This is a genomic window from Dietzia sp. IN118 (assembly GCF_032905965.1).
Taxonomy (GTDB): Bacteria; Actinomycetota; Actinomycetes; order Mycobacteriales; family Mycobacteriaceae; genus Dietzia; species Dietzia kunjamensis.
This window is the reverse complement of the sequence record NZ_JAUMSR010000001.1, coordinates 1,639,572-1,694,774: the sequence shown is the minus strand read 5'-3', so window position 1 is coordinate 1,694,774 and position 55,203 is coordinate 1,639,572. Positions and strand designations below refer to the sequence as shown.

Annotated in this window: 52 protein-coding genes; 8 read left to right on the top strand and 44 right to left on the bottom strand. The window is 71.4% G+C overall.

Going from position 1 to position 55,203, the window contains the following annotated elements:
* Positions 1 to 30: 30 nt before the first annotated feature.
* Entirely contained in the window at positions 31 to 1,641 is a 1,611-nt protein-coding gene (locus Q2K20_RS08240; protein ID WP_313798184.1) for a hypothetical protein, read from the bottom strand.
* 112 nt (positions 1,642 to 1,753) lie between these two features.
* Here Q2K20_RS08240 and Q2K20_RS08235 point away from each other — a divergent pair, with 112 nt between their 5' ends.
* Entirely contained in the window at positions 1,754 to 2,722 is a 969-nt protein-coding gene (locus tag Q2K20_RS08235) for a quinone oxidoreductase family protein (RefSeq protein WP_269504028.1), read from the top strand.
* A gap of 42 nt (positions 2,723 to 2,764) precedes the next feature.
* On the opposite strand, the gene Q2K20_RS08230 is transcribed toward Q2K20_RS08235, so the two are convergent.
* Positions 2,765 to 3,673 carry a heme o synthase gene (locus tag Q2K20_RS08230; RefSeq protein WP_372502569.1) on the bottom strand — a complete coding sequence of 303 codons (909 nt, stop codon included), beginning with the start codon at positions 3,671 to 3,673 and terminating at the stop codon, positions 2,765 to 2,767.
* Between the two features lie 284 nt (positions 3,674 to 3,957).
* Between Q2K20_RS08230 and tkt the strand changes: the two genes are divergently transcribed.
* The 5 genes from tkt to pgl are packed head-to-tail and all read left to right on the top strand — an operon-like array spanning position 3,958 to position 10,446.
* Complete coding sequence (gene tkt, locus Q2K20_RS08225) at positions 3,958 to 6,069, top strand: transketolase (RefSeq protein ID WP_096905445.1); 2,112 nt, start codon at positions 3,958 to 3,960, stop codon at positions 6,067 to 6,069.
* Positions 6,066 to 7,172: a transaldolase gene (tal, locus tag Q2K20_RS08220; protein ID WP_096905444.1), complete on the top strand. Its 1,107-nt coding sequence runs from the start codon at positions 6,066 to 6,068 to the stop codon at positions 7,170 to 7,172. Before tkt ends, tal begins: the two co-directional genes overlap by 4 nt.
* Complete coding sequence (gene zwf, locus Q2K20_RS08215) at positions 7,172 to 8,749, top strand: glucose-6-phosphate dehydrogenase (protein WP_372509911.1); 1,578 nt, start codon at positions 7,172 to 7,174, stop codon at positions 8,747 to 8,749. The genes tal and zwf overlap by 1 nt, the downstream gene beginning before the upstream one ends.
* The gene (locus Q2K20_RS08210; protein ID WP_096905442.1) at positions 8,734 to 9,666 is read left to right on the top strand and encodes a glucose-6-phosphate dehydrogenase assembly protein OpcA; all 933 of its coding nucleotides are present in this window, start codon (positions 8,734 to 8,736) and stop codon (positions 9,664 to 9,666) included. The genes zwf and Q2K20_RS08210 overlap by 16 nt, the downstream gene beginning before the upstream one ends.
* A 57-nt stretch (positions 9,667 to 9,723) precedes the next feature.
* On the top strand, positions 9,724 to 10,446 hold the full coding sequence (gene pgl / locus Q2K20_RS08205; RefSeq protein WP_253003624.1) for a 6-phosphogluconolactonase: 723 nt from the start codon (positions 9,724 to 9,726) through the stop codon (positions 10,444 to 10,446).
* 91 nt (positions 10,447 to 10,537) lie between these two features.
* Here pgl and secG read toward each other — a convergent pair whose 3' ends face one another.
* From secG to Q2K20_RS08130, 15 genes are all read right to left on the bottom strand, one after another.
* Positions 10,538 to 10,771, bottom strand: a complete 234-nt coding sequence (gene secG / locus Q2K20_RS08200; protein WP_067716343.1) for a preprotein translocase subunit SecG — start codon at positions 10,769 to 10,771, stop codon at positions 10,538 to 10,540.
* Between the two features lie 127 nt (positions 10,772 to 10,898).
* Complete coding sequence (gene tpiA, locus Q2K20_RS08195; RefSeq protein ID WP_067716347.1) at positions 10,899 to 11,684, bottom strand: triose-phosphate isomerase; 786 nt, start codon at positions 11,682 to 11,684, stop codon at positions 10,899 to 10,901.
* Between the two features lie 26 nt (positions 11,685 to 11,710).
* Complete coding sequence (locus Q2K20_RS08190) at positions 11,711 to 12,928, bottom strand: phosphoglycerate kinase (protein ID WP_269504039.1); 1,218 nt, start codon at positions 12,926 to 12,928, stop codon at positions 11,711 to 11,713.
* 141 nt (positions 12,929 to 13,069) lie between these two features.
* Positions 13,070 to 14,086: a type I glyceraldehyde-3-phosphate dehydrogenase gene (gap, locus tag Q2K20_RS08185; RefSeq protein WP_067716354.1), complete on the bottom strand. Its 1,017-nt coding sequence runs from the start codon at positions 14,084 to 14,086 to the stop codon at positions 13,070 to 13,072.
* A gap of 120 nt (positions 14,087 to 14,206) precedes the next feature.
* Positions 14,207 to 15,190 (bottom strand): DNA-binding protein WhiA, encoded by a 984-nt coding sequence (gene whiA / locus Q2K20_RS08180; RefSeq protein WP_269504041.1) that lies wholly within the window; start codon positions 15,188 to 15,190, stop codon positions 14,207 to 14,209.
* A 37-nt stretch (positions 15,191 to 15,227) separates the two neighbouring features.
* Positions 15,228 to 16,196, bottom strand: a complete 969-nt coding sequence (locus Q2K20_RS08175; RefSeq protein ID WP_269504044.1) for a uridine diphosphate-N-acetylglucosamine-binding protein YvcK — start codon at positions 16,194 to 16,196, stop codon at positions 15,228 to 15,230.
* Positions 16,197 to 16,204: 8 nt separating this feature from the next.
* Entirely contained in the window at positions 16,205 to 17,095 is an 891-nt protein-coding gene (gene rapZ / locus Q2K20_RS08170) for an RNase adapter RapZ (RefSeq protein ID WP_067716361.1), read from the bottom strand.
* Positions 17,096 to 17,099: 4 nt separating this feature from the next.
* A complete protein-coding gene (gene uvrC, locus Q2K20_RS08165; RefSeq protein ID WP_119191710.1) occupies positions 17,100 to 19,181 on the bottom strand; it encodes an excinuclease ABC subunit UvrC in 2,082 nt (693 codons plus the stop codon).
* A 6-nt stretch (positions 19,182 to 19,187) separates the two neighbouring features.
* The gene (locus Q2K20_RS08160) at positions 19,188 to 19,661 is read right to left on the bottom strand and encodes a PH domain-containing protein (RefSeq protein ID WP_067716366.1); all 474 of its coding nucleotides are present in this window, start codon (positions 19,659 to 19,661) and stop codon (positions 19,188 to 19,190) included.
* On the bottom strand, positions 19,658 to 20,134 hold the full coding sequence (gene ribH, locus Q2K20_RS08155; protein WP_067716367.1) for a 6,7-dimethyl-8-ribityllumazine synthase: 477 nt from the start codon (positions 20,132 to 20,134) through the stop codon (positions 19,658 to 19,660). The genes Q2K20_RS08160 and ribH overlap by 4 nt, the downstream gene beginning before the upstream one ends.
* Positions 20,131 to 21,411: a bifunctional 3,4-dihydroxy-2-butanone-4-phosphate synthase/GTP cyclohydrolase II gene (locus Q2K20_RS08150; RefSeq protein ID WP_268099634.1), complete on the bottom strand. Its 1,281-nt coding sequence runs from the start codon at positions 21,409 to 21,411 to the stop codon at positions 20,131 to 20,133. Before Q2K20_RS08150 ends, ribH begins: the two co-directional genes overlap by 4 nt.
* 73 nt (positions 21,412 to 21,484) lie before the next feature.
* Complete coding sequence (locus Q2K20_RS08145) at positions 21,485 to 22,108, bottom strand: riboflavin synthase (RefSeq protein WP_269504053.1); 624 nt, start codon at positions 22,106 to 22,108, stop codon at positions 21,485 to 21,487.
* Complete coding sequence (ribD, locus tag Q2K20_RS08140; protein ID WP_269504069.1) at positions 22,108 to 23,154, bottom strand: bifunctional diaminohydroxyphosphoribosylaminopyrimidine deaminase/5-amino-6-(5-phosphoribosylamino)uracil reductase RibD; 1,047 nt, start codon at positions 23,152 to 23,154, stop codon at positions 22,108 to 22,110. Before ribD ends, Q2K20_RS08145 begins: the two co-directional genes overlap by 1 nt.
* Before the next feature lie 119 nt (positions 23,155 to 23,273).
* Positions 23,274 to 23,942, bottom strand: a complete 669-nt coding sequence (gene rpe, locus Q2K20_RS08135) for a ribulose-phosphate 3-epimerase (RefSeq protein WP_067716379.1) — start codon at positions 23,940 to 23,942, stop codon at positions 23,274 to 23,276.
* Positions 23,943 to 24,008: 66 nt separating this feature from the next.
* On the bottom strand, positions 24,009 to 24,503 hold the full coding sequence (locus Q2K20_RS08130; protein ID WP_241504299.1) for an alpha/beta fold hydrolase: 495 nt from the start codon (positions 24,501 to 24,503) through the stop codon (positions 24,009 to 24,011).
* A gap of 380 nt (positions 24,504 to 24,883) precedes the next feature.
* Between Q2K20_RS08130 and Q2K20_RS08125 the strand changes: the two genes are divergently transcribed.
* On the top strand, positions 24,884 to 25,975 hold the full coding sequence (locus Q2K20_RS08125; protein ID WP_187699930.1) for an IS110 family transposase: 1,092 nt from the start codon (positions 24,884 to 24,886) through the stop codon (positions 25,973 to 25,975).
* Here Q2K20_RS08125 and Q2K20_RS18195 read toward each other — a convergent pair.
* The 24 genes from Q2K20_RS18195 to Q2K20_RS08005 form a co-directional block, all read right to left on the bottom strand.
* Entirely contained in the window at positions 25,913 to 26,158 is a 246-nt protein-coding gene (locus Q2K20_RS18195) for a hypothetical protein (RefSeq protein ID WP_410494186.1), read from the bottom strand. The genes Q2K20_RS08125 and Q2K20_RS18195 overlap by 63 nt on opposite strands.
* A gap of 130 nt (positions 26,159 to 26,288) precedes the next feature.
* Positions 26,289 to 27,806, bottom strand: coding sequence for an RsmB/NOP family class I SAM-dependent RNA methyltransferase (locus Q2K20_RS08115; RefSeq protein WP_269501534.1), 1,518 nt, complete (start codon positions 27,804 to 27,806; stop codon positions 26,289 to 26,291).
* Positions 27,803 to 28,735 carry a methionyl-tRNA formyltransferase gene (gene fmt, locus Q2K20_RS08110; RefSeq protein ID WP_120283311.1) on the bottom strand — a complete coding sequence of 311 codons (933 nt, stop codon included), beginning with the start codon at positions 28,733 to 28,735 and terminating at the stop codon, positions 27,803 to 27,805. The genes Q2K20_RS08115 and fmt overlap by 4 nt, the downstream gene beginning before the upstream one ends.
* A 3-nt stretch (positions 28,736 to 28,738) precedes the next feature.
* A complete protein-coding gene (gene def / locus Q2K20_RS08105) occupies positions 28,739 to 29,293 on the bottom strand; it encodes a peptide deformylase (RefSeq protein ID WP_119192946.1) in 555 nt (184 codons plus the stop codon).
* A 101-nt stretch (positions 29,294 to 29,394) separates the two neighbouring features.
* Positions 29,395 to 31,440, bottom strand: a complete 2,046-nt coding sequence (locus tag Q2K20_RS08100) for a primosomal protein N' (protein ID WP_120283315.1) — start codon at positions 31,438 to 31,440, stop codon at positions 29,395 to 29,397.
* 44 nt (positions 31,441 to 31,484) lie between these two features.
* Positions 31,485 to 32,714 carry a methionine adenosyltransferase gene (gene metK / locus Q2K20_RS08095; RefSeq protein WP_096905429.1) on the bottom strand — a complete coding sequence of 410 codons (1,230 nt, stop codon included), beginning with the start codon at positions 32,712 to 32,714 and terminating at the stop codon, positions 31,485 to 31,487.
* A 42-nt stretch (positions 32,715 to 32,756) separates the two neighbouring features.
* Positions 32,757 to 34,037 carry a bifunctional phosphopantothenoylcysteine decarboxylase/phosphopantothenate--cysteine ligase CoaBC gene (gene coaBC / locus Q2K20_RS08090; RefSeq protein ID WP_269501527.1) on the bottom strand — a complete coding sequence of 427 codons (1,281 nt, stop codon included), beginning with the start codon at positions 34,035 to 34,037 and terminating at the stop codon, positions 32,757 to 32,759.
* The gene (gene rpoZ / locus Q2K20_RS08085) at positions 34,034 to 34,318 is read right to left on the bottom strand and encodes a DNA-directed RNA polymerase subunit omega (RefSeq protein ID WP_061228655.1); all 285 of its coding nucleotides are present in this window, start codon (positions 34,316 to 34,318) and stop codon (positions 34,034 to 34,036) included. The genes coaBC and rpoZ overlap by 4 nt, the downstream gene beginning before the upstream one ends.
* 72 nt (positions 34,319 to 34,390) lie before the next feature.
* Positions 34,391 to 34,993, bottom strand: coding sequence for a guanylate kinase (gene gmk / locus Q2K20_RS08080; RefSeq protein ID WP_269501525.1), 603 nt, complete (start codon positions 34,991 to 34,993; stop codon positions 34,391 to 34,393).
* 7 nt (positions 34,994 to 35,000) lie between these two features.
* Positions 35,001 to 35,324, bottom strand: coding sequence for an integration host factor, actinobacterial type (gene mihF, locus Q2K20_RS08075; protein WP_007631925.1), 324 nt, complete (start codon positions 35,322 to 35,324; stop codon positions 35,001 to 35,003).
* 412 nt (positions 35,325 to 35,736) lie between these two features.
* Entirely contained in the window at positions 35,737 to 36,582 is an 846-nt protein-coding gene (gene pyrF / locus Q2K20_RS08070) for an orotidine-5'-phosphate decarboxylase (protein WP_069389338.1), read from the bottom strand.
* The gene (carB, locus tag Q2K20_RS08065; RefSeq protein WP_067717954.1) at positions 36,579 to 39,941 is read right to left on the bottom strand and encodes a carbamoyl-phosphate synthase large subunit; all 3,363 of its coding nucleotides are present in this window, start codon (positions 39,939 to 39,941) and stop codon (positions 36,579 to 36,581) included. Before carB ends, pyrF begins: the two co-directional genes overlap by 4 nt.
* Complete coding sequence (gene carA, locus Q2K20_RS08060) at positions 39,941 to 41,149, bottom strand: glutamine-hydrolyzing carbamoyl-phosphate synthase small subunit (protein ID WP_269501508.1); 1,209 nt, start codon at positions 41,147 to 41,149, stop codon at positions 39,941 to 39,943. Before carA ends, carB begins: the two co-directional genes overlap by 1 nt.
* Positions 41,146 to 41,694, bottom strand: a complete 549-nt coding sequence (locus Q2K20_RS08055) for a hypothetical protein (RefSeq protein ID WP_119192952.1) — start codon at positions 41,692 to 41,694, stop codon at positions 41,146 to 41,148. Before Q2K20_RS08055 ends, carA begins: the two co-directional genes overlap by 4 nt.
* On the bottom strand, positions 41,691 to 43,016 hold the full coding sequence (locus tag Q2K20_RS08050; RefSeq protein WP_268092134.1) for a dihydroorotase: 1,326 nt from the start codon (positions 43,014 to 43,016) through the stop codon (positions 41,691 to 41,693). The genes Q2K20_RS08055 and Q2K20_RS08050 overlap by 4 nt, the downstream gene beginning before the upstream one ends.
* A complete protein-coding gene (locus tag Q2K20_RS08045) occupies positions 43,013 to 43,954 on the bottom strand; it encodes an aspartate carbamoyltransferase catalytic subunit (protein ID WP_067717943.1) in 942 nt (313 codons plus the stop codon). Before Q2K20_RS08045 ends, Q2K20_RS08050 begins: the two co-directional genes overlap by 4 nt.
* Positions 43,951 to 44,535 (bottom strand): bifunctional pyr operon transcriptional regulator/uracil phosphoribosyltransferase PyrR, encoded by a 585-nt coding sequence (pyrR, locus tag Q2K20_RS08040; protein WP_067717941.1) that lies wholly within the window; start codon positions 44,533 to 44,535, stop codon positions 43,951 to 43,953. Before pyrR ends, Q2K20_RS08045 begins: the two co-directional genes overlap by 4 nt.
* A 69-nt stretch (positions 44,536 to 44,604) precedes the next feature.
* Positions 44,605 to 45,183: a transcription antitermination factor NusB gene (gene nusB, locus Q2K20_RS08035; RefSeq protein WP_132061343.1), complete on the bottom strand. Its 579-nt coding sequence runs from the start codon at positions 45,181 to 45,183 to the stop codon at positions 44,605 to 44,607.
* Between the two features lie 2 nt (positions 45,184 to 45,185).
* Positions 45,186 to 45,749, bottom strand: coding sequence for an elongation factor P (efp, locus tag Q2K20_RS08030; protein WP_067717936.1), 564 nt, complete (start codon positions 45,747 to 45,749; stop codon positions 45,186 to 45,188).
* A 75-nt stretch (positions 45,750 to 45,824) separates the two neighbouring features.
* Positions 45,825 to 46,925 carry an aminopeptidase P family protein gene (locus Q2K20_RS08025; RefSeq protein ID WP_269501495.1) on the bottom strand — a complete coding sequence of 367 codons (1,101 nt, stop codon included), beginning with the start codon at positions 46,923 to 46,925 and terminating at the stop codon, positions 45,825 to 45,827.
* Entirely contained in the window at positions 46,922 to 48,049 is a 1,128-nt protein-coding gene (gene aroB, locus Q2K20_RS08020) for a 3-dehydroquinate synthase (protein ID WP_269501493.1), read from the bottom strand. Before aroB ends, Q2K20_RS08025 begins: the two co-directional genes overlap by 4 nt.
* Before the next feature lie 58 nt (positions 48,050 to 48,107).
* Positions 48,108 to 48,656, bottom strand: coding sequence for a shikimate kinase (locus Q2K20_RS08015; RefSeq protein ID WP_096905423.1), 549 nt, complete (start codon positions 48,654 to 48,656; stop codon positions 48,108 to 48,110).
* Positions 48,653 to 49,867: a chorismate synthase gene (gene aroC / locus Q2K20_RS08010; RefSeq protein WP_120283332.1), complete on the bottom strand. Its 1,215-nt coding sequence runs from the start codon at positions 49,865 to 49,867 to the stop codon at positions 48,653 to 48,655. Before aroC ends, Q2K20_RS08015 begins: the two co-directional genes overlap by 4 nt.
* A 26-nt stretch (positions 49,868 to 49,893) precedes the next feature.
* Positions 49,894 to 50,967: an AraC family transcriptional regulator gene (locus tag Q2K20_RS08005; RefSeq protein ID WP_096905421.1), complete on the bottom strand. Its 1,074-nt coding sequence runs from the start codon at positions 50,965 to 50,967 to the stop codon at positions 49,894 to 49,896.
* 70 nt (positions 50,968 to 51,037) lie between these two features.
* Here Q2K20_RS08005 and Q2K20_RS08000 point away from each other — a divergent pair, with 70 nt between their 5' ends.
* A complete protein-coding gene (locus Q2K20_RS08000) occupies positions 51,038 to 52,552 on the top strand; it encodes a flavin-containing monooxygenase (RefSeq protein ID WP_269501487.1) in 1,515 nt (504 codons plus the stop codon).
* 70 nt (positions 52,553 to 52,622) lie between these two features.
* Here Q2K20_RS08000 and Q2K20_RS07995 read toward each other — a convergent pair whose 3' ends face one another.
* From Q2K20_RS07995 to ruvX, 3 genes are all read right to left on the bottom strand, one after another.
* Positions 52,623 to 53,462, bottom strand: coding sequence for a shikimate dehydrogenase (locus Q2K20_RS07995; protein WP_269501485.1), 840 nt, complete (start codon positions 53,460 to 53,462; stop codon positions 52,623 to 52,625).
* Complete coding sequence (locus tag Q2K20_RS07990; protein ID WP_182636054.1) at positions 53,452 to 54,624, bottom strand: endolytic transglycosylase MltG; 1,173 nt, start codon at positions 54,622 to 54,624, stop codon at positions 53,452 to 53,454. Before Q2K20_RS07990 ends, Q2K20_RS07995 begins: the two co-directional genes overlap by 11 nt.
* Before the next feature lie 93 nt (positions 54,625 to 54,717).
* A partial coding sequence (gene ruvX / locus Q2K20_RS07985; protein WP_410494185.1) for a Holliday junction resolvase RuvX occupies positions 54,718 to 55,203 on the bottom strand: 486 nt, incomplete at its 5' end.

Here is a 55,203-nt window from a genome sequence, read left to right as displayed (position 1 = left end):
TCGGCGGGGCCGCCGTTGTCGCGCGGGAGGTCAGACCAGGGAGCCCGATCCGGCCATGCGCTTCCAGTGTCCGGCGGGGACATCGGTACGCGAGACCAGCTCGCGCGTCCAGTCCGATCCGGTGAGGCCGGAGATTCCGTCGCGGACCGCCTCGGCCTGCGACAGGCTGTCGACCATCGTGTCCCCCAGCACGCCGTCGGCGCCGACCAGGGTGACGCGGACCCCGCAGCGGCCCACAGGCTGGAGGACGACGTCCGCCGCGCCGCCGTGCCGGGACAGGAACTTCTCGACGAACTTCACCGTCTTGGCCGGTGGGGTGGGACCCGCCGGCACCGGCGCCGCTTCGATCTTCTCGGCGGGTGCCTTCTCGGTCGGCTGGACCTCCGCGGCGGCCGGCTTCTCCGACTCCTGCGCCGCGGGCTCGTCGGCCGGGGGCACCGCCGCCGGCTGCGACGCGGCCGGCGCATCCGCCGGGCGATCGGTCGCGGACGGCGCCGGAGCGGCCTTACCCGTCGTCGGCTCGTCGCTCTTCGACTCGGCCGCGGAGTCCGTGGTGGCGGAGTCCGTGGTGGCGGCGGCGCCGCCCAGCGTCAGGCCACCGCTCTTGCCCCCGCCCGGCGCCTTGGCCTTGCTCCCGCCGCCGAGGGTCAGGCCACCCGACTTACCGCCACCGGGCGCCTTGGCCTTGCTCCCGCCGCCGAGCGTCAGGCCACCGGACTTCTTCTCCGTCGACACGGCGGACGCATCGGCGGCGGAGGTGGAGTCGGCGTCGGACGTGGAGTCGGCCCCGGGCTCGGACCCCGCCTCGGTCGGGGTGACGGGGTCCGCCTGAGCTACGGGTGCTGCGTCGGGCGTGGCGGTGGACGGGGCATCGTCCTTCTCGTCCTTCTGGTCACCAGCGGAGGCGGCAGCCGCACCTGCGGCTGCCGCGGCACCGGCTGCGCCACCCAGGACGAGCTTGCCCGCCGACCCCCCGCCGGGAGCCTTGGCCTTGGACCCACCGCCGAGCTTCAGTCCCCCGCCGGACGTGGTCGCCGGGGCGGACGCCGTCGGGGCGGACCCTGCCGGAGCGGCCACCGGCTCGTCCGACGACTTCGCGGCCGTGCTCGGCTTGGTGGCATCGGCCTGGGCGGAGGGCGCCGGCTCCGCAGCGGGCTCGGACGGGGCCTCGGGCGAAGCGGGAACCTCCGCGGCCGGCGCCGTCGATGCGTGCGCCGCGGGAGCGCCACCGTCGACCTCCGTGATCCGGGAACCGTGCAACGTGGAGGCCCCTCCGCCCGGGGCGCGCGGGGCGCGCCGACCCAGGGTGATCCCCCCGCCCGCGCCGCCGGCGGCCGCCGGGGCCGGGGTCTGCCGCACCTCGGCAGGCGCCTCCTGCGTCGCGGCAGACGCCTCCTGCGTCGCGGCAGACGCCTCCTGCGTCGCGGCGGGCGCCTCCTGCACGGGTTCGGTCGCCTCGGGAGCCCCCGCCGGCGCCTGCGCCTGCGTGTCAGGCGCGGACGGCGCCGGCGCCTCGTCGGTGACCGCATCGGCTCGGGCGGGTGCGGCCGCCGCCCCGGACCCACTGGTGATGATCTCGGGCCAGCCGGTCGCCCGGACTCGCGGCCCCCCGGCGTACTGGGAAAGGATCTGCAGGCTCATGGGGGTAGCCTATCGCCTCCCCCGCCCCGCTTCCGCCGGGACTCCCGCGAACCGGCGAACCGGAGTCCGGCACCGGCTGCGGCGGACGACACACTTCCGGATACTGGGCGCCATGAGAGCCATAGAGATCTCCAGGCACGGCGGACCCGAGGTGCTCACACCGGTCGAGGTGGGTGTCCCCTCACCAGGACCGGGCGACGTGCTCGTCCGCACCACCGCGATCGGGGTCAACTACATCGACACCTATTTCCGCGAAGGCACCTACGCCCGGGATCTGCCGTTCGTCCCCGGCAGCGAGGGGACGGGAGTGGTCGAGGAACTCGGCGAGGGAACGCCCGACCTGATGGTCGGCGACCGGGTGGCGTGGTGTCAGGTGCCTGGGTCGTACGCCCAGTACGTCGTCGCGCCCGCCGAGTCGCTGGTGACGGTGCCGGAGGGCATCGACGACGAGGTGGCGGCCTCGATGCTGCTGCAGGGGCTCACAGCGCATTACCTCATCACCGACACCCACCGGGCCCTACCCGGCGACACCGTGCTGATCACCGCGGGTGCGGGCGGGGTCGGGCAGCTGCTCATCCAACTGGCCGTCGCCCACGGCCACCGGGTGATCACCACGACCTCGACCGAGGAGAAGGCGGACCTGTGTCGCGAACTGGGGGCGCACCACGTGCTGCTCTATCCCGACGCGACCCCGGAGAGGATCCGCGAGCTATCCCACGGCGGTGTCTCCGTGGTGTTCGACGGCGTGGGCCGCGACACCTTCGACGACAGCCTGGCCTCGCTGGCCCGCCGTGGGACCCTGGTGCTGTTCGGTGCGGCGAGCGGTCCGGTCCCGCCGGTGGACCCGCAACGACTCAACGCGGCCGGCTCGGTCTTCCTCACCCGGCCGAGCCTGGGTGACTTCATCGCCGGCACCGGGGAATTTCGTGAGCGGGCCGGCGAGGTCCTCGAGGGGATCGTCGACGGCTCGCTCCGGTTGACGGTTGGCGCGACGTTCGGATTGTCGGAGGCGGCGGATGCGCACCGGGCGTTGCAGTCCCGGCAGACCACGGGTTCGGTCGTCCTCGACCCCGCCCGCTGAGCGCCCTCGACCCCGCCCGCAAAGGAGGGCGGGGGTGGGTGATCAGACGATCGGGAGGATCTCCGCGATCGTCTGGAGTCCGAGGACCGCGTCGACGGACAGTGCGACGAACACCCCCGCCAGGTAGTTGTTCGACAGGATGAACAACTTGAGGGGCTTGACCTCCACCCCGCGCCGCACACCGGCCTCGAGGCGGTGTGCCATGACGATGAACCACACGCCGAAGCCGAGGGCGCCGGCCGCGTACACCCAGCCGGCGGCGGGGATCAGGGCGAAGGTGCACAGGACGGTCACCCAGGTGTAGATGGTGATGCGCCGGGTGACCCCCTCGGCGGACATGATGACCGGGAGCATCGGCACTCCGGCGGCCTCGTAGTCCTCCTTGTAGCGCATCGCGAGCGCCCAGGTGTGCGGTGGCGTCCAGAAGAAGATGATGAGGAACAGGACGATCGCCTGCCACCAGTTGTGCGCCTGCCCCTCGGGGAGGTGATCGGTGATCACGGCCCACGACACCAGGACCGGCATGCATCCCGCGGCCCCGCCCCATACGACATTCTGGGCCGTGCGGCGCTTGAGGATCATCGTGTAGACGAACACGTAGAAACAGATGGTCAGCAGGATGAAGAACGCGGCCAGCCAGCTCCCGGCCAGCAGGCCCAGCCACAGCATGCTCGAGACGCCGAGCAACAGACCGAAGACCAGTGCGGCCCGGGTACTGATCGCGTGACGCGCCAACGGCCGACGCTCGGTCCGCTTCATGACCTTGTCGATGTCGGCGTCGACGACCATGTTGAGCGAGTTGGCGCTGGCCGCTCCCAGCCAACCGCCCACCAGGGTGAGCAGAACCAGTGAGAGGTGAACGTTGCCGCGGTCGGCCTGGAGGAGGGCGGGGATGGCGGCGACGAGCAGCAACTCGATGACGCGCGGCTTGGTGAGGGCGATGTAGGCCATCACCACGTCGACCGCGCGGGCTCGCCCGCTCGCCGGAGCCGGCCGCCCCGTGGACTCTGGAGGGGAGACTGATGGCCCCCCACTCCGGGTCGGGGTGGAATCGTGCACCGGAACTCCTCGCAGCAGACGTCAACGTACTACTGAGCCGATACTACGTCCCCCCTGCACGGTCCGCGAAAGAGCGGGGGCGGGGACCGCACGCCCCGCCGTGCCCGCGACCACTAAGGTGGTTCACGACATACGCGCGGATCCGCGCCGCACCCTCAGACCCGGGAGAACCACAAGTGACCAGCGCGTCGGAGATCACCGAGCTCACCACTGCACGCCACCCGTCCGACTGGACCGAACTCGACACCCGCGCCGTCGACACCGCGAGGGTCCTCGCCGCCGAGGCCGTGCAGCGTTGCGGTAGCGGCCACCCGGGCACCGCGATGAGCCTCGCGCCGCTCGCCTACACGCTTTACCAGCGCATCATGCGGCACGATCCCTCCGATCCCACGTGGGTCGGCCGGGACCGCTTCGTGCTGTCCTGTGGACACACCTCTCTCACCCAGTACATCCAGCTGTACCTCGCCGGCTTCGGGCTGGAGCTGGACGACCTCAAGGCGCTCCGGACCTGGGGATCCAAGACCCCCGGACATCCGGAGTGGCGGCACACCGACGGCGTGGAGATCACCACCGGCCCGCTGGGTCAGGGGCTGGCCTCCGCGGTGGGCATGGCGATGGCGGCACGCTACGAGCGCGGACTGTTCGATCCGGAGACGCCGTCGGGCAAGAGTCCGTTCGACCACTTCATCTACGTGATCGCCTCCGACGGCGACGTGCAGGAGGGGGTCACCGCCGAGGCCTCCTCGCTCGCGGGCACCCAGCAGCTCGGCAATCTCATCGCGATCTACGACGACAACGAGATCTCGATCGAGGACAACACCCGGATCGCCCTCAACGAGGACGTCGCAGCGCGCTACGAGGCGTACGGCTGGCACGTCCAGACGGTGAACGGCGGTGAGGACGTGGCCGCCATCGAGGAGGCCATCGCCGACGCGCGTGCGGTCACCGACAAGCCGTCGCTGATCGTCCTGCGCACGATCATCGCCTTCCCGGCGCCGACCATGATGAACACCGGGGCCTCGCACGGTGCGGCACTCGGCCAGGACGAGGTCGACGCCGTGAAGGAGGCGCTCGGCATGGGCGGCACCGAGCCGTTCACGGTGGAGGACGAGGTGATCTCCCACACCCGGGCCGCCCGTGACAGGGGTGCCCGCGTCCACGCGCAGTGGAGCGACATGTTCCACGCCTGGGCGGAGGCGAACCCGGAGCGCAAGGCCCTGTTCGATCGCCTGTACTCGGGCGAGCTCCCCGACGGATGGGATGCCGGGCTCCCCACGTGGGACGCCGATTCCAAGGGAGTCGCCACGCGTAAGGCGTCCGCCGAGGCCATCCAAGCCCTGGGCGCCACCCTCCCCGAGTTGTGGGGCGGCTCCGCGGACCTGGCCGGCTCCAACAACACGCCCATCAAGGGCGCGGACTCCTTCGGCCCGTCCTCCATCTCGACCGACACGTGGACCGCGTCCCCGTACGGACGCAACCTGCACTTCGGCGTCCGTGAGCACGCCATGGGCGCGATCCTCAACGGCATCGCCCTCCACGGTCCCACCCGGCCCTACGGCGGGACGTTCCTGATCTTCAGCGAGTACATGCGTCCGGCCGTCCGGCTCGCCGCGCTCCAGGGGAGCAACGCGTACTACGTGTGGACCCACGACTCGATCGGGCTCGGCGAGGACGGCCCCACCCATCAGCCGGTCGAACAGTTGGCGGCGCTGCGCGCCATCCCGGGTCTGGCGATCCTGCGTCCGGCCGACGCCAACGAGACCGCGGCGTCGTGGCGCGCCATGCTCGAGGCTCTCGACGGGCCCAAGGGTCTGTGCCTGACCCGTCAGGACGTCCCGGTGCTCGAGGGCACCAAGGAGCTCGCCCGCGAGGGGGTCGAGCGCGGAGGTTACGTCCTCGCCGAGGCCTCGACCGGGACCCCCGAGGTGATCCTCATGGGCACCGGGTCCGAGGTGCAGCTGGCCGTGCAGGCCCGCGAGGTCCTCGAGGCCGAGGGCGTGGCGACCCGTGTGGTCTCGATGCCGTGTGTCGAGTTCTTCGATCAGCAGGACGCCGGGTACCGCGAGTCGGTGCTCCCCCGCTCCGTCCGCGCGCGGGTCAGCGTCGAGGCCGGCATCGCGATGCCGTGGCACCGGTTCCTCGGCGACGCCGGCCGCGCCGTCTCACTCGAGCATTTCGGCGCCTCGGCGCCCTACCAGACCCTGTTCACCGAGTTCGGGATCACCGCCGACGCGGTGGTCTCCGCGGCCCGCGAATCCCTCGCGGCCGCTGCCGGGGAGGCATCATGACCAACGCCAATCTCGCTGCCCTGAGCGCCGCCGGCGTCTCCGTGTGGCTCGACGATCTGTCCCGACAGCTCCTGTCCTCCGGCGAGCTCGAGAAGCGGATGTCCGCCTATTCGATCGTCGGTGTGACGACCAACCCGGCCATCTTCCAGTCGGCGCTGGCCGACTCGTCGGCGTACGAGAGCGCGCTCACCGAGGCGGTCCGCGCCGACCGCGACGTGGATTCCGTCGTGCGGGCCCTGACCACGTCCGACGTCCGCGACGCGTGTGACGTGCTGGCCGACGTCCACCGCGCGACCGACGGGGTGGACGGCCGCGTCTCCCTCGAGGTGGATCCCGGCCTGGCCCACGACACCGCGGCGACCGTGACGCAGGCGGTGGAGCTCTCCGAGGTGGTGGACCGCCCGAACGTCATGATCAAGATCCCCGCGACGTCGGCGGGGCTGCCGGCCATCACCGATGTCATCGGCAAGGGCATCGACGTCAACGTCACGCTGATCTTCTCGGCGGACCAGTACCGCGCGGTGGCGGAGGCGTACCTGACCGGACTCGAGCAGGCCGCTGCCGCCGGTCACGACCTGTCCACCATCCACTCCGTGGCGTCCGTGTTCGTCTCCCGGCTCGACACCGAGATCGACTCGCGACTCCCGGAGTCGTCGGAGCTGCGGGGCAAGGCCGGGCTGGCCAACGCGCGCCTCTGCCAGGAGGTCTACGAGGAACTGTTCGACCCCGAGGGACGCTTCGGGGCACTCGCCGATCGCGGAGCCCGTCCCCAGCGTCTCCTGTGGGCCTCGACGGGGGTCAAGGACCCGGCGTACCCCGACACGCTGTACGTGACCGGTCTGGTGACCCACGGGACGGTCAACACCATGCCGTTCGGCACCATCGAGGCGTTCGCGGACCACGGTGTCGTCGAGGGCGACACGGTCCGGGGCACCGCCGAGGAGTCCCGGGCCACCCTCGACGCACTGCGCGCCGAGGGGATCGACCTGGACGAGGTCTTCACCCTCCTCGAGCAGCAGGGCGTGCAGAAGTTCGTGACCGCCTGGGACGACCTGGTGGACACGGTGAGGGCGCGGATCGACGAGATCCCGACGGGGTCGTGATCGGCCCGGACGACGGGGCGACTTCGGTCAGCGAGGTCGCGGGCGGCGCCCCCGAGGGGTGGGCCAACCCGCTCCGTGATCCCCGGGATCGTCGGCTCCCCCGGATCGCGGGACCGTCCGGTCTCGTGATCTTCGGTGTGACGGGCGACCTGTCCAAGAAAAAACTCATCCCCGCGATCTACGACCTGGCCAACCGTGGCCTGCTCCCGCCGGGGTTCTCCCTGATCGGCTTCGGCCGCCGACGGTGGACCCACGACGAGTTCGCCGCGTTCGCCCGTGAGCAGGCCCGCGAAAGGTGCCGGACCCCGTTCCGCGAGGACGTGTGGGAGCAGCTCGCCGCCGGACTGCGGTTCGTCACCGGGACATTCGACGACGACGAGGGCTTCGACGATCTGGCGGACCAGCTGGGGGCACTCGAGGCCGAACGTGGGACCGCCGGCAACTACGCGTTCTACCTGTCCATCCCCCCGGATGACTTCCCGACCGTCTGCCGGCACCTCGATCGCACGGGGTGCACCCGCGGCCCGAAGGGGTCCTGGCGCCGGGTGGTCATCGAGAAGCCCTTCGGGCACGACCTGGCGAGCGCCCGCGAACTCAACGCGGTGGTGGGTGCGGTCTTCCCCGAGGACTCGGTCTTCCGGATCGATCATTACCTGGGCAAGGAGACCGTCCAGAACATCCTCGCATTGCGTTTCGCCAACCAGCTCTTCGAACCGGTGTGGAACGCCAACCACGTGGATCACGTGCAGATCACCATGGCCGAGGACATCGGACTGGGTGGTCGGGCCGGCTACTACGACGGCATCGGCGCGGCCCGCGACGTCATCCAGAACCACCTCATCCAGTTGATGGCGTTGGTCGCGATGGAGGAACCGACCGATTTCTCCGCTGCCGCGTTGCGGGCGGAGAAGACCAAGGTCCTCGAGTCGACCTCGTTGGCACTGCCGATTGCCGAGACGGCCGCGCGTGGTCAGTACGCGGGTGGCTGGCAGGGGTCCGAGCAGGTCGTGGGGCTGAAGGACGAGGAGGGGTACGACCCCTCCTCGGCCACCGAGACTTACGCTGCGATCACCCTCGAGGTCCACAACCGCCGATGGGCGGGGGTCCCCTTCTATCTCCGCACCGGCAAGCGGTTGGGACGACGGGTCACCGAGATCGCCGTGGTCTTCCGGCGCGCTCCGCACCTGCCGTTCGACGCGACCATGACCCAGGAGCTGGGGCAGAACGCGCTGGTCATCCGGGTCCAGCCCGACGAGGGTGTCACGTTGCGCTTCGGCTCCAAGGTCCCCGGCACCGCCATGGAGGTCCGGGACGTCAACATGGACTTCGCCTACGGTGAAGCGTTCACGGAATCCTCCCCCGAGGCCTACGAACGTCTCATCCTCGACGTCCTGTTGGGTGAGCCCTCGCTCTTCCCGGTGTCCCGCGAGGTCGAGCTGAGCTGGCAGCTCCTCGACCCGGTCCTGCAGGAATGGGAGTCGGCCGGGACGCCGGAGCAGTACCAGGCCGGGACGTGGGGGCCGAAGGGCGCCGACGAGATTCTGGCCCGGAGTGGCCGCGCATGGAGGCGACCGTGATCATCGACCTACCCGACACCTCCACCCGCGGGATCGCCAAGAAGCTCGTGCAGATCCGCGAGGAGGCCGGGCTGAGCACGATCGGACGGGTGCTCACGCTGATCGTGATCACCGATCACGTCCGGGGCAGCGAGTCCGCGATCGAGGCGGCCAACGAGGCCAGCCGGGAACATCCCTGCCGGGTCATCGTGGTGATCCGCGGACCTCGCGCGGACGCCGACAGGCTCGACGGTCAGATCCGCGTCGGCGGTGACGCCGGGGCGGCGGAGGTCGTCGTGCTGCGCACCTCCGGTGCGATGGCCTCCCAGTCGGCCTCCCTCGTCACGCCGTTGCTGCTGCCGGACACCCCGCTCGCCGTGTGGTGGCCCCGCCACTCCCCCACGTTGTTGTCCGAGGACAGGGTGGGCAGGCTCGCGAAGCGCCGGATCGTCGACTCCGACGCGGAGGGCCATCCCACCGATGCGCTGGCGAAACGGGCGGCCGGCTACTCCCCGGGCGACACCGATCTGGCGTGGGCGCGCATCACCCACTGGCGTTCCCTGCTCGCGGCGACCCTGGACCGTCCGCCCTTCGAGCGCATCACCGGGGCGACGGTGTGCGGCCCGGAGCGGGCGGCGTCGGTGGACCTGGCCGGTGGATGGCTGGCGTCCCGGCTCGGGATCGACGTTCTGCGGGCCGTCGGCCCGAGGATGGTCGTCCTGGAGCGGGCCTCGGGCTCCATCGTCCTCGAGCAGATCAGCGCGACCTCCGCCGAGCTCCGCATCACGGGTCAGGCGCCCACACGGGTGGCGCTCGTCGGCCGCAGCGTCGCCGACTGTCTCTCGGAGGAGCTACGGCGGATGGACACCGACGGCGTGTACGCCGATGCGTTGGCCAATCATGACCGTGTCATCTACACCTCTGCCTCGGTTCGCTGAGCCGGAGGCCCGAGGTCGACGTCACTTCCCCACCGGACCACCACCACAGGAGCGCCGATGTCAGTCACACGCCATCTCGTACACCCGGATGCGGACACCCTCGCCGAAGCGGCAGCCCTCGCCGTCGTCGGGCACCTCAACGAACGGATCGCCACCGCCGGGACCGCGACGCTGTCCCTGACGGGCGGCTCGGTGGGGGTGAAGACCGCCGCCGCGCTCGCCGGGGCCGATGTCGACTGGTCACGCGTGACCATCTACCTGGGGGACGAACGCTTCGTCCCGGCAGACGACCCCGAGCGCAACGACGGGCAGCTCGACGACGTCCTGCTCCGCACCGTGGGCGACCGCGCCACCGTCCACCGCTGGCCGGCCCGCGGACCGGAGTTCGAGGACGTCGACGCCGCGGCCGAGGCGTTCCTCGCCGCAGTGGACCTGCCCCAGGGCGACGAGCCGCTGTTCGACGTCACCCTCTTGGGCATGGGACCCGAGGGGCACATGAACTCGATCTTCCCGCACACTCCGGCGGTCGCCGAGACCGAGCGGCTCGCGGTGGGCGTGCGTGACTGCCCCAAGCCGCCACCGGAGCGACTGACCTTCACCCTCCCGGCGGTGCGCAGGTCGAGGCACGTGCTCGTCGTGGCCGCCGGGGACGGCAAGGCGGAGGCGGTGGCCAGGGGCCTGGGCGGGGCGGACCCCGCGGACTGGCCCGTCGCCGGTGCCGTGGGCACCGAGTCGACCACGTATCACCTGGACGGACCGGCCGCCTCGATGGTGCTCTGAGAACAGGAACGGGGCGCGTCCCTTCCACTCGGTGGAAGAGACGCGCCCCGTCGTCCGCCCGGGCGGTGGGGCCGCGCCGGGGACCGGTCGGTCAGCCGAACCGGACCATGAGGCCGACCGCCACGATGGCGATGACCCAGAGGATCGCGACGACCACGGTGACCCGGTCGAGGTTCCGCTCGACCACGCTGGACCCGGAGAGACTGGACTGGACACCGCCACCGAAGAGCGACGACAGGCCGCCTCCCTTGCCGCGGTGCAGCAGGATGAACAGCATCAGCAGCAGGCTGGTGGTGATGAGGAAGATGTCCAGGGCGAGCTTCATGTAGGGATCGTGCCTCACGTCGGGTCGGGCGGTCGGGTGCGACCGCTACAGACTACCCGGTCGGGTGTCCGCGGCGAATCCCGGCACGCCCGACCCCGCGGGGCCGGGCGCGCCGGTGTGGGCGGTGTCAGGGCAACGGGCCACCGGCGGCGATCGCCGACAGCTGGGCGAACTCGTCCGGCTTGAGCGACGCGCCTCCGACCAGACCACCGTCGACATCGGGCTGGTCGAGCAGCTCGCCGATCGTCGAGGCGTTGACGCTGCCGCCGTACAGGACCCGCATCTGCTCGGCCGTCGCGTCATCGGCCAGATCGGCCAACGTGGAACGGATGGCGGCGCAGACCTCCTGGGCATCGGCGGCGGACGCGGTCTTGCCGGTCCCGATCGCCCACACGGGCTCGTAGGCGATCACGGTGGAGGCCAGCTGGTCCGTGGACAGTCCCGCGAGCGATTCGGAGAGCTGGTTCACGACGAAGTCGACGTGGTCCCCTGCCTCCCGCACCTCGAGCTTCTCGCCGACACACACGATCGGCGTCAACCCGTGCCGGTGGCAGGCGGCGGCCTTGGCCGCGACGAGTTCGTCGGACTCCGCGTGGTAGTCACGGCGCTCGGAATGGCCCACGACGACATAGGTGCAGCCGAGCTTGGCGAGCATCCCCGCCGAGATCTCGCCGGTGTAGGCACCGGACTCGTGGACCGAGACGTCCTGCGCGCCGTAGGCGAAGCCCAGCTTGTCGCCCTCGATGACGATCTGGACGCCACGGATGTCCGTGAACGGGGGGATGAACGCCACGTCCACCTTCTCCAGGTACTTGTCCGGGAGTGCGAAGGCGACCTTCTGGACGAGTGCGATGGCCTCGAGGTGGTTGAGGTTCATCTTCCAGTTGCCGGCGATGAGCGGGGTGCGTGCCATGTTCTCTCCTGTGGTCTCGTCGGTCTTCAGTTGCTGCGCTCGAGGGCGGTGACGCCGGGCAGCTCCTTGCCCTCCAGGTACTCCAGCGAGGCGCCACCCCCGGTGGAGATGTGGGAGAAGTTCTCCTCCCCGAGACCCAGGGTGCGGACGGCCGCGGCGGAGTCGCCGCCGCCGACCACCGAGAACGCGCCGTTCTTCGTCGCGGTGATGATGGCCTCGGCGACACCGCGCGTCCCGGCGGTGAACGCCTCGAACTCGAACACGCCCATGGGGCCGTTCCAGAAGACGGTCTTGGCGGCGGAGAGCTTCTCGCTGAACGCCTTCACCGACTCGGGGCCGATGTCCAGGCCCATCTTCCCCTCCGGGATGGCCTCGGCGGAGACCGTGGAGTGCGCGGCGTCGGCGGCGAAGCCGTCGGCGGCGACCACGTCCACGGGCAGGCTGATCACGTCGCCGAACTTGGCGAGCAGGTCCTTGCAGGTGTCGATCATCTCCTCCTGCAGCAGTGAGGAGCCGACCTCATGGCCCTGAGCGGCGAGGAAGGTGAAGCACATGCCGCCGCCGATGACCAGGGTGTCGACCTTGGGCGCCAGGGCCTCGATCACGGCGAGCTTGTCGGACACCTTGGAGCCGCCCAAGACGACCGCGTAGGGGTGCTCCGGGTCGCCGCTGAGGTTCGCGAGGACCTCGACCTCGCTCTGGACGAGGTCGCCGGCGTAGGCCGGGAGGACCTTGGCGACGTCGTACACCGACGCCTGCGCGCGGTGGACCACCCCGAAACCGTTGGAGACGAACGCCCCGTCCTCGCCCACCAGGCTCGCCAGCTCGGCCGCGAACTCGGCCCGCTGCGCCTCGTCCTTGCTCGTCTCGCGCGGGTCGAACCGCACGTTCTCCACCAGGAGCACGTCCCCGTCGGTCAGGCCGTTGGCTCGCTCGCGGGCGTCCGACCCCACCACGTCACCGGCGAGCTGGACGTAGCGCCCGAGCTCGTCACCCAGCTTCTCCGCCACGGGGGCGAGGGAGAACTCGGGGTCGGGCTCACCCTTCGGGCGGCCGAGATGCGCGGTGATCACCAGCGCTGCACCGGCGTCGAGCAGAGCGTTGAGCGTGGGCAGCGAGGCGGTGATCCGGCCCGCATCGGTGATGGTCGAGCCGTCGAGCGGGACGTTGAGGTCGCAGCGGACGAGGATCTTGCGACCCTCTACGCCGGCATCGAGCAGGTCGTTGAGCGTGCTCACGGCCATGTGGTGGGACTCCTGTCGGAAGAACGGTGGTGATGGTGGGTGGTGCTGCCGGTCCATGTGCTCCGGGCCCGGCCGGGACGCTGTGGGCGTTCCCGGACCGGGCCCGGATCGTCGTACTGGGGACGTCAGTCCCGAGGGGTCTTAGAGCGACTTGCCGACCAAGCCGATGATGTCGGCGAGGCGGTTAGAGTAGCCCCACTCGTTGTCGTACCAGGAGGCGATCTTGATCTGGCCGTCGATCGCCTTGGTCAGCGGCGCGTCGAAGATGGACGAGTGCGGGTCACCGACGATGTCGGAGGAGACGATGGGATCCTCGGTGTACTTGAGGATGCCCTTCATCGCGCCCTCGGCGGCGGCCTTGACCGCGGCGTTGACCTCGTCGACCGAGGCCTTCTTCTCGAGCTCGACCGTGAGGTCGGTGAGCGAGCCGGTGGGCAGCGGGACGCGCACGGCGTAGCCGTCGAACTTACCCTTGAGCTCGGGCAGGACCAGCGCGACGGCCTTGGCCGCACCGGTGGAGGTGGGCACCATGTTGATGCCGGCGGCGCGGGCGCGGCGCATGTCGCTGTGGGGCGCGTCCTGGAGGTTCTGGTCCTGCGTGTAGGCGTGGATCGTGGTCATGAGGCCCTTGACGATCCCGAACTCGTCGGAGAGGACCTTGGCGACCGGCGCGAGGCAGTTGGTGGTGCAGGAGGCGTTGGAGATGATCGTCTGCGAGCCGTCGTACTCGTGGTCGTTGACCCCCATGACGATGGTGATGTCCTCGTTCTTGGCCGGCGCCGAGATGATGACCTTCTTGGCACCACCCTCGAGGTGGCCCTTGGCCTTCTCGGCGTCGGTGAAGATGCCGGTGGACTCGACGACGACGTCGACACCGTAGTCTCCCCACGGCACGGACGCGGGGCCCTCCTTGACCGCGAGGGCGCCGATCTTGGTCCCACCGACCGTGATCGACGAGTCGTCGAACGTGACCTCCTTGCCCAGGCGACCCAGGATGGAGTCGTACTTGAGCAGGTGAGCGAGCATGTCGTTCGTGGTCAGGTCGTTGACGGCCACGATCTCGATGTCCGTCTTGCCCTCGGCCTTGAGAGCCTCCACCGCGCGGTAGAAGTTGCGGCCGATACGTCCGAATCCGTTGATGCCTACGCGCACGGTCACGTGTTGTCTCCTTATTGGTGGTGCGAGAACGCTTGATGTCACCGGGGCCGGGTGGAGCCCGGGACGTGACCCAGACTACCCGGCGTGGACCGCTCCCGCGCAGGGTGCTGCCGGGGTGGATCAGCCTTCGTCGAGCATGTCCTCGGTCACCACGGACTCGGTGTCGGGGATCCCGAGCTCGGCGGCTTTGCGGTCCGCCATGGACAGCAGTCTCCGGATGCGCCCCGCGACCGCGTCCTTGGTCATGGGCGGGTCGGCGAGCTGCCCGAGCTCCTCCAGCGACGACTGGCGGTGCTGGACGCGCAGTTCACCGGCGGCGAGCAGATGGTCCGGCACGTCCTCGGCGAGGATCTCGAGGGCGCGCTGGACACGGGCGGCCGCGGCCACGGCGGCCCGGGCCGAGCGCCGCAGGTTGGCGTCGTCGAAGTTGGCCAGCCGGTTGGCGGTGGCGCGGACCTCGCCGCGGGAGCGGCGCTCCTCCCAGATGTCCCTGGTGGAGGACGCGCCCAGTCGAGCGAGGAGGACCCCGATCGCCTCGGCGTCGCGGATCACCACGCGGTCCCCTCCCCGGACCTCGCGGGCCTTGGCCGTCACTCCCAACCTGCGGGCCGCACCCACGAGCGCCATCGCCGCCTCCGCCCCCGGGGCGGTGACCTCCAACGCCGAGGAGCGGCCGGGCTTGGTGAGCGAACCGTGGGCGAGGAACGCGCCCCGCCACGCCGCCTCGGAGGCGGCGACCGAGCCGCCGACGACCGCGGCCGGCAGTCCTCGGACCGTCCGGCCGGCGTTGTCGACCAGCCCGAGCTGACGGGCCAGGTTCGCACCCCGGTCGATGACCCGCAGGACGAACTTGCGGGCGGGACGTCCGCCCGAACCCCCGATCGGGTGGATCTCACAGGGGACGGAGAACAGGGCGTCGAGTTCGCCGGCGAGACGGTCCGCGATCTCGCCGGAGTCCACCTCCGCTTCGATCACGAGTCGGTTGGACAGGACCTGGAGGGTGCCGGCGAACCTCAGCAGGGCGGACACCTCGGCCCTCCTGGTCTCGGAGTTCCCCACGGGGACCCTCACCAGTTCGGACTTGACCTGTGCGGTCAGCGACACGCCCTGCTCCTTCGTTCTCGGCTCATCGCCCCGGCCCTCATCGCACCGAGTCGGCGAGCGCCGAGGCCAGCAGTGCGGGGTCGTGGACAGGCCTCATCGTCCCATCTTCGGCGGTCTTCGCTATCTCCGCGGTCATCACGCGTGCCCCCAGTCCCGCCGCGGCCCGTTCGAGATGCTCGCGTTCGGTGGCGCTCAGCGGCATCCTCGGGTCCACGAGCAGGACGTCGATGTCGACCTCGGGAGCGTGTTGACGCAACACGTGGAGGTGTTGCTCGGCGGAGAACCCGGCGGTCTCCCCCGGCTGGGGTGCGAGGTTGAGCACGAGGGCCTTGGTCGCGGCCGTCCTCTTGAGCGCGGTCGCGATCTCGGGCACGAGCACGTTGGGGATCACGCTGGTGAACCACGATCCGGGTCCGAGGACCACGAGGTCGGCTTCGGTGATCGCCTCCACCACGCCCTCCGCGGCGGGCGGAGCGGCCGGGATGAGGGTGACCCGGCGAACGCTGCCCGGTGTGGTCGCGACGGCGACCTGTCCGATGATGGTCCGCACGACGCGGGGGTCCGCTTCCAGACCGACGACCTCTGCGGCGATGTCGAGGGCGACCGGGGACATCGGCAGGACACGGCCGGTGACACCGAGGATCGACCCGACCGCGTCGAGTGCGTCGACCGGGTCTCCGAGCAGCTCCCACAGGCCGGCGAAGACGAGGTTGCCCACCGCGTGTCCGGCCAGCGCCCCGGTGCCGCCGTAGCGGTGCTGGAAGAGTCGGGTGAGCAGCGCCTTCTCGTCGTCTTCGGCGGCGAGGGCGCACAGGGCCATCCGTAGGTCGCCCGGTGGGAGGATGCCCAGCTCGCGCCGCAGTCGCCCCGAGGAGCCGCCGTCGTCGGCGACCGTCACCACCGCGGTGACGTGGTCGGCGACGAGGCGTGCGGCCCGGAGGGTCGCCGACAGGCCGTGGCCGCCGCCGAGGGCGACGAGGGACGGGATACCGCTGTCGTGTGTCATGGCCGGCCTCATTCCCGCCCGAGGTCGCGGTGGCGTACGTGGACCTCGACCGAGTCGAGGCCGGACAGTCTGCCGGCGAGCGACTCGGAGATGGCCACGCTCCGGTGCTTGCCCCCGGTGCAGCCGACCGCGATCGTCATGTAGCGCTTGCCCTCGCGCCGGTAGCCGGTCATGGCCAGGCGGATCATGGACACCGCCGCGCGCAGGTACTCCTCGATGGATTCGTCGGCGAGGACGTAGTCCTGGACGGGCTTGTCGCGCCCCGTGTGCGGCTGGAGCTCGGGGATCCAGTGCGGGTTGGGCAGGAACCGCATGTCCATCAGCATGTCGACGTCCACGGGGACGCCGTACTTGAACCCGAACGACTCGACGGTGAGGTGGAAGTCGAACCCGAGGTCACCGAAGGGGGTCTCCAGCCGGTGGCGGAGGTCGTGGACACTGAGCGCCGAGGTGTCCACGACGACGTCGGCACGCCCCCGCAGCCCCTCGAGGATCCTGCGCTCCCGGGTGATGCCGTCGATCAGGCCGCCACCCGACTGCAGCGGATGGGAGCGACGGACGTTGTTGAACCTGCTGACCAGCGCCTCGTCCGAGGCCTCGAGGAACAGGATCCGAGCCTGCGGGCGCCGATCGAACAGGTCGAGGAGGTCGCCGAGGTGTTCGTCGAACCCGAGGCTGCGGGTGTCGGCGACGATCGCCAGGCGGAGGGGCTCGTCGTCGGACTCCTCGAACCGGGCGAGCAGGTCGCCAACGAAGGTCAACGGGAGGTTGTCGACGACATACCAGCCGAATTCCTCGAGGACCTTGGACGCGGTCCCCTTGCCCGCCCCGGACATGCCGCTGATCAGGAGGAGCTCGCGCCCCCGCGCGGCGTGGCCGTCGTCGTCACCTGCGTCCATCGTCTCACCTCGTGTCATCGGTCAGTCCCGGGTCGGTCTGTCCCCGGTCGGGCTGCCCGCCCGAGTCTCCCACGTCGGCGGCGGCCGCGTCCGCGGGCTCGGCACCACCGAGAGTCGCCCGGATCGCGGCGGCGACCCCCGGACCGATCCCCGGCACGGCGCACAGCTCGTCCGCGCTCGCGGCGCGCAGTGCGGACACGGTCGGGAACGTCTCCACCAACGCCGCCCGACGGGTGGGCCCGAGGCCGGGGACGTCGTCGAGCACGGAGGCCGTCATCCGCCTGGACCGCGCGCTCCGGTGGGCACGGATGGCGAACCGGTGGGCCTCGTCGCGGAGCCGCTGGAGCAGGAACAGCCCCTCCCCGTGGCGCGGGAAGATCACGGGGTACTCCTCTCCCGGGAGCCAGATCTCCTCGAGTCGCTTGGCGATTCCGACCACCGGTACGTCGGTGACCCCCAGCTCGGAGAGGACCTCGGCGGCCGCCTCGACCTGGGGCCGACCACCGTCGACGACGAAGAGCTGTGGCGGGTAGGCGAACCGGCGGGACGCGGGGGCGGCGTCCCCCGTTCCCGCGTCGTCGTCGACCGGCCCGTCGACCTCGTCCGGGGTGACGGAGGGGTCCTCGTGGTGACGCCGGAAGCGACGACGCGTGACCTCGGCGATGCTGCCGACGTCGTCGGAGTGGCCGTCACCCGCGGCGTCGCGGATGCGGTAGAGCCGGTAGTCGCTCTTGCGCGGGATGCCGTCCTCGAAGACGACGAGGGAGGCCATGACGTCGGTGCCCTGGGTGTGGGAGATGTCCACGCACTCGATGCGCAGGGGCGCTGAGTCCAGCTCGAGGGTCTCCTGGATCTCCTGGAGCGCCGCGGAGCGGGCGGTGAGGTCGCCGCTGCGCCGGAGTTTGTGCTGCGTCAGGGCCTCGACGGCGTTGCGGTGGACCGTCTCCGCCAGGGCCCGCTTGTCACCCCGCTGGGGTACCCGGAGCGACACACGGGAGCCGCGCAGTGCCGAGAGCCAGTCCGCGAGCTCGTCCGAGTCCTCGGGCAGGGCGGGCACCAGCACCTCGCGGGGTACGGCAGCCGAGATGTCGCCGGATTCGGCCGCCTCGGCGAGGTCGGCCTCTCCCCCGTAGAACTGCGCGAGATAGTCGGAGACGACCCCGGGCACGGCACGGGCCGCGTCGAACTCGCCGTCGGCGTCGACGCCGTGGGCGTGTTCGACCACCCAGCCGCGCTGACCGCGGATGCGGCCCCCGCGCACGTGGAACACCTGGATGGAGACCTGCAGTTCGTCGACCTCGACGCCCACCACGTCGGCGTCGGTGCCGTCACCCAGCACGACGGCCTGCTTCTCCATCGCACGCCGCATGGCGCCGAGGTCGTCACGCAGCCGCGCGGCCCGTTCGAAGTCGAGGTCCGCGGAGGCCTCGAGCATCCGCTTCTCGATGCGGCGCATGATCGCATCGGTACGTCCGGCCAGGAAGTCGATGAGCTCGTTGACAATCGCGCGGTGCTCGTCCGGGGTCACCCGTCCGATGCAGGGGGCGGCGCACTTGTCGATGTATCCGAGGAGACAGGGCCTGCCGAGCTGCGCCTGCCGCTTGAACACCCCGGCGGAGCACGAGCGGACGGGGAAGACCCGCTGCAGAGTGTCGAGGGTGTCGCGGATGGCCCACGCGTGTGAGTAGGGCCCGAAGTAGCGGGTCCCCGGGCGCCGGGGTCCCCGGTAGACGAAGGCACGGGGGAACTCCTCCCCCACGGTGACCGCCAGCATCGGATACGTCTTGTCGTCGCGGTACCGGACGTTGAACCGGGGGTCGTACTTCTTGATCCACGTGTACTCGAGCTGGAGCGCCTCGACCTCGGTGGACACGACCGTCCACTGCACGCCGGCCGCGGCGAGAACCATCCGCCGGGTACGGGGGTGAAGGAGGGACAGGTCCGCGAAGTACGAGCTCAGCCGGCTCCGCAGGTTCTTCGCCTTGCCGACGTAGATGACGCGCCCGTGCTCGTCACGGAAGCGGTAGACCCCCGGCTCCGTCGGGATCGAGCCGGGGGCCGGGCGGTAGGTTCGCGGATCGGCCACGGCGGGTCAGCGGTCGGCGACGGTCTCGGGATCGGCGGCCGAGGGCTTGTGGGTGCGGACGGCCTCGCGCAGGCGCGCCATGCCGTCGATCCCGTGCTGGCCGTCGATGGACTGGATAGCCCAGATCCCCGCGTGCTCGTAGGCCGGGAGTTCGAGCCGGGGCCAGTAGCTGGAGCGCGGGAACGTCAGCCCGACGACGTCGTCCCAGCCCCAGGTCCGGACGCGCAGCGGCCCGCGGAGCTCGACGCCCTGCTGCCCGACCCGGACGCGGATCCGCAGGAGGGTCAGCAGCACCCCGGCGAAGATGAACCCGATCACTACGAAGGCGAACTGATCGGCGATCCCGATCGTCACCCCGGTGTCACCGCGGACGAGGATCACCGCCCACACCACGTGGACGATGACGATGAGCACCGCCACGGCGATCGCGGTGGTGCGCATCCGACGGGGCCGGTGCTCGAACTCCCAGTTCTCGTTCATCGACCGGTCCTCAGGTCGCGCAGGGCGATGGCGGCGCCGAGCACGGCGGCGACGGCCTCTCCCCCCTTGTCCTCGGAGGCACCCTCGTGGCCGTCGCGGTCTCGGGCCTGGCCCTCGTTCTCGGTGGTGAGCACCCCGTGGGCGACAGGGGTGGCCTCGTCGAGGGCGATCCGGGTGAGCCCGTCGGTCACCGAGCGACAGACGTAGTCGAAGTGCGGGGTCGCACCCCGGATCACCACGCCGAGCGCCACGACGGCGTCATGGGTCCGTGCGAGCTCCTGGGCCACCACCGGTAGCTCCACGGCTCCGGTCACGCGGGCCAGGGTCACCACCGCGCCGGAGGCGTCGGCGACGGCCAGGGCCCGGTCCAGCAGTTGGGCGCAGATCTCCTGGTGCCAGGTGGAGGCCACCACCCCGAGCCGCAGCCCGCGGGCGTCGGGGATCACCAGTTCCGGTCTACCGCTGCCGCTCATGGCTGATCCTCTCCGTCCACGTCCACGTCCACGTCGGCGCCGGCCGGGCCGGCGGGTCCCTCGTCGAGCCCCTCGAGCAGGTGGCCCATCCGGTCGCGCTTGGTGCGCAGGTACCGCAGGTTCTCGGGCGTGACCGCCGTCGGCATGGGCACCCGGGCCACCACCTCCACGCCACCGGCGCGCAGGGCGTCGGCCTTGGCGGGGTTGTTGGTCATCAGTCGTACCCGGGTCACTCCGAGGTCGCGCAGCATCTGTGCGGCCAGGCTGAAGTCGCGGGCGTCGGCGGGCAGGCCCAGGTCGAGATTGGCGTCGACGGTGTCGCGTCCGGAGTCCTGCAGTTGGTAGGCGCGCAGTTTCTGCACCAGGCCGATCCCCCGGCCCTCGTGCCCACGCATGTACAGCACGACCCCGCGCCCCTCCTCGCACACCGCGGCGACGGCAGCGTCGAGTTGCGGGCCGCAGTCACAGCGCAGCGAGTGGAACACGTCGCCGGTCAGGCACTCGGAGTGGATGCGGACGGAGACCGGATCGTCCCCCGCTATGTCGCCGGCCACCATGGCGACGTGTTCGACTCCCTGGAGGATGTCGCGGTACCCGTGGGCGGTCATGGTCCCGGCCGGCGTGGGGATCCGGGCGGCGACCTCGTGCACCACCTGGACCTCGTTCGCGCGGCGCCACGCCTGGAGCGCCTCGATGGTGATCATCGCCAGCCCGTGCTCGTCGGCGAACCGCCGGAGCTCGGGGGTGCGCGCCATGGTCGTGGGGTCGTCCTCGGAGACGATCTCGCAGATGACGCCCGCCGGGCGCAGACCGGCCAACCGGGCGAGGTCGACGGCGGACTCGGTGTGGCCGGGCCGGGTGAGCACGCCGCCGGGCCGGGCGCGCAGGGGCACCACGTGGCCGGGCCGGGTGAAGTCGCCGGGCACGGTGTCGTCGGCGGCGAGCAGCCTCGCGGTGCGGGCGCGGTCGGCGGCCGAGATGCCGGTGGAGACCCCCGTGCGCGCGTCGACCGTCACGGTGTACGCGGTGTCGTGGCGGTCCTCGTTGATGGCGCGCATGGGCGGCAGGTCCAGCCGAAGGCAGTCCTCCGCCTCGAGCGCGACGCACACGTAACCGGAGGAGTACCGCACGAGGAAGCCCATCAGCTCGGGCGTCGCGAGTTCGGCGGCGAAGATCAGGTCGCCCTCGTTCTCGCGGTCCTCACTGTCCACCACCACGACGGCCCGTCCCGCCGCGATGTCGGCGATGGCTCGCTCGATGCCGTCAAAGGTGGTCACTGCTGCGGGTTCTCCTAGGTCTGGCGGGCCCGGGCGGAGGCCGCGGGCGCGGGTTCAAGTATGGCGCATCGGGTCAGTGGGACCCCCCACCGCGTCCGTCCAGCAGCCGCTCGACGTACTTGGCCAGCACGTCGACCTCCAGGTTGACGGGGTCGCCCGCGCCCAGTCCCCCGAGGATCGTGTCGGCGAGCGTCGTGGGGATGAGGGACACCTCGAACCACGGCTCCGGCTCGTCCGCGGCACTGACCGCCGAGACCGTCAGCGAGGTCCCGGAGACGGTGATCGACCCCTTCTCGACCACGTACCGGGCGAGGTCACCCGGCAGCGAGATGCGCACGACGTGCCAGTGCTCGTGCTCGTCGCGGCTGATCACGTGGCCTGTGCCGTCGACGTGGCCCTGGACGATGTGACCGCCGAACCGGGCGTCCGCGCGCATCGCGCGTTCCAGGTTGACGGGGTCGCCCGGTGACAGTGCACCGAGTGCGGTCCGGTCGAGCGACTCGGCCATCACGTCCACCTCGAAGTACTCCCCCGGTTCCCAGCCGGTGACGGTCAGGCACACCCCGTTGACGGCGATCGAGTCACCGTGGTGGGCGTCCGAGGTGACCAGGGGCCCCCGTATGCGCAGGCGCGCGGAGTCGCCGGTCGTCTCGACCGAGTCGAGGGTTCCGAGCTCCTCCACGATTCCGGTGAACATCAGCGGGGTCCTCTCGTCGGTGCGGTCGGCGTGGTCGCGGTGGCGGGTCGTGTCAGGCCGGGTCGTGTCAAGCACAGGTGGACGTCGTCGCCCAGGACGGTGGTCCCGCGGATCCGGAAACCGTGGGCGGCCGCGAGCGTGTCCACCCCGGCTCCGGAGACCGCCGACCGCCCGGCGCCGAGCACCAGGGGCGCGAGGTACGCGTCGATCTCGTCGACGAGTCCGGCGGCGAGGAACGCCCCCGCCAGCCTGGGGCCGCCCTCGACGAGGACGTGGGAGACCTCGCCGAGAAGTCCCAGCGCCTCGGCGGGATCGCGGGTGGCCAGGTGTCGGAACCGGCCGTCGGTGCCGCGCACCGTCGCGTCCGCGGGCACGGGGCTCAGCCCCATCACCGCCCGGAGGGGCTGGCGGGGGGCGGGCCGGCCGTCGTCGGTGCGGGCGGTCAGCGCGGGGTCGTCGGCGCGCAGCGTTCCGGTACCGACGACGAGGGCGTCGATCTCCTGTCGTCTGGCGTGGGCGTGGCGGCGCGAAACCGGCCCGGTGATCCACTTGCTCGACCCGTCCGCAGCCGCGACCCTGCCGTCCAGACTCGCCGCGTACTTCCAGGTGACGAGGGGGCGGCCGTGGTCCTGACGGTGGAGCCACGCCCTCAGCGGGCCGCTGCGGGCGGCGCCCACCTCGTCGTCGTCGGCTCGTGCCACCTCGACCCCCTCGCGCCGCAGGGTCCCGGCTCCGCCGGACGCCACCGGATTGGGGTCGGACACCGCGTAGACCACGCGGGCGAGCCCGGCGGCGACGATGCGGGAGGTGCACGGACCGGTGCGCCCGTGGTGGTCACACGGCTCGAGGGTGACCACGATCGTCCCACCGCGCGCGCGGTCCCCGGCGGAGTCCAGCGCCACCACCTCGGCGTGCCGTCCGCCCGGGGCCTCGGTCGCGCCGATGCCCACGACCTCTCCGGCGGCGTCGAGCACCACCGCACCGACCGGCGGGTTGGGGGTGCACACCCCCAACGCGGAGGCGGACACGGCGATAGCCCGGGCCAGGGCGTCCCGCTCGCGACGACGGTCGGCGGGGTCGGCCCCGCCCGTCGCTGATACCCCGGGCCCGCTCGGCACCCCGGGCCCGTTCGGGCCCTGTGGCACTTCCGGCACGTCCGGCACCGTCACGCCCGCGCGGCGAGGGCCCCGGAGCGCAGGGTCCCGATCATCGCGTCGGGATCCGGGGCACCGTAGACGGCCGAACCGGCCACGAACACGTCGCACCCCGCCGCCGCGCACTCGGCGATCGTCCCCGCGTCGATGCCACCGTCGATCTGGATGTGCACGTCGAGGCCACGGCGGTCGATCTCGGCGCGCAGCGTGCGGACCTTGTCCAACACCCCGGGCATGAACTTCTGGCCGCCGAAGCCGGGCTCGACGCTCATCACCAGGACCAGGTCCACGTGGTCGAGCAGGTCGAGGTACGGCTCGACGGCGGTCCCGGGCTTGATGGAGATACCCGCCTTGCACCCCCTGGCGTGCAGCAGGTCGGCGACGGCCTTCGGGTCGTCGGTGGCCTCCACGTGGAAGGTGACGTTGAACGCGCCGGCGTCCACGTAGTCACCGACCCAGCGCGCCGGGTCGGTGATCATGAGATGGCAGTCCATCGGCTTGTCCGTGACCCTCCCGACCGCCTTCGCGACCGGCGCACCGAAGGACAGGTTGGGCACGAAGTGACCGTCCATGACGTCCACGTGGATCCAGTCGGCGGACGGGATGCGCTCGATCTCGCGGTCCAGACGGGCGAAGTCGGCGGACAGGATCGACGGCGCGATGAGCGGCTGGTACGACATGACGTCCAGTCTAGGCGGGCCCGTCCGGGCTGCTCCGCCGACATGGGACGGCGGCCCGCGGACCGGTCAGTCGACGGAGCCGGTGACCGAGGTCAGGAACTCGAGCTGGTCGGCGATGATGCGCTCGAAGTGCGGGTCGACGTAGGGGTCGAAGTGCTCGCACGGGTACTCCAGGTAGCGGCCGCGCGGGATCCGCTGCGCCGCCCGACGCGCGGTCGCCGCGGGGGTGATGGCGTCCTCCGTCGCGATCTGCACCAGCGCCGGGCAGGTGATCCGCCGCGTGTGCCGCATCGGCGAGTAGAAGCCGATCCGTGCCAGGATCCGTGCTGCGACGTCGTCGCGGAATTCACTGCGGCGCAGTCCCGAGTCGGCCGCGAGCCGATTCACCGCGGGATCGGCGTCCGGACTCGTCATGACCGCCGTGTCCCCCGGTCGTCCGACGAGACGCACGTACCGGGGCTCGCGACGCCGGAGCGAGCGCCACAGGTCGTCGACGATGGCCGGGCCGAGTCGGAGCGCCGCCGCGAGCCCCGTCGCCCTGACCGCGGCCGGACCGCTCACATGCGGGACCTGGGCGATGACTCCCGCCAGCCGCTCCCCCGTGCCGGCGAGGGTGAGGACGTGACCTCCCGAGAACGACGTGCCCCACGCGATGACGCGGTCCGGATCGACGCCGGGCAGCGACCGGGTGAAGGCCAGGGCTGACAGTGATGATGTGTGTAGTGGTTCTTCGGGCGGGTCTGACTCACGGGCTGACCGTCGCGGTGGCTGACTAGAAGCGGATTTGTCGGCCCGCTCGGGGGATCGCTACGCACGCGACCGGACGGGCGTTTGTGACCTCATAGGAGCTTGGTTCAGAAGCCCCGCCACTGTCTTGTCCGCCCGCCTGGCCGGCGCGTGCTGCCCCACCGGGATCAACGAGAAAGGCAGCAGTGACCATGATGTCCGATCAGCACGTGCATGTCATCGCCGGAGTGGATACGCATGGCCAGACCCATCACGCGGCGGTGATCGACTCCCTCGGGCGGCATCTGGCCGACCGAGAGTTCCCGGCCACGGGTTCCGGGTACCGGCAGCTACTTTCATGGCTCGGCGGCCACGGCACCGTGCAGGCCGTTGGGGTCGAGGGCACCGGAGCCTACGGCGCCGAGCTGTCTCGGGTGCTGGCCCGGGCCGGACTACCGGTGGTCGAAGTCGACCGACCCGACCGCAAGACCCGGCGGATGAAGGGCAAGTCCGACCCGATAGACGCCTATGCCGCTGCTACCGCGGTCGCCTCCGGGCGTGCCACTGGCGTGCCGAAGACCCGCGACGGGATCGTGGAGGCCGTCCGGGCCTTGCGTGTGCCTCGGCGCTCCGCGGTCAAGGCCCGCACCCAAGCGATCAACCAGGCCAGGCAGCTGGTGATCACCGCTCCGGAGGAATTGCGAGCCCAGTTGCGTGGCCTGCCCGCCCGCGAGCTGGCCGCAGTCTGCGCCCGGTTCCGTCCCAGCGACCTCGCTAGTCCCCTCGGCGCGACCAAGGCGGCACTACGCATTCTGAGCCGCCGGATCCTGGCACTGAGTGAGGAGATCGCCGACCTCGACGTCGAGCTAAAAGCCCTGACCGCGCAGACGGCTCCGACCCTGATGAACCGCATGGGCGTGGGACCTGACGTCGCCGGGCAGCTTCTGGCCACCGCGGGCGACAACCCAGACAGGCTGCGCTCCGAAGCGGCGTTCGCGCACCTGTGCGGCGTGGCCCCGATCCCTGCCTCTTCAGGACGACGAGACCGACACCGACTCAACCGCGGTGGCGACCGGGCCGCGAACCACGCCCTGCATACCATCGCACTGAGCCGCATGCGATGGGACGAACGCACCCGCTCATACGTTGACCGACGAACCGCGCAAGGCCTGTCCAAGAAAGACATCATGCGCTGCCTCAAACGCCACATCGCGCGCGAGATCTACCATGCCCTGATCAACGACCTACAGGCTCGCGACCCCGCCACCAAAGCACCGACCACCGCCGACCTCGCCAAAGCCGCTTGACATCCATAGGAGCATCCGCCAGTCGTCGAGTTGGCGGCCGATGTCGAGGAGTTGCCGGGGTTGTCCGTCGCTGGCGCCGAAATGCCGGTAGTCGAAGACCACCACGACGAAGCCGGCGTCCCGGAAGCGCTCGGCGTACGCGGGTAGGCGCAGGTCCGGGATGCACCCGAAGCCGTGTGCCATGACGATGGCCGGCGCGGGGGTGGCTGGTGCGGGGGTGGCTGGTGCCGGGCCCGCAGGTTCGCCCGACGGCGCGTCCGGGCGGTAGACCCAAGCCGAGCACCGTAACCCGTGCGAGCTGAACTGCGCGTCCTCACGCATCGTGACCCCGTCGAAGTGCCGCCATGAACATCGCGTCTGTGCTGTGCCGGTGCGGCCACAGTTGCACCCACGGGCCGTCGCCCAGTCCGTCGACCGGACGGCCGACCACCTCCGCGAGGATGTCACGCACGTCGAGGAGTTCGACGTCGTCACGCCGGGCGGCTTCGCGGATGACCGACACTGTCTCCGAGAGGTGGGGCGAGCAGGTCGCGTACAGCACCACCCCGCCCGGTCGGACCAGACGCAGGGCCGACTCGAGGAGTTCGCGCTGGAGCGTGACCAGGCCCGGGATGTCGGCGGCGGTCTTGCGCCACCGCGCCTCGGGTCGACGGCGGAGTGCGCCGAGGCCGGAACACGGGGCGTCGAGTAATACCCTGTCGAACCCCGGCTCCAGACCCGGGTCGCGTCCGTCGGCCGTGTGCACGGTCACCGGCAGGTCCTTGGTCGCGCCGCGGACCAAGTCGGCGCGGTGCTCGGAGATCTCCACCCCGGTGAGCGTCGCCTGCTCGATCTCCGCCAGCGCGCCCAGCAGGACCGCCTTCCCGCCGGGCCCGGAGGCCAGATCGAGCCACCTCCCGGAGTCCGGACCGCCCAGGGGGGCGCGGGCGGCGGCCAGCGCCACGAGCTGGCTGCCCTCGTCCTGGACCGCCGCGAGCCCTTCTCGTACGGCGTCGAGCGTTCCGGGGTCCCCGGAGTCCAGGTGGACCGCGTACGGGGACAGCTCACCCTCCGTACCGCCGGTGATCAGTGCCAGTTCCTCGCCCGTGATGGCACCGGGGCGGGCGGCCAGGTGGACCTTCGGCCGGGCGTCGTCGGCGGCGAGCAACTCGGGAAGCTCCCCGGCGGCGGCGCCGAGCGAGTCCGCGAACGCGCGGGCGATCCACTCCGGGTGCGCGGTGCCGATGGCCATCCGAGCCACCGGGTCGGTCACACCGTCACGCAGCGCGTCGACCCAGGAGTCGAGGTCGCGGGCGGCGACCTTGCGGAGGACCGCGTTGACGAACCCGCCCGCCCGGCCCAGGCCGGCGGTGCGCGCGGCCTCGACGGCGGTGTCGACGGCGGCGTGCGCACCGATCCGGGTGAACAGCAACTGGTAGGCGCCCAGCCGCACGAGATCGAGGACCGGCGGGTCGATCTCCTCGACGGGCCGGGACGCCGCGAGCACGATCACCCGGTCGAGCAGTCCCTGTGCGCGGAGCGTGCCGTAGGTCAACTCCGTGGCCAGCGCCGCGTCGCGTGTGTCCAGCTTGGCGCGGCGCAGTTCCGCCGGCAGGGCCAGGTTGGCGTAGGCGGCGCGTTCCCGCACGGCCGCCATGACCGCCAGCGCGACGGTCCTGGCGTCGGGACGGGGTTGCTTCTGCTGTTTCTGTTGTTTCTGCGGCCGGGTGTCCGGACGTCGCCGGCGGTCCGACTGCGGGCGGTTGCCTCCACCGCTCTTCGGGCGTCCCTGTCCGCCCCCGCGGCGGGGATCGGGCCCCTGCCCGCGGCCCTGTCGGTCGTCAGCGCTCACTCGAACACCGCGCCCTCGTCGAGCCGGGCGCCGCGCACCCAGTCCAGCGCGTTCATCATCTTCTTGCCGTGGGGCTGGATGGTCTCGATCGCCATCGGTACCGTCGCGGTGCCCACGAGGAACGACCGCTTGTCCCACGAGATGAGTCCGGGCCCGAGGTCCGTGGGCGCGTCCTCGGCGGGGCGGGCCGAGCCGATCTTCACCCGTTCGCCGCCGAGCGTCGTCCAGGCGCCCGGCGCAGGGGTGACCGACCGGATGTGCCGGTCGACGGCCAGGGCGGGATCGCTCCACCGCACCCGCGCGTCGTCGACCGTGAGCTTCGGTGCATGGGAGGCGCCGTCGGCCGGCTGGGGAACCGCGCGGAGCTCTCCCGACTCGATCCCGTCCAGGGTCGCCGCGAGCAGCCCGGCGCCGGACACCGCGAGTCGGCCGAGGAGGTCCCCGGCCGTGTCGCGGGGCCGGACGGTCTCGGTCATCGTCCCCAGGACCGGGCCGGTGTCCATGCCCTCGTCCAGCAGGAAGGTGGTCGCGCCGGTGACCTCGTCACCGGCGGCGACGGCGGCGTTGACCGGGGCGGCCCCCCGCCATGCGGGGAGCAGGGAGAAGTGAAGGTTGATCCACCCGTGGGTGGGGATGTCGAGGACGGGGCGCGGAACGAGGTGGCCGTAGGCGACCACCGGAACCGCGTCGGGTGTCAGCGCGCGCAGTCGCTCCGCGAACTCGGGGTCGCGGGCGTTCGGCGGGGTGAGGACCTCGATGCCCGCTGCGTCGGCCGCGGCCGCCACGGGGCTGCGGGACAGTCCCCGACCGCGGCCGGTGCGGGCGTCGGGACGCGAGACGACGGCGACGACCTCGTGACGGTCACTGTCGAGCAGCGCCTGCAGGGACGGGACGGCGACCTCCGGGGTGCCGGCGAAGACGAGACGCACTTCTCACCTCACCGCCATCGCGTCGGAGAGCGTGTCGTAGATGACGCCGCCGCTGACCGCCGCGCTGCCGAACCAGCTGGCCGAGCGGATCTCGGCCATCGCCTCGCGTCGGCGCTCCGGGGTGAGGCGCTGCAGGAACAGCACCCCGTCCAGGTGGTCGGTCTCATGCTGGACGGCGCGGGCGAGGATGCCCTCGGCCTCGAAGCTGACGGGCTCGCCGTGCACGTCGACACCGCGCGCCCGGACGCGGGCGAACCGCTCGGTGGGCAGGGAGATCCCGGGGATGGACAGGCAGCCCTCGTTGACGTGGGTCTTCTCCTCGCCGATCGGCTCCCACTCGGGATTGACCAGGTGACCCTCCCGCCCGCCGCAGCTGTAGACGAACACACGGGTGGACAACCCGATCTGGGGCGCCGCGAGCCCGGCCCCCTCCTCGTGCGCGACGGTGTCCATGAGGTCCGCCACGGTGCGTGCCAGCCTGTCGTCGAAGGAGGTGACGGGGTCGGCGGGGGTCCGGAGGACCGGGTCGCCGAAGAGCCGGACGGGATGGACGGACATGCGTATGGGTCTCCTGGCAGGCGTCGGTGCTGAACGGCCATTCTAGGCGCTCCGTCGGCGTGCGCCGTCGTCGGCGGTCGGCCGGACGCACGGCGGGGCGGTCAACCGATGTGGACGGGGTCCAGACGAACCCGGACCGAGTGGCTGTGGCGGCGTCCGGAACGCCGGAGGACCAGTGCCCGGAGCTCCGCCGCGACCTCGGCGAGGACGGGCGGGGGCACCCGGAACAGCACACGCTCCGGGTCCTCCACCTCGTCATGACCAGGGAGCTCCTCCCCGGCGGGCAGATCCACCGGACCCAGTACCTCGACACTGTCCGTGAGGCGGAAGTCCTCGAGGACCTCGGCGAGCGCGGCGGCCGGCCCGTCGACCGCGATCATGTGCACCGCCGGCGGGAACCCGACCTCGGCGCGGTCCGCGAGTTCGCGCTCCGCCCAGCCCTGGGGATCCCACCGGACCAGCGCCTGGGCGACCGCGGACTCGGATTCGGCGGACAGGAACACCCTGCCCCCCTCGTCGGCGGGACGGACGAGACCGGCCGCCCCGATCCACAGGCGCAGGGCGTGCTGGACGGCCCGCAGGTCGGGTCGGCCGAGAAGCGCCCACGAGTCCAGGAGCAGTGCGGCCCCGTACCCGCCCTCGGCGACGGGTTCCGCTCCCGGGGTGGCGACGATGATCGCCGGGCTCGCGGGCACGGTGTCCAGGATCTCCCCTCCCCCGCTCGTGCGGATCCGGACACCGGGGAACATCCGGCCCAGCTCTTCCGCGGTGCGGCCTGCCCCCACCACCCCGGCCCGCAGCGCCCGCGATCCGCAGGCCACGCAGCGGAAGCTCGGCTCGGGGGCCCCGCACCACCCGCACGCCAATTCCACCGGCCCGTGGACCTCGTCCATCCGCCCGGCGCGGAGCGGGCCGTTGCACCGGCGACACCGCGCCGGGGTCCGGCACGACCCACACAGCAGCGTGGGGATGTACCCCTTGCGGGGCACCTGTACGAGGACCGGGGCGTCCACGTCGATCGCCTCCCGGGCCATCGTCAACGCCACGGCGGGCAGCCGCGTGCGGCCCCCCGCGACGTCGCGGGCCTGCACCGGGTCGGCGTCGGTCACGGCGACCACGCGGGGCGCGAGCTCGCGGGTCAGTCCGGGGCGCGGGCGGATCTCGTGTGCCCACCCGGAGCGGACGTACTCGGCGACCTCGGGGGTCCGGTCCACCGACGACAGCAACAGGGGTACGCCCTCGAGGGCCGATCGCTGCGCGGCGACGTCACGCGTGTGGGGATACGGGGCACGCGGCTCGACGAACGAGTCGTCCCCGTCGTCGTGCAGCACGATGAGCCCGAGTTCGGGCAGGGGGGCGAAGACCGCGCTCCGGGTCCCCACGACGATCCGGGCGTGGCCACGGATCGCCCGCAACCACCGTCGGTACCGGGCGGACGGCCCGACGCCGGCGGACAGATCCGTGACGAGGTCCCGACCGGCCGCACCGCCCCCGACGACCTCGCGACAGGCCGCGGTGAGACGGTCGACGTCCCGCTGGTCCGGGACGATCAGGAGGACCTGGAGCCCACGACGCCGCAGGGAGTCGGCGAGGGTCGCCAGGGCCCGGGCCCAGTCCCGTCCCGGCGGGACCGTCCACACCCCGCGGGCGGGGACGGCGCCGGTCGCGGCCTCGAGGAACCTCGCGACCATCGGGTGGTCGCCCCACCCCTCCGGCATCTCTACCGGCCCCACCGACACCCCCAGGGGCGGCCCCGGCTCGGGAACGGACTTCTCGGCGGCGGCATGGCGCGGCGGGATCGCCAACCGGATCACGTCCGAGCGCATGCCCACCCACCGCCGCGCCACCAGGTCGACCAACCGGAGCAGGTCCGGGGTGAGGACGGGCTCGGGTGACACGACCCGCTCGAGCCAGGCGAGATCCCCCTGGTGATCGGTCTGCGCGCGCCGCTCGACGAGGAAACCGTCGACCAGCCGCCCGGCGAACCTCACCCGCACCCGCACCCCCGGGACCGCCTCGGCGGAGAGTGACTCGGGGACCAGGTAGTCGAACTCCCGGTCGAGATGGAAGACCCCGAGCAACGGCAGGACCCGGGCCACGGGGGCATCGGCCGCCGCGACCCGGGTCGCTGGGCGCGTGGTGGTCACGTGCGGGATCCTCGCACCCCGCTACGACACACGGGGTGACGGCGTCAGAGTCCGGCGGCCTGCTTGAGCTCGTCGACGCGGTCGGTGCGCTCCCAGGGCAGGTCGATGTCGGTGCGGCCGAAGTGTCCGTAGGCGGCCGTGGGGGCGTAGATCGGACGCTTGAGGTCCAGGTCGCGGATGATCGCACCGGGCCGCAGGTCGAACACCTCGGTCACCGCCTGCTGGAGTCGGTCGATGTCGACCTTCTCGGTGCCGAACGCCTCGACGAACAGTCCGACCGGGGCGGCCTTGCCGATGGCGTAGGCGACCTGGACCTCGACGCGCTCGGCCAGGCCGGCGGCGACGATGTTCTTGGCGACCCAGCGCATGGCGTAGGCGGCGGAGCGGTCCACCTTGGACGGGTCCTTGCCGGAGAAGGCGCCGCCACCGTGGCGGGCCATGCCGCCGTAGGTGTCGACGATGATCTTGCGTCCGGTCAGGCCGGCGTCGCCCATCGGGCCGCCGAGGACGAACCGGCCGGTCGGGTTGACCAGCAGCCGGAAGTCGGCGGTGTCGATCCCGCCGGCGGCCTCGGCCAGGACCGGGTCGATCACGTGCTGCGTGAGGTCGTCGCGCAGGGTGGTCTCCAGGTCGATGCCGTCGGCGTGCTGGGTGGAGATGACGATGGTGTCCAGCCGGACCGCGCGGTCGCCGTCGTACTCGATGGTGACCTGGGTCTTGCCGTCCGGGCGTAGGTAGGCCAGCGTGCCGTCCTTGCGCACCTCGGTCAGCCGCCGCGAGAGGCGGTGGGCCAGCGCGATGGGCAGTGGCATGAGCTCGGGGGTGTCCGAGCAGGCGTAGCCGAACATCAGGCCCTGGTCGCCGGCACCCTGGCGGGCGATGGCGTCCTCGACCGAGTCCGTGGAGGTGCGGGCCTCGTGAGAGGTGTCCACGCCCTGGGCGATCTCCGGCGACTGCTGCCCGATCGAGATCGACACGCCGCAGGAGACGCCGTCGAAACCCTTGTCCGAGGAGTCGTAACCGATCTCGACGATCTTGTCGCGGATGAGCTGCGGGATCTCCACGTAACCGGTGGTCTTGACCTCGCCGGCCACGTGGACCATGCCGGTGGTGACCATCGTCTCCACGGCCACTCGGGCCGCCGGGTCCTGCTCCAGCATCGCGTCCAGGATCGAATCTGAGATCGCGTCACAGATCTTGTCCGGATGCCCCTCGGTCACGGACTCGCTGGTGAACAGCCGACGTGCCTGCGTCACAGTGGTTCTCTCTTCCATGGTGGGATCGCGTGTGATCGTTGCCGATCGCGTGGGGACAGACTAGTCGGTGCGGTCTGCGTCACTCCGCCCGGTCCGCCCGCGAGCGATCCCCACGATCGCGTCGAGTAGACGGTCGGCCAGGAGGTCCTTGCTGGCGCGCTCGAGGGCCGTCTCGCCGCCGCCCGAGTCGAGGATCCAGCCGCCGTTGACGTCCTGTCCGAAGGTGGTGTCCCGTCCCACCTCGTTGACGACGAGGAGGTCGCACCCCTTCCGGGCGAGCTTGGCGCGGCCGTGCTCGAGGACCGTGCCCGACGCGTCCCCGGTCTCGGCGGCGAAACCCACGAGCACGCAGTCGGCCGGGACGTCCCCCGCCGCACGCGCGGAGACCAGGTCGGCGAGGATGTCCGGGTTCCGCCGGAGGCGGATCTCCGCGGGCTCCGATCCGCTGCCCTTCTTGAGCTTGGAGTCGGAGACGTCGGTGGGCCGGAAGTCGGCGACGGCGGCGGCCTTGACGACGACGTCCGCCCGCGCGGCTGCGCGCAGCGTCTGCTCCCGCAGTTCGAGGGCGGACTCGATGTGGACGACCTCGACCGCGGGCGGGGTGGGCAGATCGGAGGATGTCACCAGGGTCACCCTGGCTCCCCGGGCAGCGGCCACCGCGGCGATCGCGTGGCCCTGCTTGCCGGAGCTGCGGTTGCCGAGGAAGCGCACGGGGTCGATCTCCTCGCGGGTTCCGCCGGAGGTGACGACGATCCGCCTGCCCGCGAGGTCCCACGGCAGTGATCCGCCGTCGAGGAGGAGCCGGGCCAACCGCGCGATGTCGGCGGGCTCCGGTAGTCGCCCGGCGCCGGTGTCGGCGCCGGTGAGCCGGCCGGAGGCCGGAGGCATGACGTGGATGCCGTCACCCCGGAGGGTGTCGACGTTGCGCCGCGTCGCGGGGTGCTCCCACATCTCGGTGTGCATGGCCGGGGCGAGGAGCACCGGACACCGGGCGGTGAGGAGGGTGGAGGTGAGAAGATCGTCGGCGCGCCCGCTCGCCGTGCGGGCCAGCAGGTCCGCGGTGGCAGGAGCGACGACGACGAGGTCCGCCCGTTGCCCTAGGGCGACGTGGCGGACCGAGGGCACGTCCGAGAACACCCCGGTGGACACCGGGTTCCCGGACAGCGCCTCGAACGTGGCGGACCCGACGAATCGCAGGGCCGCCTCTGTGGGGACGACGTCGACGTGGCATCCGGACTCTGTGAGCAACCGGATGAGGCCACAAGCCTTGTAGGCGGCGATCCCGCCGCCGACTCCGACGACGACGCGCGGGCCGCGCATGTCGTCCCCGGAGGGGCTCACTCGCCCTCGGCGCAATCGAGCAGGTCGGAGTGCAGCTCACGCAGCGCGATGGTGAGGGGCTTCTCGTGCAGCCCCGGGTCGACCAGCGGGCCGACGTACTCGAGGATGCCCTCCTCGATCTGGTTGTAGTACGAGTTGATCTGGCGCGCCCGCTTGGCGGCGAAGATCACGAGTGCGTACTTCGAGGACGCCCGCTCGAGCAGCTCGTCGATCGGGGGGTTCGTGATGCCGATCGGGGTGTCGTACAGCGGGGTGGCCGCTGCGGCTTCGGTGGTGGCCACTATGGGTTCTCCTCTGGGGTACTGCCTGGGGTCGGTGTCGTCGATGACACCCTGGTGACGCTGGGCTCGCCGCTAGTCGCGGCCGACCAGCAATGATACCAACTCGTCCACGGCCTTTTCGAGTTCGTCGTTGACGACGACCTCGTCGAACTCTCCGCGGGCCTCCATCTCGACCTTCGCGGTCTCGAGTCGGCGGTCCACCACGTCCTGCGGTTCGGTGCCCCGGCCACGCAGCCGGACCTCGAGTTCCTCCCACGACGGCGGGGCGAGGAACACGGTCCTGCCCTCCGGGATCGACTCGCGGATCTGGCGCACCCCGGCGAGGTCCACCTCGATGAGGACGGGTCGTCCCGCCTCGAGCGCGTGGTGCACCGGATCGGCGGGGGTCCCGGACAACTGCAGGCCGCGGTGGATCTCCGCCCACTCCAACATCCGACCCTCGGATACGGCTTTCCGGAAGTCCTCGGTGGACACGAAGTAGTAGTCGCGGCCGTCGACCTCCCCGGGCCTAGGGTCCCGTGTGGTCATCGACACGCTGAAGTAGAGATCGGGGACGCACTCGCGGAGACGGGCGACGACGGTTGATTTCCCGACGGCGGAGGGGCCGGCCAAGACGATCAGCCGGCCCCTCTTCGCCGTCGTCTCCGGGGTGGCCCCGGATGACGGTGTGTTCATGCGTCGATCAGTCGACCGTGAAGTCGAACCGCTCGAGCAGTGCGCGACGCTGGCGGTCACCGAGACCACGCAGACGACGCGTCGGCGCGATCTCGAGCTCGGTCATGATCTCCTGAGCCTTGACCTTGCCGACCTTGGGCAGGGCCTCGAGCAGCGCCGAGACCTTCATCTTGCCGAGGATCTCGTCGCTCTCGGCATCCTTGAGCACCTGCTTGAGGTCGGTGCCGCCACGCTTCAGGCGCTCCTTGAGCTCAGCCCGGGCGCGACGGGCGGCAGCCGCCTTCTCCAGAGCAGCAGCGCGCTGCTCATCGGTCAACTGGGGAAGGGCCACAATTCCTCCGTCTCGTTCGTGTGTGTCTCATGACTCACGCGGATGTCCACCGTAGGACACCCCCGCCTGGTGTGCGGTGACCGGCCCCGGCGCGTCCGCGGGCTGCGGAACACCTCCGGGAGCGGGCGCTCCCTCGTGCTCACCGTACCCGGGCGGTTCCGCCGCCCCCGAGGGGGACTTCCACGGCTCCGGGCCTGATGACCTCAGCAACAGTACGCGGCCGACCGGCCGGGTACCAGACGGGGTCCCGCTGTGGCACCCCGTCTGATCTGCGCATTGACGGTTCGAGGTTGTATGGCACCCTAGCGCCGCCCGTCCGGGGGCGCGACGCGAACCGCCCGATTCCCGCGAGCCCGGCTCCGGGCGGCCGTCACCGGTGGGACGCCGGTACACCCGTGTGGAACGCGGTGACTCAGGAGTCGTCGGAGAACCTGTACTGTGCGGCGAGTTCGACGACCGTCGCGCGCATCGCGTCGACGTCCGGCCCGGCGCGCAGCACGTGCCGCGAGACGTTGACCAGGGTGAGCGGGAGCGCGGGCCCGGCGATCCTGCGGACGTCGGCGAGGGTGCCGCCCTGCTCCCCCACCCCGGGCATGAGGACCGGGCCGGAGAGCTCGTCGAGCCTCGGGGGGTCGGTCACCGTCGCCCCGACGACCACGCCGAAGGACCCCGGTGCATCATCCCCGGCGCCCGCGTTCCGGAGGGCCACCTCGTCGACGACGGACTGGGCGACCGTGCCGGTGGGGCCTGCCGAGCCCTGCAGGGGCCCGGCCTCGGGGTTGGAGGTCCGGGCCAGGACGAACAGGCCCCGGCCGGTGCCGGCCGCCGCCTCGAACGCCGCGTCCAGGGCGCCCACGCCCAGGTAGGGCGACACCGTGAGCGCGTCGCAGGCCAGCGGGGACCCGTCCCGTAGCCACGCCCGGGCGTACCCGGCCATGGTGGAGCCGATGTCTCCCCGTTTGGCGTCCGCCACCGACAGCGCCCCGCGCTCGCCTATGGCGGACAGGAGCTCCTCCAGGACCCGGAACCCGGCGGACCCGTGCTCCTCGAAGAACGCGACCTGGGGCTTGACCGCGGGGACCAGGTCCCCGAAGGCCTCGAGGGACCGCCGCGAGAACTCCGCGACGCCCGCCGCGTCGACGCCCAGGCCCCACGCCTCCAGCAGCGCCGGGTGGGGGTCGATGCCCACGCAGAGGTTGCCCCGCTCGGCGACCGCCCTGCGCAGGCGGGCACCGAACGGGGCCGCGATCGACGTCACCGCGCCGCGTACCCGGCGTGCAGCTCCTGCAGGGGGCTGACGCTGACGTCGCCGCGCAGCATGGCCTCGATCCCGTGGACCGCCGCGGTGGCGCCCTGGACGGTGGTCACGCAGGGCACGCGGCGGGAGATCGCCGCGGAGCGGATCTCGTGGCCGTCGGCACGGGTGCCGCCGGTCGACGAGGCGATGTTGAGGATGAGGTCCACCTCGTCGGCGTTGATGCGGTCGACGATCGTGCGGATCGGCCGGCCGTCCTCGTCGACCGGGCCGGTGCCGGACTCGGTCAGCTTGGCCACGGTCTCGCAGGCGATGCCGTACCGGCGGAGCATGAGCGCGGTGCCCTCGGTGGCCAGCACCGTGAACCCGAGCGCCGCCAGCCGCTGGGCCGGGAACACCATCGACCGCTTGTCCCGGTTGGCCACCGAGACGAACACGGTGCCCGACAGCGGCAGCACGCCGTCGGCGGACAGCTGGCCCTTGGCGAAGGCCACGGCGAAGTCCGGGCCGATGCCCATGACCTCACCCGTGGACTTCATCTCCGGGCTGAGCAGGGACTCCACGGTGTCGCCCTCCGGGGTGCGGAACCGGTTGAACGGCAGCACCGCCTCCTTGACGGCGACGGGGGCGTCCGCGGGCAGGGAGCCGCCGTCCCGGTCGGACGGGAGCAGCCCCTCCGCGCGCAGGTCGGCGATCGACTCGCCCAGCATGATGCGGGCACACGCCTTGGCCAGGTGCACCCCGGTCGCCTTGGACACGAAGGGCACCGTCCGGCTGGCCCGGGGGTTGGCCTCGAGGACGTAGAGCACGTCGTCCTTGAGGGCGTACTGCACGTTCATCAGGCCCTTGACGCCGATGCCCATGGCCAGCGCCTCGCTGGAGCGGCGGACCCTGTCGATGTCGTCCTGTCCGAGGGTGATCGGCGGCAGCGTGCACGCGGAGTCGCCGGAGTGGATGCCGGCCTCCTCGATGTGCTCCATGACGCCGCCCAGGTACACCTCGGTGCCGTCGCACAGGACGTCGACGTCGATCTCCACGGCGTCGTCGAGGAAGCGGTCCACCAGCACCGGACGGTCCGGGCTGATCTCGGTGGCGCGGTCGATGTACGAGCGCAGGGAGCCCTCGTCGTAGACGATCTCCATGCCCCGGCCGCCCAGCACGTAGGACGGGCGCACCAGTACCGGGTAACCGATGTCGGCGGCGATGGCGGTCGCCTCGTCGGCGTTGATCGCGGTGCCGAACGCCGGGGCCGGCAGACCCGCCCGGACCAGCACCTCACCGAACTCGCGGCGGTCCTCGGCCAGGTCGATCGCGGACGGGCTGGTGCCCACGATGGGGACGCCGGCGGCCTCGAGCTGCGCGGCCAGCCCCAGCGGGGTCTGGCCACCGAGCTGCACCAGCACCCCGGCGACCGTGCCGGACTCGGACTCGGCGTGGTAGACCTCCATGACGTCCTCGAACGTCAGGGGCTCGAAGTACAGCCGGTCGGCCGTGTCGTAGTCGGTCGAGACCGTCTCCGGGTTGCAGTTGACCATGACCGTCTCGTACCCGGCCTCGGACAGCGTCAGGGCGGCGTGCACGCAGGAATAGTCGAACTCGATGCCCTGGCCGATGCGGTTGGGCCCGGAACCGAGGATGATCACCTTCTCGCGCTCGGTCTGCGGGGCGACCTCGGACTCGGCGGCGGGGTCGAGCTCGTAGGTCGAGTAGTGGTACGGGGTCTTGGCCTCGAACTCCGCGGCACACGTGTCGACCGTCTTGTAGACGGGCCGGATCCCCAGCCGGTGGCGCAGGCGCTGCACGCCCTCGGCACCGGCGAACTCGGGCCGGAGGGCGGCGATCTGCGCGTCCGACAGACCGTTGTGCTTGGCCCGACGCAGCAGGTCCGCGCCCAGCACGGCGGCGTCGACGATCTCGCGGCGCAGGTCCACGAGCTCGGCCACCTCCTCGAGGAACCACGGGTCGATGCCGGAGGCCTCGTGGACCTGCTGGACCGTCGCCCCCAGGCGCAGCGCCAGCTCGACGTCGTACATCCGGCCCTCGGTCGGACGGACCAGGTCGGCGAGCACCGCATCCACGTCGGTGGAGCGCCCGGGTGCGATGGTCTCGTCGGGCAGGGTCCAGAATCCCGAGGCCTTGGTCTCCAGCGACCGCATGACCTTGCCGAGGGCCTCCCGGTAGTTGCGCCCCAGGCTCATGGCCTCGCCCACCGACTTCATGGTGGTGGTGAGGGTGTCGTCGGCACCCGGGAACTTCTCGAAGGCGAACCGGGGCGCCTTGACCACCACGTAGTCGAGGGTCGGCTCGAAGCACGCGGGGGTCTCGCCGGTGATGTCGTTGGTGATCTCGTCGAGCGAGTACCCGATGGCCAGCCGTGCGGCGATCTTGGCGATCGGGAAGCCGGTGGCCTTGGAGGCCAGCGCGGAGGACCGCGAGACCCGGGGGTTCATCTCGATCACGACCAGGCGGCCGTCGACGGGGTTGATGGCGAACTGGATGTTGCAGCCACCGGTGTCCACGCCCACGGCACGGATGATCGCGATGCCCAGGTCGCGCATGTTCTGGAACTCGCGGTCGGTCAGCGTCATCGACGGCGCGACGGTGACGGAGTCGCCGGTGTGCACACCCAGGGCGTCCACGTTCTCGATCGAGCAGATCACGACGACGTTGTCCTTGTTGTCGCGCATCAGCTCGAGCTCGTACTCCTTCCACCCGAGGATGGACTCCTCGATGAGGACGTTCGCGGTCGGCGAGGCGGACAGCCCGCCGCCGGCGATGCGCTCGAGGTCCTCGGTGGTGTAGGCCAGACCCGAGCCCAGGCCGCCCATGGTGAAGGAGGGCCGGACCACGACCGGCAGCCCCAGCTCGGCGACGGTGGCATGGACCTCCTCCATCGTGTGGCAGACGGCGCTGCGGGCCGACTCGCCGCCGACGCTGGCCACGATGTCCTTGAAGGTCTGCCGGTCCTCGCCGCGGTTGATGGCGGGGATGTCCGCGCCGATGAGCTCGACCCCGTGCTTGTCGAGGAGCCCCTGGGCGTCCAGCTGCATGGCCGCGTTCAGCGCGGTCTGCCCACCGAGGGTCGCGAGCACCGCGTCTACGGGGTGGCCGTCGGCGGCCTCCTTGGTCAGGATCTTGTCGATGAACTCGGGCGTGATGGGCTCGACGTAGGTGGCGTCGGCGAACTCCGGGTCGGTCATGATCGTGGCCGGGTTGGAGTTGACCAGGGTCACGCGCAGGCCCTCGGACTTGAGCACGCGGCAGGCCTGGGTGCCCGAGTAGTCGAACTCGCAGGCCTGGCCGATGACGATCGGCCCGGAGCCGATGACGAGGACGTGGTTGATGTCTGTGCGCCGGGGCATCAGTTCGAACCCTTTCTGGAGTCTACGGAGCCGAGGTCGGAGGATTCGAGCAGGCTGACGAAGCGGTCGAAGAGGTCGGCGGCGTCCCGGGGGCCCGCCGCGGATTCGGGGTGGTACTGGACGGAGAAGGCGCTGCCGTCGACCAGGGCGACGCCCTCGACGGTGCCGTCGTTGGCGCACACGTGGGTCACGGCGGCCGTGCCCCACGGGGTCTGCCAGGTGTCACCCTCCGGGGCGCGCAGCGCGAACCCGTGGTTCTGGGAGGTGATGGCCACGGCGCCGGTGGCCTTCTCGATCACCGGGATGTTGATGCCCCGGTGCCCGAACTGCATCTTGTAGGTCTCCAGCCCCAGAGCCCGGCCGAGGATCTGGTTTCCGAAGCAGATGCCGAAGAAGGGGATCCCCTGGCCCAGCACCTCCTTGGTGAGGTGCACCGCGTGGTCGGCCGTCGCCGGGTCGCCCGGACCGTTGGACAGGAACACCCCGTCGACGCCGAGGTCGAGGATGTCCTGCAGCGTCGAGTCGGCGGGCAGGACGTGGACGCGGACCCCGCGCTCGGTGAGCATCCGGGGGGTGTTGGTCTTGATCCCCAGGTCCAGTGCGGCGATCGTGTAGGACGCCTCGCCCTCCGGCTCCACCACGTAGGCCTCGCGCGTGGAGACCTCGTCGGACAACGACGCGCCGGCCATGGATTCCTGGGCCCGGACCGCGGTGAGCATGGTTTCGTCGTCGGTCAGGTCGTCGCCCGAGAAGATCCCGGCCTTCATGGCCCCGAGCTCCCGGATGTGGCGGACAACGGCGCGCGTGTCGATACCGGCGATGCCGACCACGCCCTGGGCGGCCATCTCGTCCTCGAGACTGCGGCTGGACCGGTGGTTGGAGGGCTGTCGCGACAGGTCGCGGATCACGAAGCCGGAGACCCAGATCCGGCCCCCGCGGGCCTCACCGTCGAGGAGGGACTCGCCGTCCTCGTCGTTCCAGCCGGTGTTGCCGATCTGCGGCGCGGTGGCCACGACGATCTGACGGCAGTAGGAGGGGTCGGTGAGGGTCTCCTGGTAGCCGGACATGCCGGTGGTGAACACGGCCTCCCCGAGGGTGGTCCCGGTCGCGCCGAACGACGTGCCGCGGTGGATGCGTCCGTCCTCGAGGACGAGCGCGGCGGGTTGCGGGCCCGCCTGCGGCGCGGGCGTGGTGCTGTGCGGTGTCACTGGTTCTCCTCGGTGGTGGAGCTGGAGTCGGTGGGCGTGTCGGAGGGGTCGGCGTCTCCGCGCAGCGCCTCCCAGCGGGGGTAGGTGTCCTTGTCGTCCGCCCGGAATCCCGAGTCGACGAGGGTGCGGCCGTCGGGGCCGGTGACCTGCCAGCGTGCGACGAGGATGCCGCCGCCGGGCACGGTCTTGTTGGCCAGTGCCGACGCGCGACGCACGTCGACGAGGTCGGCGCGGGGGATCCACACGACGGCGTCGGCCAGCTCGAGGCGTATGCCGCCGGTGTGGGCGGTCAGGGTGCCGGCGGAGCGGTGGCCGAGTGGCGGGCGGGCGATCCGGGCCTGCCAGTCCCCCGCGACGGTGCTGCCGATGTACACACCGGTGAGCGGCCCCAGGACGATCTCGCCCGGGTCGGCGGGCGGGGTGGGGAGCTCGTCGAAGAGCCCGGCCTGGGACCGGCTACGGTTCCGCCATCCCAGCGTCATCAGACCGATCAGCGCGAGCAGCACGGCGATGACGATGATGACGGTCCAGTAGTCCTGGGTCATGCGAGTACCTCTCCGTCGCGGGTGGTCAGGCGGCCCCGGTACACGGTGCCGACGACCCTGGCCGCGAATGTCATTCCCTCGTAGGGGGTGTTGGCGGACAGACTTGCGAGCGCGTCGCCGACGACGGTCCACGGGGAGTCGGGATCGACGACGACGAGGTTCGCGGGCTCCCCTACGGCGATCGGTCGCCCCTGGTCCGACAGGCCGGCGATCTCGGCGGGCCGGGTGCTCATGACACGGGCGAGGTCCCGCCAGGTCATGTCCCCGGTCTCGACCAGCAGGGCGGCGACGATCGGCAGGGCGGTCTCGAGTCCGAGCATGCCCGGCCGGGCGGCGGCGAACTCGCAGCACTTCTCCTGCGCGGCGTGTGGGGCGTGGTCGGTGGCGACGCAGTCGATCACGCCGGACCTCAGCGCCTCGCGCAGCGCGAGGGTGTCGTGTGCCTCGCGCAGGGGCGGGTTGACCCGGTAGACGCCGTCGTAGGTCTCGAGACGGGAGTCGTCGAGGAGCAGGTGGTGCGGGGTGACCTCGGCGGTGATCGAGATCCCCTGGTCCTTGGCCCACCGCAGCAGCTCGACGGTGCCGGTCGTGGAGGCGTGGCAGATGTGCACGCGGGCGCCGGCGTCGCGGGCCAGGATCGCGTCCCGGGCGACGATCGACTCCTCCGCCGACCGCGGCCACCCGGTCAGTCCCAGGCGTGCGGCGTGGGGCCCCTCGTGGGCCACGGCGCCGCCGGTGAGCCGGGGTTCCTCGGCGTGCTGGGCGACGAGGACGCCCAATCCGGCCGAGTACTCCAGGGCTCGACGCATCACCAGTGGGTCGTGGACGCACATCCCGTCGTCGGAGAACACCCTGACGCGGGCCTCCCCCGCGGCCATCTGCCCCATCTCGGTGAGCTGCTCACCCTTGAGACCCACGGTGACGGCGCCGACGGGGTGCACGTCGCACAGTCCGACCTCGCGGCCGATCCGCCAGACCGAGTCGGTCACCGTCTGGTTGTCCTGCGGGGGTTGGGTGTTGGCCATGGCGAACACCGCCGTGTACCCCCCGCGGGCCGCGGCGGCCGAACCCGAGGCGATGGTCTCGGTGTCCTCGCGACCGGGTTCGCGGAGGTGGGTGTGCAGGTCGACGAACCCCGGCAGCAGCACGGCGCCGTCCGGATCGAGGACCTCGATGTCCGTCGCGGACAGGTCCACGGACTCGCCCGCGTCCGGACCGATCGCGGCGATGACGCCGTCGCGGACGAGGACGTCGACCGGGTCGCCTTCGCCGTAGGGACGCACCCGCCGTAGCAACAGGGTCGGTGTGTGGGGGGCGCTCACTCAGGGGTTCCTTCCGCCGTGACGAGAGTGTGGAGCAGTACCGACATGCGCACGTGCACGCCGTTGGTGACCTGCTGGAGGATCGCGGAGGACGGCGCGTCGGCGGTGTCGAAGCCGATCTCCATCCCACGGACCATCGGACCCGGGTGCAGGACCACGACGTCGTCGCGGAGCCGGGCGGCGCGCGTCGGCCCGAGCCCGTAGCGCACCGCGTATTCGCGGGCGGACGGGAAGAACCCACCGTTCATCCGCTCGGCCTGGACGCGCAGCATCATGACGGCGTCCGCACCGTCCAACTCCGCGTCGAGGTCGGTCGACGCGCGGACCGGCCAGCCGTCGACGCCCACCGGGAGCAGGGTCGGCGGGGCGACGAGGACCACCTCCGCGCCCAACGTGGACAGCAACAGGGCGTTGGACCGGGCGACGCGCGAGTGCAGGATGTCCCCGACGATCACCACCCGGCGTCCGTCTATCCCGCCGAGGCGTTCACGCAGGGTCATGGCGTCGAGCAGTGCCTGGGTGGGGTGCTCGTGCATCCCGTCACCGGCGTTGATGACCGACGGGCCGACGCCGCCCGGCGCGACCCACCCGGCGATCTGCTGAGCCGACCCCGAGGCCGGGTGGCGCACGATGAGGGCGTCCGCGCCGATGGCGGTCAGGGTGAGCGCCGTGTCGCGCAACGACTCGCCCTTCTGGACCGAGGAGGCGCTGGCGGAGACGTTGATGACGTCCGCGCTCATCCACTTACCGGCCGTCTCGAACGACACCCGCGTGCGGGTGGAGTTCTCGTAGAACACGGTGAGGACGGTCTTGCCCCGCAGCGTCGGCAACTTGCGGACCTCGCGACCGAGGAGCGTCTCCTTGAGTCGCTCCGCCTCGTCGAGGATGGACAGGGCCGAGTCGCGGTCGAGGTCGGCGGCCGAGAGCAGGTGCTTCATCTCGTCCTCTCCGCGTCCGGACGCCGCAGGACCACGGCGTCGACCCCGTCGACCTCGGTGAGCCGGACGGACACTCCCTCGTCGCGGGAGGTGGGGACGTTCTTGCCCACGTAGTCGGCCCGGATCGGCAGTTCACGATGCCCGCGGTCGACCAGCACGGCGAGCTGGACCCGCGCCGGTCGCCCGAGGTCGCGCAGGGCATCGAACGCCGCGCGGATGGTCCGGCCCGAGAACAGGACGTCATCCACGAGGATCACCGTCGCGCCGTCGATCCCGGCCGACGGGACCCGCGTGGGGTTCATCGGCCGGTGCGGGCCTCCGGCGAGGTCGTCGCGGTAGAGCGTGACGTCGAGGGCCCCGGCGTGGACGTCCGCGCCGCTGAACTCACGGATCCTCTCGGCGAGTCGGGCCGCGAGCGGCACCCCGCGGGTGGGGATTCCCAGCAGCACCACGGGGCCCGAGTCGGGCGCGTCCGCAGCAGTGCGTTCGATAATCTGATGTGCCAGGCGGGACACCGTCCTGGCGACGTCGTCGGACGTGAAGAGTGACACCGAGTTCTCTTGCGAACCGTCAGCGCTCACCGATCACCACCTCCTTGTCCGCCTCGCTGGACGGCTCGTTAAAGGGATAGCTTTCGGTCCTGAACTCTATCAGTCCCCGGTGTCCGTTCCGGGATCGGCGGACGTGGCCTCCGACACGTCTCCGGGCGCGTCGCCGGCGGCCTCGGAGGCAGCGTCGGCGGGCGGGGTGTCCAGGCCCGCCACGGCCCGCTCGGCGGCCCTGATGTGCTGGGCCAGGCCGGCCACGCGGTCGAGGACCGCGTTGACGTACGGAACCGATTTCTCCGCGGACAGGTCGGACACCAGAAGGACCGCCTGGTCGATCACGACGGCGGCGTCCACCTCGTCCGAGCTGAAGAGCAGTTCCCACGCACCGGCGCGCAGGACCGCGCGGTCGACGGCGGGCAGCCGCTCCAGCGTCCACTCCCTCAGGTGCTCGGTGATGGTGGAGTCGAGGCGGTCGAGCCGCTCGGCGACGCCGGTGACGATCTCCATCGTGTAGGGCGCGACGTCGTGGAACTCCTGGGAGTCCTCGCCCATCTGCCGACGCTCCTCGGCGAGCGCCACCACGTCCGCGTCACGTAGCTCCGCCTCGAACAGCAGCGAGACCGCGCGCCTGCGCGCCCGGTAGCGTGATCCGCGACGGCGGTGGTCGACGTCTTCCGACATGATCAGTCGTTCACCCGGCTGAGGTAGCGGCCGTCACGGGTGTCGATGCGCAGCTTGTCGCCGGTGTTGATGAACAGCGGCACCTGGACCTCGGCACCCGTCTCGAGGGTCGCCGGCTTGGTGCCACCGGTCGAACGGTCGCCCTGCAGGCCCGGGTCGGTGTGCTGGACCAGCAGGTCGACGGCGACCGGCATCTCGGCGAACAGCGGGACACCCTCGTGGATGGAGACCTGGACCGAGGTGTTCTCGAGCAGGAAGCGGGCACCGTCACCCATCACGGTCGGCGTGACGTTGATCTGCTCGAAGTCCTTCTCGTCCATGAGGACGTAGTCCTCGCCGTCGCGGTAGAGGAAGGTCATGTCGCGCCGGTCGACGGTCGCGGTCTCCACCTTCACGCCGGCACTGAACGTCTTGTCGATGGTCTTGCCGCTGACCACGTTCTTCATCTTGGTCCGCACGAACGCGGGGCCCTTGCCGGGCTTGACGTGCTGGAACTCGGTGATCTGCCAGAGTTGGCCCTCCTCCTTGAGGACGAGGCCGTTCTTGAAATCGGCGGTGGACGCCATAATCGGTACTCCTTCGGGAAGTCGTCCGCGCCGCAGCCGGGGGCGGCGTCGCGCGCATGATCGTGGGTCGGATCCTCAGAGCACCCTGAGGTCCTTCGACGTGGTGGTCAGGGACCGTCCGCCACCGCCGGTGACGGCCACGGTGTCCTCGATTCGGATCCCGCCGAGGCCCGGGAGGTAGATCCCCGGCTCGATGGTGATCACATCGCCGTCGGACAGTGTACTCGTGGACCGGGTCGACACCGCGGGCGCTTCGTGCACGTCCAACCCCACCCCGTGCCCCAGCGAGTGGCCGAAGTGCTCGCCGAACCCGGCGTCGGTGATGATGTCGCGGCTGACGGCGTCGAGCTCGGCGCACGGGACGCCGGCGCGGACGGCCTCGACCCCCGCGATCTGAGCTCGGCGGACGACCTCGTAGGCCTCCACCAGACGGTCCGGGGCGGTCCCCAACGCGACCGTGCGGGTGCAGTCGGACGCGTACCCCGAGACCGTGGCTCCGAAGTCCACCACCACCAGGTCGCCCTCCGCCAAGACCCGGTCCCCGGGAACGTGGTGCGGGTGCGCTCCGTTGGGTCCGGAGGCCACGATCGTCTCGAACGCCACGCCGTCCGAACCGGCCCGCCGCATCGCGTGCTCCAGGTCCGCCGCGACCTCTCGTTCGGTCCGACCGGCCGCCACCAGGTCGCTGCCCAGCACGTGGGTCCACGCCTCGTCGACCACCGTGCACGCCCTGGCGACGAGGGCGAGCTCGTCGGGATCCTTGGCGCGGCGCACCGTCTCCACCAGCCCGCTGGTCTCCACTATCCGGGCGTCCGCTCCCCCGGTCGCCGCGAGCGCACGGCGCAGGCCGGCGGCCGCGGACAGGGTCAGCTGATCGGCCTCGACGGCGAGCGGGGCGTCGGCGGGTCCGCGACGACGACCGAGGACGCCGGCGACGTACTCGCGCGAGATCACGTGGCCCACGTCCGGGGCCTGCTCGACGACCTGGAGTTTGTAGCGGGAATCCGTGCAGAGGACCGCCTCGCCGTCGTCCTCCACCAGGACGGCCCCACCCGACCCGGAGAACCCGGTCAGGTAGGCGATGTTCCGTGGATCGGTCACCAACAGGGCGTCGGCACCGACGTCGGCGAGGGCGGCGGCGACGGCGCGGCGACGTGGGGCGAGACGCTCGATCACAGCAGGATCCCTCCACCGCTGGGCTTGCGGCCCTCCGAGATGGTGGCGTACGCCGCCGTCATGAGCGACGGGTCCGGGGCCTCCATGCGCGACGGGCGGGCCAGTCCGTCCAGCACGACAAGGCGCAGGAAACCCGAGTGGTTCTTCTTGTCGCCGGCCATCAGCTCGAGCAACCGCGGGAAGGCGTCCTCGTCGTACCCGGTGGGAAGTCCGAGGGACGCGAGGACGGAGGCGTGACGGTCCGCCGTCGCGTCGTCCAGTCGACCCGCCAGCCTGGCGAGCTCGGCGACGAAGCACATCCCGACGCTGATCGCCGCGCCGTGACGCCACCGGTACTGCTCGCGACGCTCCACGGCGTGGCCGAGGGTGTGGCCGTAGTTGAGGATCTCCCGCAGGCCGGACTCCTTGAGGTCCTGGCCGACCACGTCGGCCTTGACCTGCACGCTGCGGCGGATGAGCTCGACGATCGTGTCGCCGCCCGGATCGAGCGCCGCAGCGGGATCCGCCTCGATGAGGTCGAGGATCTCCGGGTCGGCGATGAAGCCGCACTTGACCACCTCGGCCATTCCGGAGACCAACTCGTTGTGCGGGACGGTCTCGAGCGTCGCGGTGTCGATGAACACGGCGGCGGGCTCGTGGAAGCAGCCCACCAGGTTCTTCCCGGCATCGGTGTTGATTCCGGTCTTGCCACCGACCGCGGCGTCGACCATCGCCAGCAGGGTGGTGGGGATGTGTACGACCCGGACGCCACGCATCCAGGTGGCGGCGACGAAGCCCGCGAGGTCGGTGGCCGCGCCCCCGCCGAGGCTCACGACGGTGTCCTTGCGGTTCAACCCGATCTGGCCCAGGACGTCCCAGCAGTACCCGGCGACGGCGAAGTCCTTGCCGGCCTCCGCGTCCGGGATCTCGATCCGGTGGGCGTCGATGCCGGCGTCGGCGAGCTTCTCGCGGAGCGCCTCGGCGGTCTGGGCCAGCGGCGGTTGGTAGAAGATCGCCACGGTTCGCGAGGACGAACACGCCTCGAGGATCTCCGGGAGCAGGCCCCGGCCGATGACCACGGGGTACGGGTCCGCGGCGCGCACCTCCACGACGACGGGCTCGGTGGTGTTCTCGTCCTGGTTCATCTGCTGCTCCCGCTCATCGCTCGTGTCGCACTCGTGTCGCTACGCGTCTGGTCGTCACTCATCTCCGAACGCCGCCCCGCAGGTGCGGGTCGCCGGAGTGGAGCCTGTCGACGATGTCCGTCACCACCTTGCCCGAACTGCGCCGCTCGGTGCTCACGGTGGTCCAGGCGACCTCCCGGTACAGCGGCGAGCGTTCGGTCAGCAGTGCCTGGTACCGGGCTGTGACGTCGCCCCCGGCCAACAGCGGGCGACCCGGACCCTGGGATCGGCGCACCCCCTCGGCCACCCCGATCGTGAGGTGGACGACCCGGTGGCCTCGCAGGCGTCGCCGGGTCACCGCCGACAGGACCGCCCCGCCCCCCAGGGACAGGACGCCGTCGAACGACGTGAGCGCGTCACCGATGATCCGCTCCTCGATCTCGCGGAAGTGCGGCTCGCCGTCGGTGGCGAAGATCTCGGGGATGGACCGGCCCTCGGCCTCCTCGATGAGGTGGTCGGCGTCGCGGAACGGCACGTCGAGCCGCCGGGCGAGCTTGCGGCCGATGGTCGTCTTGCCGGCACCGGGTGGTCCCACGAGCACGGCGACCGGCCGTGCCGGCTCGCTCATGCCTCGTCCGTCGCCCAGTCCAGCCGCTCGGCGACCGCGTCGAGGTATCCGCCGACGTTCCGGCGGGTCTCCGCCAGCGAGTCGCCACCGAATTTCTGCAGGACCGCGCGGGCCAGCACGAGGGCGACCATCGACTCCGCGACGACGCCCGCCGCCGGAACCGCACACACGTCCGACCGCTGGTGGATGGCTGTGGCCGCGGATCCGTCCTCCATGTCCACCGTGCTCAGCGCACGGGGCACCGTGGAGATGGGCTTCATCGCTGCCCGTACCCGCAGGGGCTGACCGTTGGTCATGCCGCCCTCCAGGCCCCCGGCCCGGTTGCTACGACGCTCGACGCCGTCGTCACCGCGGACCATCTCGTCGTGGGCGACGCTGCCACGGCGGCGCGCGGTCTCGAAGCCGTCCCCCACCTCGACACCCTTGATGGCCTGGATGCCCATGAGGGCGCCGGCGAGCTGTGCGTCGAGACGATCGTCGCCGGACACGTGGGAGCCGAGACCGATCGGGAGGCCGTGGACGACCACCTCGACGACGCCCCCGAGGGTGTCCCCGGCCTTCTTCGCGGCCTCGATCTCGGCGATCATCGACTCCGCGGCGGCGGCATCGAAGGCCCGCACAGGGCTGGCGTCGATGTCCTCGAGGTCCGCGTACCCGGGTTCGGGACCGACGTACGGCTCAGACGCACCGATGGAGATGACGTGCGAGAGGACCTCGACGCCGAGGACGTCCCGCAGCACCGCACGGGCGACCGTCCCGGCCGCGACGCGGGCGGCGGTCTCCCGGGCGCTCGCGCGCTCGAGGACCATCCGGGCGTCGTCGAAGTCGTACTTGAGCATCCCGGAGAAGTCGGCGTGACCGGGCCGCGGGCGGGTCAGGCGGGCGGCGCGGGCCTTGTCGTCGATCGCCTCCGGGTCGACGGGGTCCGCCGACATGATCTGCTCCCACTTGGGCCACTCGGTGTTGCCGACCTCGATCGCCACCGGCGATCCCATGGTCCGGCCGTGGCGGACGCCGCCGAGGACCCGGACGGCGTCCGCCTCGAACTTCATCCGCGCCCCGCGGCCGTAGCCCAGGCGACGGCGCGCGAGTTGCGAGGCGATCTCGTCGCTCGTCACCTCGACCCCGGCGATCACGCCCTCGACGATCGTCACCAGGGCCTGGCCGTGCGATTCTCCGGCAGTGGTCCACTTCAGCACGTCGCCGATCATCCCACGTCGGGGTATGGCCCGGCACATCAGGCCCGGGTCGTCGCGGACCGCCGCGCCCGCGAGGCGACGACGGCCCGGTGCGGGGTGTCACCGGTGAGACGCCGGAACGCGTGGATGAAGCTCGAGGCCTCGGCATACCCCAGACGCAACGCGACGTCCTCCACCGACAGCAGACCGGTCGCCAGCATCCGCCTGGCCAGTTCCAGCCGGACGTCGTCGAGAAGCCGCTGGAACGACGTGCCCTCGTCCGACAGGTGCCTGCGCAGGGTCCGGGAACTGACCCCCAGTCCGGCGGCCACCGAAGACATGGAGGCCCCCTGCGTGAGACGACCGGCGATCTCGACGCGGACCCGGCTGCTCACCGGCCCCCGGGTCCGGCGGGTGGCGGCCAGGTCGCGGCACATGGCCTCGGCCACCGTCACCGCCGCCGGGCTCCCCTGTGGGAGCGGTTCGTCGAGGCGGTCGGCGTCGAAGACCATCGTGACGCCGGCGCCGTGGTCGGACTCCGACGGTATGAGGCCGAGCCGTTCCCCGTATGCGGTCAGGGTCCCGGATGACCGCCCCCCACCGAAGGAGATGTCGGTGAACGGGACACCTCCGGGGACGAGCTCGCCGAGGACGGAGTGGATCGCGAACAGGTCGCGGTCCACGAGGAACTCGCGGACGTCGTCCGGGAGCGCGGTGTCCTCCAGACGCACCACGATCCTGTCCCCCGTCGACTCCACACCGATCGTGCTGAAGATGTAGCTCAAGTCGATGAAGCGGAGCGTCACGGCGATCACGTCGCGGAGCGTCGGGCTCGACAGCAGGGCGTATCCGAAGATCCCGAAGGTGGTCAACCGGTAGGTGGCGCCCACCTCGGCGGCGAGGGCGGGCCGGTCGCCCGCGGCGGCGCGGAGGTTGCGGATCGCGGTCAGTTCCTGGTCCGGCGTCACGAGTAGATCGGGGGTGGCGAGGTCGGCCGGGGAGAGCGCGATCCCCTGCAGGACCCGGCCGGCCTCCACGCCGAGCCGGTCCCCGGCCTCGACGAGCACGCCGATCCCGATGGCCGAGCGGGGGAAGTCCCAGTGTGGGACCGCGGGGTCGTCCCAGGTGGTCATGTCCGGAATTATGGATTATTCGTCCGTGAATGTCTGCGGCCACGCGGGGCCGGGGCACTACCGTCACGACATGACTTCTTCCTCCTCCCCCGGGACCCGGCGGCGACGACCGCGCGTGATCATCATCGGAGCCGGATTCGGTGGCCTCGGCGCCGCCTACGAGCTCACCCGTGACGGCCTGGCCGAGGTGACGATCCTGGAGAAGGCCGACGACGTCGGAGGGGTGTGGCGGGACAACACCTACCCCGGAGCGGCCTGCGACGTCCCGTCGAACCTCTACTCGTACTCCTTCCACCGCAGGACGGACTGGGGCCGTCGCTACGCCGAGCAACCCGACATCCTGTCCTACATCCGGGAGACCGCCGACAGGTACGGCCTGCGCGAGCTCGTGCGCACCGGCATCGAGGTGACCTCCGCGGAGTTCGACGACGACAGCGCCACGTGGACGGTGCACACCGCCTCCGGCGAGTCGTTCGAGGCCGAGGTGCTCGTGCCCGCGGTGGGTCAGTTGTCCCGTCCGGCCTACCCGGACATCCCCGGGTCGGAGACGTTCGCCGGCCCGTCGTTCCACTCGGCCGAGTGGCGGCACGATGTCGATCTGACGGGTACGCGGGTCGCGGTACTCGGCACCGGGGCCTCGGCCATCCAGTTCGTCCCCCGCATCCGCGAGGTGGCCGCGCACGTGACCGTCTACCAACGCTCAGCGCCGTGGGTGGTGCCCAAACCGGACCGCGCCTACACGGACGCCCACCGGGCGGCGTTCGCCCGTGTCCCCGGCCTCATGACCGCGATGCGCGGCACGATCTGGGAGACGACGGAGGTCATCGGCCTGGCACTGACCTCCGCGCGGCCGCTCGCCAGGATCCTCGGCGGGCTCGCCCGCGCCAATCTGCGGCTCACCGTCCGCGACCCCCGGCTGCGCGAGGCCCTCACCCCGACGGAACCGATCGGGTGCAAGCGGATGCTGTTCAGCAACCAGTGGTACCCCGCTCTCGCGCAGCCGAACGTCGACGTGGTGACCGACACCGTCGCCGAGGTCGTCCCCGAGGGGATCGTCACCGCGGACGGACGGGTGCGTCCCGTCGATGTCGTGGTGTACGGCACGGGTTTCCGGGCCACCGACTTCCTGGCACCGATCACCGTGCGTGGACGCGGCGGTCGGGACCTGCACGAGCAGTGGCGAGAGGGTGCGCGCGCGTATCTCGGGATGGCCGTGCCGGGCTTCCCCAACATGTTCGTGATCTACGGACCCAACACCAATCTCGGGAGCAGCTCGATCATCCTCATGATCGAACAGCAGGCGAGGTACATCCGCCAGGTGGTCGAGGAACTGGCTCGGGCGGATCGGACGGTGGCCGTGGACGTCCGTCGCGAGGTGCACGAGGCCTACGACGACGAGATCATGCGCCGCCTCGGTGCGTCGGTGTGGAGCGGCTGCGACTCCTGGTACAAGGCGGACTCAGGCCGGATCACGACGAACTGGCCGGGGCTGGTGCACGAGTACCAGCGTCGCACCCGGACCGCGGACCCGGCCGACTTCGAGACGGTCGCCCCCCGTCGCGCCACGGAGCCCTCGGGCATCTGACCGATCATCCGGCCGTGCGGCTCCGGCACGGTGGGCGTCCCCGTGTCCCCGCGTCTCCGTGTCCGCGCGGTCAGCGACCGAGCGCCTGCGACAGCGCGGCGGCCATCTCCCCGCGCGGCGCCGGGTGCCCGGTGAACAGCTCCACCTGACCGAAGGCCTGGTGGAGCAACATCACGTCGCCACCGACCACGGGGATGCCCGCGGCCTGGGCTGCTGCGCCGGCCGCGGTGGGCCAGGGGTCGTAGAGGACGTCGAACACCCGTCGGGCGCCGGCGACCAGGTCGGTGAGCTCCCGCACGCCGGGTTCGGGGACGGTGTTGATCAGAACATCGGCCCGCGTGATCTCCCCGATCAGTTCCGGGTCGGTGAGGCCCATGGTGCGGACCCCGAGCCCGAGGGCCCGTCCGCAGTCGGCCGCCGGCCCGGCGTTGTCGCGCCTGGAGGTCAGGACCACCTGCGTGGCGCCGGCCTCGGCGAGCCCGGCGAGAACCGGTCTGGCGGTTCCCCCCACGCCCAGGACGACTGCCGTCGGATGGTCCGGGAGGTCCCCGAAGGCGGCGAGCGCCCCGGTCACACCGTCGACGTCCGTGCAGTCGGCGAACCAGCCGCCCGCCCGCCGGACGAGCGTGTTGGCGCTGCCGACGATGCGGGCGCGTTCACTCACCTCGTCGGCGTGGGCGAGCGCGGCGAACTTGCCGGGCATCGTGACCGAGTAACCGATGCGGTCGGCGGGCGACGAGTCGACCACAGACGGCAGTCGTTCGGCGTCGCAGTCGATGCGTTCGTAGGTCCAGTCGTCGAGGCCGAGCGCCCGGTACGCGGCACCGTGCAGGACCGGGGACAGCGAGTGGTCCACCGGGTGCCCCAGGACGGCCGCCGAGCGCGGTGCGCCCGTGGGATCAGCGACCACTGGCGAGGACTCCGTTGGCGATGGCCTCGCTCTGATAGCGCTCGTGCTCCGGGTACTCGTCCGCGAATCTGGTGGTGCCCTCCATGTCGACCGTGACGAAGTACTTCCACTGCCCGTCGGCAGGGTTCTCCATCGCGCGCAGTGCGTCGAGACCCGGTGAACCGATCGGCCCGTAGGGCAGTCCGTCCATCGCGTAGGTGTTCCACGGGGTCACCTCGGCCCGGTCGGCGTCGGTGGTGGCGATCTCCTGGTCGGCGAGAGCGTAGTTGACCGTGGAGTCGAACTGGAGACGCATGGGCTCGGCGAGGCGGTTGAGGATGACCCGCGCGACCTTGTCGAAGTCCTGGAGCTTGCCCTCCTTTTCCACCAGCGACGCGGCGGTGACCACCTCGTAGGGGGTGAGACCGATACGGTCTGCGGCCGGGACGAGTCCGGTCTCGTCGTAGGAGGCGGTCGAGGCGTCGATGAGCTGACGCAGGATCTCGACGGGCTCGGACTGCGGGTTGATGTTGTGGACCCCCGGGGCGATCAACCCCTCGAGGCGACGGACCGGGTCCGGGGCGCCCCGGACCTCGTCGATGGCCCAGTCGGGGACCGCGAGTTCGGCCGGGTCGGCCTGCACGGCCGCGTCGACGATCTCCTGGGGCTGCCGACACATCGGGGCGGCCTCGGGCTCGTCCAGATCGCGGAGGCACGTGGCGTCGGCGATCAGGGTGTAGATGCCCTTCTCCCTGCCACCGCCGACCACCACGGTGTCGAGCAACCGGCCGCCCGGCTTGACCTCGACGAAACCGACGCGGTTCTGCGGGTCCGCCAGCGCGTCCACCGCGGCGGCGGCGCTCATCTCCTGCCGCACCTGGTAGTAGCCGGGCTGGATGCCCTCGACGGGCGTCCCCGCCGCCGCTCCCGTGAAGGCGCGGGTACTGGCCACGGTGCCGATGTCGTAGAGGCGGTCCCCGACGACCCCCAGGGTGTCCCCCGGCTCCACGTGCAGCAGCGCGTTCCCGCTGCCCTGCCCGTCGAAGTCCGGCGCCGCCGCGACCTCGGTGTTCTGGTTGCGGTAGACCATCACGCCGAAGGCGAGGACCACCCCGATCACGGCCGCCAGGAGGATGAACCTCGTGGTGGCTCCTGTACGTGAGCGTCCTCGTGCCGCAGACATCGTGCTCCTCGGTCATGGTGTCAGGGGAGCTGTCCCGCGGACAGCATCGTGCTCGTCGGCCAGTTTATCCAGGCGGGCAGGCCGGGGGGTCGCTCATCGGCGGGCGTGCCGCGAGTCGATCCAGGCCTGGAGCAGGACCACGGCGGCCGCCTGGTCGATCACGTCGCGCTGTTTCCGGGTGTTGCGGCCGGCGCCGTGCAGTGCCGAACTCGCGGTCACCGTCGTCAGTCTCTCGTCGACGAGGTCCACCGGCAGGTCGGGCGCCCCGGCCGTCAGGGCGGTGGCGAACGAGCGGGCCATCGCGGTGGACGCGGTCTCCCGGCCCTTGAGCGAGGTGGGCAGGCCGACCACCACACCCACGGCGTCGTACTCCTCGACGAGCTCGGCGAGACGCCGGAGTTCGGTGGCCCACCCGGGGTCGCCGTCCGTGACCCGGATGGTCTCGACCGGGGTGGCGAGGATCCCGTCGGGGTCACAGGAGGCCACACCGATGCGGGCGGTGCCCACGTCCAGTCCGAGTCGGCGCCCGCGGGTCCAGCCGCCGCCGGACGTGGCGGGCCCGGCTGGCCCGGCGGGCCC

Excerpts from the sequence above, each read along its gene's own strand:
- Q2K20_RS08240 (WP_313798184.1), bottom strand. The coding sequence starts at position 1,641 with ATGAGCCTGCAGATCCTTTCCCAGTACGCCGGGGGGCCGCGAGTCCGG.
- Q2K20_RS08235 (WP_269504028.1), top strand. The coding sequence starts at position 1,754 with ATGAGAGCCATAGAGATCTCCAGGCACGGCGGACCCGAGGTGCTCACA.
- Q2K20_RS08230 (WP_372502569.1), bottom strand. The coding sequence starts at position 3,673 with ATGGCCTACATCGCCCTCACCAAGCCGCGCGTCATCGAGTTGCTGCTC.
- tal (WP_096905444.1), top strand. The coding sequence starts at position 6,066 with ATGACCAACGCCAATCTCGCTGCCCTGAGCGCCGCCGGCGTCTCCGTG.
- Q2K20_RS08210 (WP_096905442.1), top strand. The coding sequence starts at position 8,734 with ATGGAGGCGACCGTGATCATCGACCTACCCGACACCTCCACCCGCGGG.
- pgl (WP_253003624.1), top strand. The coding sequence starts at position 9,724 with ATGTCAGTCACACGCCATCTCGTACACCCGGATGCGGACACCCTCGCC.
- secG (WP_067716343.1), bottom strand. The coding sequence starts at position 10,771 with ATGAAGCTCGCCCTGGACATCTTCCTCATCACCACCAGCCTGCTGCTG.
- tpiA (WP_067716347.1), bottom strand. The coding sequence starts at position 11,684 with ATGGCACGCACCCCGCTCATCGCCGGCAACTGGAAGATGAACCTCAAC.
- Q2K20_RS08190 (WP_269504039.1), bottom strand. The coding sequence starts at position 12,928 with ATGGCCGTGAGCACGCTCAACGACCTGCTCGATGCCGGCGTAGAGGGT.
- Q2K20_RS08175 (WP_269504044.1), bottom strand. The coding sequence starts at position 16,196 with ATGACACACGACAGCGGTATCCCGTCCCTCGTCGCCCTCGGCGGCGGC.
- rapZ (WP_067716361.1), bottom strand. The coding sequence starts at position 17,095 with ATGGACGCAGGTGACGACGACGGCCACGCCGCGCGGGGGCGCGAGCTC.
- Q2K20_RS08160 (WP_067716366.1), bottom strand. The coding sequence starts at position 19,661 with ATGAACGAGAACTGGGAGTTCGAGCACCGGCCCCGTCGGATGCGCACC.
- ribH (WP_067716367.1), bottom strand. The coding sequence starts at position 20,134 with ATGAGCGGCAGCGGTAGACCGGAACTGGTGATCCCCGACGCCCGCGGG.
- Q2K20_RS08145 (WP_269504053.1), bottom strand. The coding sequence starts at position 22,108 with ATGTTCACCGGAATCGTGGAGGAGCTCGGAACCCTCGACTCGGTCGAG.
- rpe (WP_067716379.1), bottom strand. The coding sequence starts at position 23,942 with ATGTCGTACCAGCCGCTCATCGCGCCGTCGATCCTGTCCGCCGACTTC.
- Q2K20_RS08125 (WP_187699930.1), top strand. The coding sequence starts at position 24,884 with ATGTCCGATCAGCACGTGCATGTCATCGCCGGAGTGGATACGCATGGC.
- Q2K20_RS18195 (WP_410494186.1), bottom strand. The coding sequence starts at position 26,158 with ATGGCACACGGCTTCGGGTGCATCCCGGACCTGCGCCTACCCGCGTAC.
- def (WP_119192946.1), bottom strand. The coding sequence starts at position 29,293 with ATGTCCGTCCATCCCGTCCGGCTCTTCGGCGACCCGGTCCTCCGGACC.
- metK (WP_096905429.1), bottom strand. The coding sequence starts at position 32,714 with ATGGAAGAGAGAACCACTGTGACGCAGGCACGTCGGCTGTTCACCAGC.
- gmk (WP_269501525.1), bottom strand. The coding sequence starts at position 34,993 with ATGAACACACCGTCATCCGGGGCCACCCCGGAGACGACGGCGAAGAGG.
- carB (WP_067717954.1), bottom strand. The coding sequence starts at position 39,941 with ATGCCCCGGCGCACAGACATCAACCACGTCCTCGTCATCGGCTCCGGG.
- Q2K20_RS08055 (WP_119192952.1), bottom strand. The coding sequence starts at position 41,694 with ATGACCCAGGACTACTGGACCGTCATCATCGTCATCGCCGTGCTGCTC.
- Q2K20_RS08045 (WP_067717943.1), bottom strand. The coding sequence starts at position 43,954 with ATGAAGCACCTGCTCTCGGCCGCCGACCTCGACCGCGACTCGGCCCTG.
- nusB (WP_132061343.1), bottom strand. The coding sequence starts at position 45,183 with ATGTCGGAAGACGTCGACCACCGCCGTCGCGGATCACGCTACCGGGCG.
- efp (WP_067717936.1), bottom strand. The coding sequence starts at position 45,749 with ATGGCGTCCACCGCCGATTTCAAGAACGGCCTCGTCCTCAAGGAGGAG.
- aroB (WP_269501493.1), bottom strand. The coding sequence starts at position 48,049 with ATGAACCAGGACGAGAACACCACCGAGCCCGTCGTCGTGGAGGTGCGC.
- Q2K20_RS08015 (WP_096905423.1), bottom strand. The coding sequence starts at position 48,656 with ATGAGCGAGCCGGCACGGCCGGTCGCCGTGCTCGTGGGACCACCCGGT.
- aroC (WP_120283332.1), bottom strand. The coding sequence starts at position 49,867 with ATGATCGGCGACGTGCTGAAGTGGACCACTGCCGGAGAATCGCACGGC.
- Q2K20_RS08005 (WP_096905421.1), bottom strand. The coding sequence starts at position 50,967 with ATGACCACCTGGGACGACCCCGCGGTCCCACACTGGGACTTCCCCCGC.
- Q2K20_RS08000 (WP_269501487.1), top strand. The coding sequence starts at position 51,038 with ATGACTTCTTCCTCCTCCCCCGGGACCCGGCGGCGACGACCGCGCGTG.
- Q2K20_RS07990 (WP_182636054.1), bottom strand. The coding sequence starts at position 54,624 with ATGTCTGCGGCACGAGGACGCTCACGTACAGGAGCCACCACGAGGTTC.